Source organism: Microvirga puerhi (genome assembly GCF_020089865.1).
Lineage (GTDB): Bacteria > Pseudomonadota > Alphaproteobacteria > Rhizobiales > Beijerinckiaceae > Microvirga > Microvirga puerhi.
Genome location: NZ_JAIRBM010000019.1, coordinates 1 through 57,671 on the forward strand (window position 1 = coordinate 1; position 57,671 = coordinate 57,671).

Below are 57,671 nucleotides of genomic sequence, written 5' to 3' on the forward strand. Positions count from 1 at the left end.
CGCCGCCGACGAAGCCGCCGTTGCTGCCGGAATCGACGAAGCCGATGCCCGGAACGAACACGTTTTCGTTGTTGGTGTTCCAGCCATAGCCGGCGTTCACACCGACATAGAAGCCGGTCCAGGTGAACACCGGGATCGGAGCGATGACCGGCGGAGCGGCACGCACGGGCAGGTCCGCGGCTTGAACAGCAGAGATACCAATACTCGTCAGTGCCGTGGCCGCCAAGAAACTCAGAAGGTGCTTTCTCATGCTCAGGTATCCCATATGTGAGGAGTCACACAGCTAGGCTACGGCCAGATGCTTAACGAAAGCTATGACGGAACAGCAACACTGAGAAAAATACTTGCTTGCTTATTTGTAACAAAGATACACTAACTTGGAGATTGTTATAGGAATGCTATCTCAAAGCAATTGAATACATGCAGATGTTTGACAGAGGATGGACTCTATGCACTACTTAGGGCGCTATTCGGGAGAGCTTCCGAACAGCGAGTTGAGAGCACTCAACCCTGCCTTTACAGGCAGGGCTTTTTTTGGGGAGGGCTCTGCAGCCATCTGCACTGAGGAACGGCAGGTGAGGTCCGGCGGAACTTCCAAGTCAGACCTGCTATCTGACATCATCTAACTGCCTGAGCTCGAAATGCTTGGACGGTATAAGATGAGTCGTGTTGAGATCCTAAATGATCTAACATTGGCATTTTCCGCTCCCCCTCAGCTCGTTTCAAAGGATGTCGACTTGAAAGAGGGGCGCATTTACTCTTCAATCGGTCGCTCTGCCTCCGATCGCGAGCATGGAGGATGCGAGACAAGCCCAAGGTGCTGAAGCTGTTTGGCATCTGGAGAGGTAATTTACGTCGTTGCCGAGCAATTGCGTGATCGCCGCGGCGCTAGCTGTTCCCTATGAGGCCGCCGACGTCGTGCGATTCTGCCAAAAGACTCTTGGCCCGTTGCAGTCCTTGTCTTAGGGACTCTCCCTGCAATACCGCTTCCAAATAAACGACATCTCTCAGCGAGAGGCCATCGTTGACGACTCGATAGACATGAGTCCAGGTCTCTCTGTCGTCTGCCAGCGATGTCTGTGATTGATGGATGGCAACATAGATTTGCGACACTTCGTGCCGACCAGATTTGCCTTTCAGCGACCCTTGTCCGACCCACACGGCATGGTCGTGAGGTCCGAGAACAAGAAGATCCTTGGCACTTCTACTCATCAGTCTACTCCCTGCGAGCAAACTGACGCGGTGGCATGAATCCGTTTAGTTGCCGGTTCGGCCACATCTTCCCTGGCGGGAACACCACCTTGCTCGGTCAGCAGGTTGGTGTGGGCGTCAGCCCAACTCTTGATGTCTGTTTGATCTTATCCGGAAGATCGGATGCCCACAAGATCCTCATGAAGGAGATGAGCCGGGCCTATGGAATGAAGCTGACTGACCTCCGCTCTCTCGCGGCCTCCGGAAATCCGGCGCTATGGTCGCGAGATTCTCCCGGAGACGACAATGCTCCGTCCCGTTCGAGATCTTGTTCGGTAAATAGCAGTAACAGCAGAGGTCTACTTTACGGCTGTCGCTGTCGACTTTGGTATCGTTCGCGTGTCCATCGCATGAGAGGTTTCAAAGCGTGCTTCTTCCGCCTTGCTGACATATTGGCTTGCGACCAGCACGCCTTTGAGGGGGCGGATTGGCGGAATGCAACTCAGCAGGAGGAATGGCAGCGTCGTCAAAAGGTGAACCCAGGCTGCCGGCTCATAGGTAAGTTCAACCCATATGCCGAACGCTGTTGCTGGAATTGCCATTGTCATCATGACGAAGAAGGCGGGCCCGTCAGCGGGATCGGCGAAGGAATAGTCAAGGCCGCAAGCCTCGCAGCGAGATGCGAGGGTGAGAAAGCCATTGAATAGACGCCCTTCGCCGCATCGGGGGCAGCGGCACCTGAGTCCGAACTTGAGGACAGAGTCCTTTGCGGAGAGGTTCGTCGTCATATCAGATCCTCGATGTGAAGTCCCAGATTTGCCCAAGCTGAAAATGTATGGATTGATGAGCCATACATTTTAGTCTACAGAATTTAGGGACTCTCGCTGAGTGAGCCGCGAGCGTGGTTCGTTTCAGTGTCGTGATGTATGTCGCATGTAGCCATACATATGAAAGACAAGAAGGGCAATGAAATCGTGCTGTCCTGGATGCCGCAGATCAAAAGTGCGGGCGGGCCGAAATTCAGGGCCATTGCCGAGGCTCTTCGGGCCGATATATGGGCAGGCCGCCTCAAGCCGGGCGACCGCTTGCCCGCGCAGCGGGCATTGGCCAAGGAACTCGGTGTCGACCTGACGACCATAACCCGAGCCTTCAATGAGGCTCATCGGATGGGGTTGATTGATGCAAATGCGGGGCGGGGAAGCTTCGTCCGCGGGCAGGCTCCCAATCAAGAGAGTGCCGCGCCATCCGGGGTCCCGAGCATCGACCTAAGCATGAACATGCCGCCACAGCCGGCTGAGGCGAGGCTGCGGGAGCGTATACGGGATGGGATTGCAGGCATCCTCGGATCGTCCGCCGGTCTGTCATATCTGTATTATCAAGAGAGTGCCGGGACAGAGTCAGACAGGATGGCGGGTGCCCGTTGGCTGGAGCCTCGCATCGGCGCCGTTCACAATGACCGGATCATAGTCGTCAGCGGCGCGCAGACGGCTTTGTACGCAATCACTCGAGTCCTGCTTAGGCCTGGTGATGTCCTGTGTGTGCCTTCACTGACCTATCCAGGTCTGAGGGCGGTCGCGGAGCGGCTTAGGCTGCGCCTGATGCCGATCGCCATGGACATGGAAGGGCTCGTGCCTGATGCATTGGACGAAGTCTGCCGTAATCACGCGCCGAAGGCGATCTATTGCGTTCCCACGATTCACAATCCGACCACAGCGACGATGTCCCTCAAACGGCGCGAGGATATCGTCGGCGTTGCGAGGCGCCATGGCCTCTCGATCATTGAAGACGATGCCTATGGGGCGCTTCCTCGCAAGGTTGATAGGCCGCTCGCAGCGCTGGCGCCGGATATCACTTGGCATATCGCGACATTGTCGAAATGCGTGACGCCGGCTTTGCGCACAGCCTACATCGTTTCTCCGGAGCTTTCGGAGACCTTGCGCCTGGTGGCTGAGATTCGTGCCATGACTCTTATGGTGGCGCCTCTCATGGCTGCCTTGGCGTCGCGGTGGATCCAGGATGGAACCCTGAATGACATCACGACTGCAATCCGCCTCGAGAACGCGGCACGACAGGCAATCGCGCGTCATATTTTGCAGAGGCTGACCTTCCAAGCGCACCCGGAAGGGCATCATCTTTGGCTGACGCTGCCCGATCGCTGGCGTCAGGCCGATCTTGGCCTGTATGCACGGCAGTCCGGCCTAGCTCTTGTGCCGAGCGAAGCTTTCGCCGTGGCAAGCGCTCCGAATGCAATCCGTATCGCTCTTGGCGCGGCGCCAAGTCATGCAGCTCTGGAACGGGGATTGAACTTGCTAGCAACGGTTCTGTCGCATGGCCCCAGCTCGCTGTCGTCGATCGTCTAACCCCTACCTTAGAATGAAGCCCTGCGTGCTCGTTGAAGTTCCAGCAAACGCTCAAGATAATCAAGTTTAAGGGTCGGTGGCGGACCTAATGAAGAGATTATTGCTTTAATTTGTTTCGACAATTGAAATAATTATCTGATCTCCATGGGATTTTTGGAGATTTACAGAAGGTTGGATCTATCGATATTTGAGCATGACTTATTTATGGGCCGAACATGAAGTCTGCGCATTCCCTAAGATCATCACAGAATCACTCCGCGGGCGCCTCAATTGATCAGCGAGCTGACGAGAGTAACGCTGGAGGATCCGAACGGGACTGGCATCAGGCAGAAAGCAGTGCCCTCTTTGGTCCTGCTTCGTCCGGCATATCGTTGATGGCGGAGAGTGGAGTGGTCCAGTTCGGAAGCGATCGGCGAGATTACATGTTCGGCGGCGCGGGGGACGATACACTCTTTGGCGGCGCTGGCGATGACCGGCTCTCAGGCGGATCCGGTGATGATGTGCTGTTTGGAGAAAGCGGAAAGGACGAGCTCATCGGCTCCGAGGGCGACGACCTTTTGGTGGGTGGTGCCGACGACGACATCCTGCGGGACGATTTCGGCACGAATATTCTTTCGGGAGGCGACGGAGCGGACCGCTTTCTCAATGTGTCCGGCTCCGCTGCTGAGAACGTTCTTCTTGGCGGGGCTGGGGCGGATATCTTTGTCATCGGACAGGCTCTCGATCCGATGGCGTCCGCTGCGGTTGTCATGGATTTTGAGGCCGGAAGTGGCGGCGACACGATCGTTCTTTACGATCTGCTCCTCGACATCTTTGGCCCCTTCGGGATTCGACCCAATCCCTTTGCCTCGGGCCATCTCCGGCTGGAGTCAGAGGCCGGGCAGACCGTCCTCAAGGCGAGTCTCGTCGGAGGTCAGAATCCTTCTGACCTGCGCCCGATCCTGGTTCTCCACGGTGTCGATCCGACAGCGTTGACGGCTGAAAACTTCGTGCCTTCCTACGAGCCTATCCACATCGGGTCATCCGCAACGGAAGGAGACGATGCGCTATCTGGAACGCCGGCACCAGACGTCATCGACGGCCTTGGCGGTAACGACACTATTTCCGGGTTTGACGGAAACGACCTGCTTATCGGCGGCGCCGGCGATGATTTTCTTTCAGGCGGAAGCGGCGATGATACGCTTCTCGGCGGCGCCGGCGTCGATCAGCTCCATGGGGGAGATGGAAATGATCGCCTTGAAGGGGGCGATGAAGCCGACAGTCTCTATGGGGATGCCGGTGATGATCTGTTGATTGGCGGCGATGGTCCCAATCTGCTCGACGGTGGCCTCGGCGACGATACTCTCGTTGGTGGTGCGGATCGCGATTATCTGTCCGGAGGCGAGGGGACGAATATCATCTACGGGAATGGAGGTGATGATCAGATACTCGCAGTCGGTCGCAATATCATCGATGGCGGATCGGGATCTGACCGATACATCGTGAGTGATTTTCCATCGGCAATTCAAGAGCCGGATCTCTTCAAGGATTTCGAAGCGGGCAGGGGAGGCGATGTCATCGACCTTGCAAGTGCGATCACGGCACTCAATCCTATCTTTGAAGAGGCCCCCTGGCTTGAGCGGCCATTCGATCCTTTCAAGGATGGATTGCTGAGGATCGTCACCTCGGATGGCGATACGCTCGTTCAGGTCGAAGGCTCTCGGATCGGGGCCGGTGAAGGCTTTTTGACGATCGTCCGTCTTGAAAACATCGCGCCTCAGGATCTTTCCGCTTTCAACTTTAATCCGCCTTACGATCCTTTCGGACGCATCGTCGATCTCACCGGCACGGAGGGCAATGACACGCTGGTTGGTTCTTTTGGGAATGACCGGATTATCGGGCTTGATGGTGACGACAACCTGTCAGGTGGTCGCGGAGATGATGTCATCGAGGGTGGCGCGGGCAATGATCGGATCTTTGGTGGAGAGCACAACGATACATTGCTGGGTGGTGCGGGGGATGATCATATTTATGGAGACGCTGAATTCTCTGGGGGAGATCCCTATTCTCCTCCGAAGCCGGCGGGGAACGACTACATCGACGGCGGAGATGGGAACGATACGTTCTACGATTATCAAGCTGCCTCGTATGGCGGCTCGAACACAATCATCGGAGGAGCAGGAGACGATGTCTTTTATTATGCCTCCGGACATCCGTCTTTCTCTGATGTGTATTTTTCGCCCATCCAGAGCATCGATTACCTGACCGGTGGCGAAGGCCGGGATACCTATCGACTAGAGAACGCCATGACTGGTGTCCCTGATATCGTGACGGACTTCGCCACAGGATCCTCAGGAGATTTTATCGATATATCGATGCTGTTGGAGGAGCTGCCCGGCTATCTTCCTGGGAGCAATCCATTCGCCACGGGCCTTCTGGTTCTTGAAGCATCCAACACGAGCACTCTACTCCGAGCGGCATCACCGTACAGTGCTGACGGATACCAAACCGTTCTTGTCATGGAGCATACGCGCCCCGAAGACTTTACTCCCGACAACTTCGTGCCCAGCTATGTGCCTGCCGGTCAGGATATCGTCGGCACCGATGGTGCAGATGAACTCATTGGAACACCATGGTCTGAGGCTCTCGACGGTCTTGGGGGAAATGACGTGATTATTGCCCTTGCCGGCGATGACCGCCTCGACGGGGGAGCTGGAAACGACGTTCTGGACGGCGGCGCGGGGGACGATCTCCTCTATGGAGGGGATGGTGATGACACGCTTCTTGGGGGAACTGGAAACGATAATCTCTCGGGTGGTGCAGGCAACAATCGTCTCGAAGGCGGCAATGGTCAGGACACCATCGTAGGGCATAATGGGGATGATCTGATCATAGAGCCGGACGGGCTCGCAGCTGTCGGGGACAATGACGACTTCATTCTGGCAGGCGGCGGGAACGACTTCGTTCAGGCCGGGGGCGGCAATGATTATGTCGATGGCGGACCCGGCGATGATACGATCTACGGCGGATCTGGCGATGATGGCCTGTTCGATAATTTCGGTCAGAACGTCATCGATGGTGGCGCTGGAAATGATTTATTCTACAACGTGTCATCGAACCTCACCTATGGATATGACGTACCAGGTAGCGATCTCCTTCGGGGAGGCGAAGGGCAGGATCGCTTCAGCATCTACTTCGATGCTACGCAACCGATGGTACTCGACCGGATCCAAGACTTCGAGGCAGGTGTGGGAGGCGACATCATAGACGTGTCGCAAATCACCCATCTTCTCTCCGGCTACATAGCTGGGAGTGATCCGCTCGAAACTGGTCTTCTTCGGTTGAGCGCGAGCGATGGCGATACGATTCTTGAGGCTCAGCTTGCGCCTCATGCATTCTCGCCTATCCTGATCCTTGGGGATATTTTACCGGAAGTGCTGACACACGAGAATATTGATTACGTCGGGGGCTGAGCCTCAGTGTGTGTGCCCTCGACGACATTCATGTCTTTGAGGGCATCGAGAATGGAAGCGCTTCATTATAGGAGCTTTCACTCATCGGGCGGGATCTTTGCCATCCTCCAGATAGATGCATTGATCTACACATCCATGCTTTGGAGAGCCTGGGCGATCTTCAGAGTCGTGTTCCAATTGCGGTTCGTGCCAACAGAACCGAGAGCCTTCAGGCCGAAGCCCGCAGGAATTTTCGAATTCGAGATGAGGGACTCTCCGAACCAGATATAGAAATCGCCGGACGAGACACGCTCAATGCGCTCAACTCCAACAGCCCGCCGGCGCAACTGCTCCAAGCCATTGTCGGGCAAAGGTGTCCTCATCGCCCAGACCAAGAGCCGAGAAGGTGCCTGGATAGCTTCTTTCGGAAACGGGTTGCTGGCGACAAGGGCGTGCCACTCATCTGCAGACTTCACGACCATCTCGGTCGCACGGCCATAGAAGCGCTCACATGCCTGTTCCAGGTCTTGCTCTAGTCGGTGAGGTTCCTTGTCCGAGCGAAACAGCAGATTTCCTGTAGCTATGACGGAACGCACTTCGGTGCCGCCAATGTGTGCTACCAGGGCGCGTGCATCCTCCATTTTTACGCGCTGGCCGTTAATGACGATGCTACGCATCAATGCGATTTTTAGAGACATGATCCAGTTTCCGTATGTCTGAAGAAGCTGTATCGCTTCTCCATTCGGATCAATCCCTGTCTGGTGCCCCTAAGGGAAACAGAGGCCGATAAGGGCGAGCTTCTTCGACGGCGCGTGCAAAAGACGGGCGCGCAAGCAATCTCTGGCGGTAGGCTTGGACGTGAGAATACTCTGGTCCGATAGGATGAGCCCAATCCGCATAGAATAGGGCAGGAGCCGCAGCGCAATCGGCGAGGCTGAAGTTGTTGCTCGCAGACCATTCGCGTCCGGCAAGATGCCTGTCGAGCCAAGAATAAGCTGTGTCGAGCATACCCTTGGCCTCGGAGACGCCATAGGGATCGCGGGCGGTTTCTGGACGGATCTTCTCGAATACGATCCTTTGCATGGGTGTCATGATGTAGTTGTCGAAGTACCGATCCATCATGCGTACGGTCAGTGCTTCATGTGGATTCGATGGGATGAGAGATGCCGCTTCGGGATGATTGAGAGCCAGATGCTCGATGATGATGCTCGATTCCATCACCGGGCGGTCGTTATCCAGGAGCAGGGGCATACGCTTCAAGGGCCAAAGTGTGCTCCATTCCACGGCATTGGCTGTGTCGTCGGGGCTCAGCATCCGCAATGTGAAGGGAGTTCCTGCCTCGTAAAGAGCGGTGAGAACCTTCTGGCAGTAGGACGAGAAGGGATGGGCGAAAAGTTGCAAGGTCACCATTGCCTCCTCAAGTGGTATGGTTAGGCCGATAACGAAGGATGATCGCACCGGTATCGAGTTGCTTCGATTCAATCAGTTCAAGAGATCTCCTGGGTCTTCCGTCGTCGAACAAACGCTTGCCGTCGCCAAGCAGGGTCGGCGTGACCATCAGCCGATATTCATCGACAAGATCGAAAGTCATGACGGTGTTGGCGATTCCTGCGCCGCCGAAAAGATAGAGATCGCCCTGTATCGCTGTCTTCAGACGCTCGATTGCTCCAGCTACGTCATCCGCGACCAGCGTTGCATTCCAGCCTGGATCCCCTCTGAGCGTCGTAGAGAACACGGTCTTCGGCAAACGGTTCATGATCCCGGCATAGGCAATTCCGGCGGCCGGGCTCTTCGGGTCTGTTTCGGCCGCGCTCCAGAAGTCCTTGTTAAACAGAAAGTTCTTGCGGCCATAGAGCAGGTGGCCCGCTCGCTGGAGCGCATAGCCTGACCAATGCTCCTCGATATCGCCGGACCATGCAGGCGGCGCGAACTCACCATTCGGACCTTCAATATACCCATCGAGGCTCGTGAACATGGATAGAACCAGCTTGGCCATGAAACTCCCCATTCTTATCTGGTTTTAACTTGCAAGCAGTTGTACATTATTGAGCGTGATCCTATTTTGCAAGCAGTTTATATGAGAGGCTTTCAATGGGTATGGCGCACCGCTCGGGTTGCCCCATCAACTTGACCCTAGAGATGCTGGGAGACCGCTGGAGCTTGATCGTTATCCGGGATGTCATGTTCGGCAACCGGCGGCATTATCGGGAATTGCTGAACAACTCCGAGGAAGGCATTGCGTCCAACATCCTCGCGGATCGTCTCAAGCGACTTGTCGGCGCTGGCCTGCTATCGCGAAGAGACGACCCTACCCATCAGCAGAAGGCGATCTACAGCCTGACTGAGCCGGCCATCCAGCTCGTCCCCTTGCTTGTCCAGATGGGGGCATGGGGGCGTCGTCATACGCCCGTTTCGGAGGAACTCGCCATAAGGGCTCAGTTGCTCGAGGAAGGGGGGGAGGCGATGTGGGAGGCGTTCATGGCGGAGTTGCGAGCGCTTCACCTCGGCATGCCGGCTGCCGGACATTCAGTCTTAAGCGAGCTGCAGGCAGCGTTCGAAGCAACCCTGGCGAAGAAGGCCACATTGGAGACATGATCTTCCCGGCACAGCTCGCAGCGCCCATTGGGCCGGAGCGTGTCTGCACCGGCATGCAGGCCGACGATCGCACTCGGGATATGGTGCGGACTTTGGTCGATCTACCTAGGAAGTATAAGCGCGACACTGTGTTGCACGTCGCGCTTATACCTGTTCAGAAGATGGTCATGTCACCTATGGCATCTAAAGATTAACGGACGGTGCCAGTCGCCAGATCGCTCGCCGGCCCGCTGGACAATTGACGGTGAGGATATACCTGAGCGAGGCCCTCTGCCATCACGTGAAATCCTGAGTTGCCACGATGAGCTCGGGCTACGAACTAGCAGCTCTGCACCGTCGAGGAAACTTTATGATGCCTAGAGGGTTGAAGCGTAGCTGTTTGTTCCGTTGAGGTTCTATGAGGAGTATCGTGAGTACGCCCTGTCACGCTGCTGACGCCGTTCCTGCGGCTCTGCCCGTCCGTAAAAACGACGGCTTTGCTCCGCAATTGATCAGCTCAGATGCGAGGTTTGCACTACGTAATGGCTGAAGCTCTTCTGAAACACGCTATGGACCACGACACGCAGGAGCAGTGGGCCCTGTTTCTCGACTTCGACGGCACACTTGTCGATATCGCGGAGAGACCCGAAGCCGTCGTTGTCGATCCAGCTCTGCCCGAGATCTTGACAAGCCTTGCTGCGCGACTTGGTGGTGCGCTCGCGATCATCAGCGGGCGGCCGATTTCCTTCCTTGACAAGCGGCTCGGGGAGCGCCGCTTCGATATGGCGGGGCTTCACGGATTGGAGCATCGGATCGACGGTGAGCTGTTTTCCTGCAGCCCTGATGATCATCCGCGTCTGCGCGAGATGGTGGAGCGGTTAGAGGCGATCGTAAGGACGAAGCCTGGCATTCTCATTGAAGATAAAGGGTGCTCCGTTGCCATTCATTGGCGCCTTGCGCCGATCGAGCGTGATTACGTGCATTCTACCGTTCATTCTGCTCTGGAGGCGCTTGGTAGCGATTATCGGGTTCAGTTCGGCAAGGCGGTGGCGGAGATTCTGCCTTCTGCGGCCGGAAAGGGAAAGGTGATCGAGAGCTTCCTTCAGCAATATCCCTACCGTGGCAGACGCCCTATTTTTATCGGGGACGACCTGACGGACGAGAACGGATTCAAGATGGTCAATGCTCTGGGAGGTTGCTCTGTCCGGATCGGAGCTGGCGACACTGTCGCGCGGGAGCGTCTCGGATCGCCTTCCGATTTGAGACAGGCGCTCGCTCACTGGGCCGCCCAAGGGGCGTGCCCTTTTCAGGAGATTCACTAACGCCATGAGACCAATGCTATGAGTTCGCTCGATCTCGCCGTTATCGGAAACTGCATGATCGCGGCTCTCGTCGATCGCCGCGCCCATATCGTATGGAGCTGCTTTCCGCGTTTCGATGGCGATCCCATACTTTCAGCGCTTCTCGACTGTCCGGAAGGGCGCCCGGAATCTGAGCAGCGCGGGGTCTTTGCGATCGATCAGGTCGGCGTTCAGAGTTGTGAGCAGCACTATCTCGAAAATACTGCCGTGTTGGTCTCGACGATGACCGATGCCTTCGGCAACATTGTCGAAATCACCGATTTCGCACCGCGCTTCACGAATTTCGATCGCACGTTCCGTCCGCCTCTGCTGATCCGCCGCGTGCGTCCTGTCAAAGGGCGTCCGCGTATCCGCGTCCGTCTCCGTCCCCACTTCGAATGGGGCGAGCAGATGCCCGCCAAGACTCGCGGTAGCAATCACCTGCGCTTTGTTGGTCCGCATCGATCCCTGCGACTGACGACGGATGCTCCAATCTCCTATGTCGATGAAGAGCGGCCTTTCGTTGTCGATCGACCGATCTCTTTCTTTTTTGGGGAGGACGAGCCTCTTCGGTCCGAGGCGGACACGACAGCGCGGGAGTTTCTCGAGAAGACGATCGATTTCTGGCGCGACTGGGTGCGTTCGCTATCGATCCCGTTCGACTGGCAGGAGGCCGTGATCCGTGCGGCCATCACCCTCAAGCTCTGCCATTTCGAAGAGACGGGAGCGATCGTCGCTGCGCTGACGACCTCCGTCCCAGAGGCGCCGCACACGAAGCGCAACTGGGATTACCGTTATTGCTGGTTGCGGGATGCCTATTTCGTGATCCAGGCCCTGAACCGCCTGGGCACCACGAAAACCATGGAAGAATATCTCACCTACATCACCAATATCGTGGATGATGTCGAGGCGAAGCCAGAATTGCGGGATATGCCGCCCCTTTTCAGCATTACTCGGTCGCCCGATCTCGACGAACGGGAGGCTCAGGCGCTCGCCGGATACCGGGGAATGGGCCCGGTTCGTGTCGGCAATGCTGCCTACACTCAGATCCAGAACGATGCCTATGGCAGCATCGTTCTAGCCTCGACCCATGCCTTTCTCGACCGACGCCTTATCCGTACTGGAAATCGCGCCCTTTTCGATCACCTGGAGACGCTGGGCCAGCGCGCCATCGAGGTCTTCGATCAGCCGGATGCCGGACCATGGGAGCTTCGTACAAAAGCCGCCGTCCATACATTTCCAAGCGTCATGTGCTGGGCCGCCTGTGATCGATTGGCCAAGATCGCCCAGGCGATGAATCGCCCTGATCGTGCTGCCTTCTGGCGTGAACATGCTGACCGCATGCATGCCATCATTGATACGCGGGCATATAATTCTCAGAAAGGAACCTTCGTCTCCTCCTTCGGCGGGAGCGACCTCGATGCGACGTTGCTGCTTCTCGCAGAACTGAATTTTGTCGAACCTAGCGACCCACGTTTCGTCGCGACTGTGGATACAATTGGCCAGACCCTCCGCAGAGGCGATCTTCTCCTGCGCTACGACGTAGAGGATGATTTCGGCCTCATGCATACCGCCTTCATGATCTGCGGCTTCTGGTATGTGGACGCTCTGAACGTTACGGGGCGCAAGAAGGAGGCCTGTGAATTGTTCGAGAAGATCCTGAATCTCAGGAACTCCTTCGGGCTATTTTCCGAGGATGCGGACTTCACGACCGGAGAATTATGGGGCAATTTCCCACAAACCTACTCGATGGTAGGGCTCATCAATTCTGCCGTACGTCTCAGCCGAGGCTGGGAGGAGGCGTTCTGAACCTCTCGGCCCGCCTAAAAGAGCAGAAAGGTCGATCACATTAGAATGTTTGCGTTTCCCGTTCTGCTCGGCGATATCGGCGGCACTAACGCCCGCTTTGCCATCCTGCCCGCTCCTGGGGAGCCCGTGCATCTTCTGCCGCGAATGCTGACGGCGGAAGCCGCCGGGCCCGTCGAGGCCATCAAGATGGCGATGAAGGGATATGACGGATCTCCCCCCCGATCCGCTATGATCGCCGTGGCGACGCGGGTAGATAGGCCAGCGATTCGGCTCACCAATGCCCATTGGACCGTCGACGCGGCAGAGATCGGGGCGGCTCTCGGGCTCGAACGCGTGGTTCTCGTCAACGACTATACTCCGGTTGCCGCCTCCGTGACGGTTCTGGAGGCTGCGCGGGGGGATCTGGCATCTTTGGGACAAATCCCTGCCGGTAGCGCCGGCACACGTCTAGTCCTTGGTCCTGGAACCGGCTTTGGTGCCGCAGCCCTGGTCCCCGTAGAAGACCGCTTCGCAATCCTGGCAACGGAAGCCGGGCACATGGACTTTGGCCCCGTCGATGCCGAGGAGACCGGGTTCTGGCCATATATCGAGCGCGTCGGCGGGCGCATTACGGCCGAGGTTGTTCTCTCCGGGCCTGGTCTCTTTCGCCTTGCCAAGGCACTGGCGCTTCATCACCAGACACAATGCGCCTTTGGAGCTCCGAATGACATCCTGACGGCCGCGCAGGAGGGCAACATCCTCGCTCTCAAGATATTGGACTGCTTTTCCCGATGTCTCGGTCGCTTCGCAGGCGACCTGGCCCTTACATTCGAGGCCTCCGGAGGCGTTTTCATTGCCGGAGGGATCGCGCCCCGCATGGTGGAAACCCTGCAAAAGGGTGGATTTCGAGAGGCCTTTGACCAAAAGGCGCCGCATGATGCTTGGGCTCGGGGCGTGCCGGCCTTCGTAATCATACACCGAGAGCCGGCCCTCCAAGGCCTTGCTGCCTTGGTGACTCATGAGGATCGCTTCATTTACCAGTCACAAGGGTGGCAGCGCCCCTAAATCCTTGTTCGTAAAAAGAAAGGCCGCCAAGGCGGCCTTTCCATTGTCGGTCCGCGGTTCGAGACCGCGCCATGGATGCATTACGCACGAATCTCGGCAGAGGCCAAGATCCAGGTCGCAGCAATCGAGGACCGCTTCGTATGACAATGAGACACTGGATCACCTCCTTTCACTGTTGACGGGAAGCACCAATATGGGTTGAAACCCCTTATGACGTAAGAGGGCGGCGCTGCGGCGTCTTGCCCTCATCCCCAGAGATTTCAAAATCATGACTGAACTCCCGGTCCCGGTGGGCCGCCGCCGGACCTTCGCAATCATTTCTCACCCGGACGCCGGTAAGACAACGCTCACCGAAAAACTGCTTCTGTTCGGAGGTGCAATCCAGCTCGCCGGCGAGGTGAAGGCGAAGAAGAACCGTGTCTCGACCCGGTCAGACTGGATGGGGATTGAGAAAGAGCGCGGTATTTCCGTCGTGACCTCGGTCATGACGTTCGAGTATGGCGACTGCGTCTTCAACCTTCTTGATACCCCTGGGCACGAGGACTTCTCGGAAGATACGTACCGCACTCTGACGGCTGTCGATTCCGCCATCATGGTGATCGACGCGGCGAAGGGCATCGAGGCGCGCACGCGTAAACTCTTCGAAGTCTGCCGGATGCGCGATATTCCGATCGTAACTTTCGTCAATAAGATGGACCGAGAGGCGCGCAGTCCTTTCGATCTGCTTGACGAGATCGAGAAGACGCTCGCTCTTGATACTGCTCCCGTGACCTGGCCGATCAGCCAGGGGCGCGGCTTTGCCGGGACCTTTGATCTGCGCCGAAATTTGGTGCGGCGCATTGACACGGATGAGGAGCCGATCAACGTCTCCGGGCCCGACGACAAGATCGTCGTCGATCTTCTGCCGACGGAAGAGGTCGAGGCCTGGCAGGAAGAGGTGATGCTGGCGCAGGAAGCATGTAAGCCCTTCGACCTATCAGCCTTTCGTGAGGGGCACTTGACGCCCGTGTTTTTCGGAAGTGCGCTCCGTAATTTCGGCGTGCGTAATCTGATCGACGCGATGGCCGAGTATGCGCCGCCTCCACGCGGCCAGGAGGCGGACAAGCGCCTCGTTGAGGCAGGCGAGCCGAAGATGACCGGCTTCGTGTTCAAGATTCAGGCGAACATGGATCCGAACCATCGTGACCGCATCGCCTTCATGCGTATCTGCTCCGGCAAGCTTTCCCGCGGCATGAAGGCGAAGCTCGTGCGGACCGGCAAGCCGATGAGCCTGAACTCACCGCAGTTCTTCTTCGCACAGGATCGTGCCATTGCGGATGAGGCCTGGGCCGGGGACGTGGTCGGCCTGCCAAACCACGGAACCCTGCGGATCGGAGATACGCTGACGGAGGGTGAGGATATCCTGTTCCGAGGAGTGCCGAGTTTCGCTCCCGAGATCTTGCGCCGCATCAAGCTTCAAGACGCCATGAAGGCGAAAAAGCTACGCGAGGCGCTGCAACAGATGGCGGAGGAGGGAGTTGTGCAACTCTTCGTGCCGCAGGATGGATCCGGAGCAATCGTCGGCGTGGTCGGCGCCCTACAGCTCGATGTCTTGAAGGAACGACTCCAGGCGGAATACGGCCTTCCTATCGACTATGAGCCGACCCGCTTCTCGATCTGCCGCTGGATCTCCGCCGATGACCGCTCGGAGCTCGACAAGTTCGTAGACAGCCATCTCTCAGCGATGGCGCGGGATCTTGACGACGCGCCGGTCTTCATGGCGGCCAACGCATTCAACCTGCAATATGAGCAGGATCGTTACAAGGCAATCCGTTTCTCGGACGTAAAGGACTATCAGAAGAAGGCCTGAGGCACGTTTGTTGCCTGTGGAGGACGAGGCTCAGGCCTCGTCTCTCCTATCGAGCGGTTTTCAGGCTTACCCTCTGAGGTTCCTGCCGAATGACAAAGGCGCTGGCTTGGTTTTCAGGGAAAGCCGCCTGCGTCTGAGCAATGTCCGATAGCGTTGGAAGGCTCGCTTCGTTGCCGAGGTGCTGAATTGCGTAAGCCGATGCAGCACGGGCGAGGATGAAGTGCTCGCGCCACGCCAGTTCGGGGCGTGCGATAGCGGAATACACATAGGCGCCGTGGAAGATGTCGCCGGCTCCATTGGTGTCGATAACGGCTTCCGAAGGGACTGCAAGCGCGGGCAGGACACCCTCGGTTCCGGTTTCGTCATACCAGAAGAGACCACGCTCACCCATCGTAACGCCGCCAATCTTGCAGCCGCGACCTTTGAGATACGATAGCATCTCGGTCGCCGTCAGGTTCATTTGTTCGCATAGGCGCTCTGCCACGATAGCGACATCGATGAACTCCAGCAGTTCATGTGTGTTGGAGCGCAGGCCTCCGCCATCGAGAGATGTGAGAATCCCCGCCTCACGGCAGGTGCGAGCATAATGCATGGCCGCATCGGCTTGGTGGCCATCGAGATGAAGGGCCTTGCATCCCGTTAGGTTAAGCGGTGGTACGGGGTGGAGATAGTGATCATCGCGACAACGCACGATGGCGCGTTTGCCTCCGCGCGGCATGATGAAGGAAAGCGACGACTCCTTCACTTTTCTATGATGCACCGGAATCGTGTACTTCGCGGCCATGTCGATGAACATGCGGCCGAGATAATCATCCGCAATCGACGTCAGAAGATCCGGTGCAATTCCGAGCTTGGCACATGCAAAAGCGGCCGTAACCGCATTGCCCCCGAAGGATATGGCGTAATCTCGCGCGACCGTCTTGTCGTCCCCGGTCGGGATCTCATCCGCCAGGAAGGTCACGTCGATATAGGTCTGGCCAACAAAAAGTGCGTCCATTTCGAGAAAATCATCCCTTGGAGGGCGTCAGGTTTGCCCGAGGCGAATGGATTGTGCAACCTTCCTCGGACAAGCTCAAGGCGCCAAGGCCTCAGTCATGCTTTGCAGGGCTTCTACGATAGGTTGCGGTGAAATCCTCTCCGGCCCGTCAAAGGGCCTCTCACGGATGGCGATAAGCCCTAAAGTGATCACGGCCGCAGTCGAAAAGATCGTCAGGGCCGCGATTTGGGCGCGGGGACGCTCCAGATGAACGCCGCCGATCGCCACCTGAGTGATGAAGGCGAGAATCAGGACTGCCGTCCATTTGGTCCTGTCTGTCTGATCGCCACTCAGAGCAAGCCGATCATCCCGGGCGGTCCGAAGCTTGAGTACGGTATCGAGAAGAGCGGTCTGGGCTGCCGAGCCGGCACCTACCGCGACCTGCGGGTTCGAGATCTGCGTCAACAGTGCAAGGAGAACTTGGCCTGCTTTGACGGAGGCCTCCTGATCCTGCATGCGCGGCCACTCGTCTTGAATCAGGGTTTCGGCATAATCTTGCGCGATCAGCCGGATCTCCTGCATGTCGGTCACAGTGGCGGTACTGATGGCCTGTATTGCCATCAAACCTTCTCGCTCTCCAAGGACCGTGCGGTGTGCCTGACGATTGCGATCCCAAACTTCATTGGCGAGAAAACCGGTCAAGAGGGCGAATAGCACGGCAACGGCCCCGAAAAAGGGAGCAACTATGCCACTGAATGTTGAAGAATAAGGGCGAATTGACTTTCCGAAGCTCAGCCAGTGAATGAAAAAGGCTGAAAGCGCAAATGTCACCGCGAGCGAGATGAAAATTCCCCAGATGGGCATGTCAAGCCACATATCAAAAATCACGGTGTTCTCCGGGAGAGCAAGGCGGCCGCGACACTATGCTATTTTGGGAAAGCGTGACAGACGCAGTTTGCGTATGATTTAAGGAGCGAAACGCCTCACTCGACCATTGCCGCCAAACGGGCTGCGGTCATGGCCGCGTCTACGTCGTTGCTGATGACATCGACCGGGATTCGCAATTCCTCACGGAATGCGGCGGCAATGATCGAGTGAAGCCGGGTTCCGCCGCCGACTAGGGCAATCGGACGGGGACCAATCCGCTTGGTGAGGCTATTGGCGAGCCGTGCCAGTTCTTTGCCGGCATCACGCAAGATATTGAGAGACAAGAAGTCATCGGCCTGAGCCGCATCTGCGACGGCTCGTGCGAGCAAACCGATCCTGCCGCGGTCCCCTCCATAGACGAACGCACGCACGACATCCCATTCGGTTCCGCCAAGGGCCTTTGCCAGGCTCTTGCCGAGTGGACTCGTCCACCCCTCGCCGGGGCTTTCCTCCTCCTTCCGAAGGATGGCCTTCAGTGCTTCCCGCGCAATCCAGAAGCCTGAGCCTCCGTCATCGATAAGATTGCCGCGGCCACCGACACGGATCACCTGCTTTTCTGGCGACAGATAGTAGCCGATGGAGCCGGTGCCGCTATAGACGAGAATACCTTCGCCAAGGGCGAAATAGGACAGGTAGGCAATCCACATGTCCTCAGCCACAAAGATCTTAGCGGGGGGGATTTCGAAAGCTCCTGCCAGAATATTGCGCATCGTGGCTTCAGCTGGGGTCTCCCGCGTCAGGCCCGTGATACCGGCAACAATGCCGGCTGGTTTCCCGGTCGCCGTGACTGCATGGGCGAGTTCTTGAATGATACGTTCGGCCCGTTCTTCCGCTGCTGACGAGAACAGATGCCCCGTCAACGGTTCGACAGATCCTTGTGCCACGCACGTACCCGTACGATCGACGAGACGCCACCGCGTCGCCGTTCCACCTGCGTCGATGCCAAGCCCCAGCCCCATGGCGCTCCGCTTTCCCGATGTCTATGCCTCTCCAAGAGGGAGGCGGATATCTCAAGAGGTCACATTCGGAAAATGTGACAGAGCCTCGCGTAAGTTTCCATCACTTCGTGCCAAGGCTTCCTGGGCATCGGTCGCGTTCACACCGAGGGCAATGAGAGAGGCCAGCTTCATATCTCCATTCGCTTGGCGCAAGGCATCGATCGCGGTGGCATCGCTGCAGCCGGTGATCTGGGACACCATGATCTCACTGCGGCGGCGCAGCTTCGCATTGGTCGCGCGCATATGGACCATCAGCCCGCGATAGACGCGGCCGAGGCGTATCATGATCAGCGTAGAAAGGAGATTGAGAATCACTTTCTGGGCCGTTCCGGCCTTCATGCGTGTCGATCCGGCAACGACCTCTTCGCCCGTATCCGCAAGAATCGGGTGCGAGCATACGTCTAGGATGGGGGCGCCTGCATTGTTGGACACGCCGATCGTCTGGGCTCCACGTGCCTTGCCTTCTTGGAGAGCCGCAATCGTGAAAGGGGTTCGCCCACTGGCTGCGACACCGATCACGACGTCGTTCGGGCCGACATCCGCGTTCCGGATGCCTGCGATGCCCTGCTCGACGGAGTCCTCTGCATCTTCGACAGCTTTCAGAAGCGCGCCTTCGCCACCTGCGATCAGGTAGACAAGCTTGTCGTCGGGCCAGTTGAAGGTCGGCGGCAATTCCGTTCCGTCCTGGACCCCGATTCGACCGGACGTTCCAGCGCCCACATAAACAAGGCGTCCGCCTCGGCGAAGCCTTGCGATGGCCTCCTCGGCAGCGGCCGAAATGGCTGGAAGGGCGGAATGTACTGCCGCGACAGCAGCAAGTTGCCCTTCGTAGCAGGCGGAAAGGATGTCCAGGCTGGGCCAGGCATCCAGGTCACGGAAACGGTTGCTGAAATTTTCGGTGGCCATCATCACTCTCTCTTGCAGACCAATATAGGTCCAGTTGAGATTCTCAGCAATCGTTGAGAGAGGCAAACGGCGAGATCTTCAGGCCTGTTGCGCAAGCGCATCGAATAGGGCGATCACCTGCTCGCCCGTCGCCCTGCGTAGGGGCAGAATACCAGTGTCGATGTGCCGGGAGGGATGGACGCGGTTGGTCAGCAGCGACCATGCCATACCGCGGTCGAAATCGATCCAAAGGCCAGTGCCGGTAAATCCCGTATGACCTATAGCAGAAGGTGAGCAAGCGTCGCCCCCGTGCCACCCAGTATAGGCGCCCTCCCAGCCCACCGTGCGCTTCTCCGATTGCCTTGTGCAGATAGATTTGATGGAAGCGCAGGTGAGCGCGGAGCCGTCGAGGATAGAATGGGCGAAATCCAGTACGCCATCGATGGTCCCGAATAAGCCGGCGTGTCCTGAGGCGCCGCCCATGGCAAATGCGTTCTCGTCGTGCACCTCGCCGCGAATGATGCGCCCGCGCCATGTGCAGCGCTCGGTCGCCGCGCAACGCCTTGGATCCGGCCGGAACGTGAGCCGCGGTGGCAGAGGCTGATCCATGAGGGCCTGTCCCGTCACGCGCTCAATCGCGATTCCGAGCAGCATGAAGTTGATGTCGGAATAAACCGGTGGGCCACTCTTCCATACCCTTTGCAGAATGAAGGCCCGCAATGTTTGCGGGTCCTGCCCATAGGTATAGAGCGGCTCTACGGCAGGGAGGTGGGTCTGGTGGGCCAAACATTGGCGGAATGTGAGTTTCCGCTCCGCTGCATCCATATCGTACTGGCGTAGATCCGGAATTGCGGTGGTCAGTGGCGCATCAAGGTCAATTCTGCCTTCTTCCGCGAGTTGCAGGATGCGCGTCGTGGTGAAGATGACTTTCGTGAGAGAGGCCAGATCGAACCACGTATCTCGAGAAAGTTCTTCCCTTTCTGGTTCGAGTTGCGCCGCTCCGGCGCACCGGACGGCGCGCTGGCCATCCTTGGTGACGATCCCGAGTACGGCGCCTGGAATGGCGCTACGATCAATGGCTCCGGAGGCAGGAGCGAAGGCTTGCGCGATGAAAGTGTCCAAAGTCATCGTTAGCTATGCCCCAGGTAGCCCGACGCGAACCGCTTCCAGGCACAACGCGGGGCGTCCCTCCCAGTCTCATCTATGGAAATGTCGATACTGTCTGTCGGAATGCCATTCAGCATGCTGACCCTTCCTGGGAAATCTTGTAACGCCGGCGATCTCCAAAAGAATGCAGCATCGGCAATATTTATAGTAGGCAAAGCAGGTGGTCTAGAGTGGTATGATATTGGACCATGACAGGTCCGCAGTGATGTTTTATAAGTTGTCTGCGGCTTGCAAGGGAGAGAAGACGCATGTTCAGGTCGGTACTGCGCGGCGCCATCGGCGCGGGCGTCATGATGGCAGCCATGGCCTCGGCCTCGGCTCAAGTGCTCGAAATTGGCTTGGATAACGGCCCGACGGGGCTCGATCCGCATCTCATTACGGCGTTCCCCAGCTTCATGGTGGTGAACGGCAATATCTACGAGGGGCTTACCGCGGTCGATAAGGATCTCAAGATCATCCCGGGGCTCGCCGAATCCTGGAACGTGTCGACGGACGGTAAGACCTATACGTTCAAGCTCCGCTCCGGCGTAAAATTCCACGACGGCACGGATATGACGGCGGAGGATGTCGTTTCGACGATCCGACGCGTGCAGAGCAAGGACATCGCTTCGCCGCTCGCAAGCCGCCTTTCCGCGATAGACAGTGCCAAGGCCGTCGACCCGCAGACCGTTGAGCTGACGTTGAAGGAGCCTTCTGCGCCACTCCTGTCATCGCTTGCGACGATTGCGATCGTGCCAAGCGAGGTCGAGACCAACAAGGACATCTTGCAGAAGACACCGGTCGGCACAGGTCCCTTCAAGTTCCAGGAATGGCAGCCGAACGGCTTCATCCTTCTCGCGAAGAACGATGCTTACTGGCAGAAGGGCGCGCCGAAGCTTTCGGGGTTGAAGTTCAATATCGTTCCAGAATCCGCAACCCGACAGGTCGGCTTGGTCAATGGCCAATACGCGCTTCTGCCCAACATCGATGCAGCGACGGCACTGCAGCTGAAGGGTAAGCCCAGCGTGAAGCTGGGTGAGACATTGGACTTGGCCTATATGCTCATTGGCATGAATGTCTCGAAGGCACCCTTTGACAATCCGAAGGTCCGTGAGGCGGTCAATTATGCCATTAATCGCCAGGAGATCGTCGATGCGGCGCTGTTCGGTGCCGGCGTGCCCGGCGGCCCGCTGTCGCCTGCGCTGAAATCCTGGGCGCTCGATGTCAAGGAATTCCCTTGCTACAAGCCGGATCCCGCCAAAGCTCAAGCCCTTCTCAAGGAAGCCGGCGTTGCAATGCCGGTGACGGTGACGATGAATGTCCTGCCGCGTCAGGACGTGAAAGATATCGCTCAAGTCGTCCAAGAGCAGCTGAACAAGGCGGGCTTCAAGGTCGAGTTGAAGAACCAGGAGCAGGGACAGTTCATCCAGGATTGGCGCAACAGCAACTTTGACCTGTTCGCATCGATCAATGCCGGCAGCCCGGATCCGGACGAATATTTCTATCGCACGTTCCGCACCGGCGGTTCGACGAACGTATTCAAATATTCCAATCCGGAAATTGACCAGCTTCTCGATAAGGCACGGACCCTGTCGGACCAAGCGGCTCGCAAGACGGCCTATGATCAGGTGCAGAAAACTCTCGCCTGCACAGGGCCTGTCGCTCACCTGACCTACGGCACCTTGTTCTCGGCCATGCGCGACAAGCTTCAAGGCTATGACGTGATGCCAAATCGTTCGCTCTCGACATTGAAGAACGCGAGCTATTGATCCATGGCCTCAGCGTGGCTTGAGAGAGCCACGCTGAGGCCCATTTGCTGACTGATTTACGATGAGCCGCATTCTGCTCTCGCGCTTGATCGATCTGGTCGTCGTTCTCTTCGGCGTCTCGATCATCGTCTTTCTCATGATCCGCCTCATTCCCGGCGATGCGGTGGCGATCATGCTTGGCGCCAATACCGAAATTACGCCGGAACGGATGGCGGAACTCAACAGCCGCGTCGGTTTGGACAAGCCGATCGTTCAGCAATATTTGGTCTGGGCAGGGGCGGCGCTTCGGGGCGACTTTGGAACGTCTCTTTGGACGGGCCGGCCTGTCGCGACGGAAATTATCACCAATCTCTGGCCGACCCTCGAGCTCACGTTCCTGTCTCTGCTCATCGGCGCTGTTTTAGCCGTGCCGGTCGGCTGTTGGATGGCTCAAACGCGTGGCAGCGGCATGGATGTCGCCATGCGGATCGGGGCGATCGCTGGGCTGACGATTCCATCTTTCTGGCTTGGAATCGTGCTGATTTTACTGTTCTCCGCTTTTGTGCCGGGATTTTCCTCTCTCGGCTATGTACCGTTCTCGGAGGATCCGTTCGGCAACCTTCAACGCATGCTTCTACCATCGATTGCCTTGGCATTGCCCATCCTCGCCAATCTGTCGAGACTGGTGCGCTCCGCCATGCTCGATGCCCTCGGTCAGGATTATGTCCGTACGGCCCGTGCAAAGGGCTTGAGCGAGCGAACGGTGGTATACAAGCATGCCCTGCGGAATGCCTTGATTCCATTCCTGACGAGCGTCGGGATCATGACAGGCTATCTTCTCGGTGGGGCCATCGTCGTCGAGCAGGTCTTCGCCATTCCAGGTCTCGGCCGCCTCATTCTGGGAGCCATTGCCGAACGGAATTATCCTCTCATTCAGGCGACTATTCTGGTCGTGACCGCGGGCTTTGTCCTGGTGAACTTCGTGGTCGACTTCCTTTACATCGTCGTCGATCCTCGGGTGAGGGCGTAAGTCGTGTCTCGTCTCGCCAAGAACAAGCTGCTTGCCTTCGCCATCGTTCTCGTGGCTCTGCAGGTGATCCTCGCCCTCGGCGCACCGTGGTTTGCTCCGTATGATCCCATGGCCCAGAGTATCGCTCGGCGCCTTAAGGGCCCTACCGTTCTGAACTGGCTTGGCACGGATCAGCTGGGGCGAGATGTTCTGACACGTATCCTCTATGGGTACCGGACCTCGCTCATTGCCTGCGTCCTTGCCGTTGGAGTCGCCCTTCTTGCGGGTGGAACTCTCGGCCTGATGGCTGCTTATTACCGCGGCTGGCTCGATCGCATCATCATGCGTGTTATGGATGTGCTCTTCGCTTTTCCAGTCATGCTTCTCGCAATCGGTATCATCGCCGTCCTTGGTCCCCATACTTACAGTGCCGCGGCGGCGATCGCGGTCGTCTACACGCCGATCTTCGCTCGCCTCCTTCGGGGGCCAGCATTAGTATTGTGCGAGAGCGAATATGTGGCAGGTGCAAAGGCCATCGGCGCCTCGGACAAGCGCATCATTTTCCTCCATATCCTCCCGAACCTGGCTTCCGTCATTCTGGTACAGACGAGTCTTCTGCTCTCGGCAGCCATTCTGGTGGAGGCATCATTGTCCTTCCTTGGGCTCGGTACCCAGCCGCCCACTCCCTCTCTGGGGCTTATGCTCTCGGAGGGGCGCAACTTTCTCCAACTCTCGCCGTGGAGCGCGATCTTCGCGGGTTTTGCGATCCTGTTCCTGTCCTTCGGCTTCAATCTCCTTGGGGATGCATTGCGCGACACGCTTGATCCCCGTCTGCGAGGACAATCGTGAAGGTGAGACGCGCAATGCCGGAGGACGTCTCTGCGCTTGCCGCTATCGCCGAGGCATCGTATCGCACCGCCTTTTCGTCCATTCTGGAGGAGGAGGTTCTGTCGAGTCGCAATGCCGCCTTTTTCACCCGTCGCTTCGAGGCGTCCTGGGCGCGCATGCTGGTGGTCTGTGCAGGCGGTATTCCAGCAGGATTTCTGCTCATGACCGACGGGCACATAGATATGCTCTTCATGGATCCTGCCGGTAGTCGGAAAGGCGGCGGATCATGCCTCTTGCATGAGGCAGAGCGGTGCGGGGCGAAGAGTCTCGAGTGTTTCCGGGACAACATTGCCGCGCGCCGATTCTATGAACGCCATGGATGGCATCCCAATCGAGAGTACGAACGTGAATTCGCAGGCCGGAGTCGCAGCTTCGTTTTCTATGTCAAGGATTGATCATTAGAGAGCAATAACCCGTCCTGTGCGTACCGACTCGTCCGCAGCGAGGACAATCTTCAAGGACCGAACCGCGTCCTCCATGTGGTCGGTGAGGTCAAGATCCTCATTGATCGCACGCAGTAGGAAACGCTGCTCCTTTTCACACAAAGCGTCGTGATCGGGCTCGTCGGCAGTATCGATGGTCTCATCACGCCGCACGAATGCCCCCTCCGGTGAAGTCAAGTCTGCGTGGTGGAGCAGAATCCTATTCGTCTTTGTGTGAGCGTTGATGTCGTCGGATTTGATGCCATTGGCTGTCTCCGCCATGACGATGCTGACGCTGCCCTTGGGACCGATCACATCTTTTACGAAGTAGGCCGTTTCGCTCATCATCGGACCCCAACCGGCTTCATACCAGCCGACAGAGCCATCGTCGAAGCTGACGTGCAGGTGCCCATAGTTGTACATGCCGGGCGGCATTTCCTCTGTCAGTCGCGCTCCGACTGCATGAACCTGAACAGGCCTGGCGCGGGTAATCTGGCACATCACGTCAACATAGTGCACGCCACAATCGACGATGGGTGAAAGGGACTGCAACAGTCGCTTATGTGCCTCCCATGCGGTGCCGCTTGACTGCTGATTCAAGTTCATTCGGAAAACATGCGGCGTTCCAAGTGTCCTGGCGATCTCGATGAATCGGATCCACGAAGGATGGTGACGCAGGATATATCCGATTACCAGCTTGCGTTTCGTGCGATGGGCGGTCTCGACAACACGTTCCGCATCCAAGACTGTGTCAGCGAGGGGTTTCTCGACGAAAACATGAACGCCAGCTTCCATGGCCTTGATGGCATAGTCGGCATGTGTATCCGACCAGGTATTGATGGAAACGATGTCAGGTTTAAGGTCCGAGAGTGCTTCTTCATATCGATTGAAGTGCTTCATACCTTGCAAGGTCGCCGGCAGTGACATGCCGTCGATATTGCGGGTGCAGAGGCCAACGAGTTCGAATCCTTCGATCCGACTATAGGCAAGGGCATGGGACATGCCCATGTTGCCGAGACCAACCACCAGAACACGTTGCGCGCTCATAGGTTTCCCTCGCTCTATTCGCCATCAATCCAAGTCTGTCGAACTTCAAGGTTCTTGTCGAGCAATACGAGGCTTGCACGGTAGCCTGCCGCAATCCGACCCAGTTCATGGTCGAGGCGCAGGAAAGTGGACGGGATAAGAGACGCCATGCGCAAGGCGTCAGGTAGAGATAGCCCAAGGCGATGTACCGTGTTCCGCACGGCGCTTGCCATGTCGAGATCAGAACCGGCGAGGGTCCCATCCTCAGTCGTAAGCCGCCCATCCTTGCGATAAATCGTACGCCCGTGAAGATCGAAGCTCTCAAGATCGGTTCCGGTAACCGACATGGCATCGGTCACCAGCATCATTCTATCCGTTCCCTTGGCTGCAATCGCAACGCGAAGCGAGGCGTCGTCAACGTGGTGCCCGTCGACGATGAGACCGCACCACGTGTTCTTCGTATCGAGTGCCGCGCCGACCGGTCCAGGGTCACGCCCCACAAGCGGCGGCATCGCATTGAAGAGGTGGGTGAACCCTCGCAAGCCTCGGCTGTAGGCTTCCATAATGTCCGTGTAGCTTCCGGCTGTATGCCCAGCGCAAAGCAGAACGCCGGCCTCAGCGAGTTTCGAGATGTCCTCGGGGCTGTTCTTCTCAGGGGCAAGAGTCAGAAGGATGCGTCCTTCGGGCAATGATGTGAGGATCGCAATGTCCTCCTGCTCGATTGGACGCATATAGGCCGGATTGTGGACACCCTTGCGCTCAGGATTGATGAAGGGCCCCTCCACGTGGATACCGAGGACGCCTGGCACGCGCGCGGCGAGGGCTGCCCGCATGGCTTCGACCGCTTCGGTCATCCGTTCCCGGGTATCGGTGATGAAAGTGGGCAGAAGACCAACCGTGCCATACTTGCGGTGTGCCGTTGCGATCGTGCGCAGACCATCGATGGTGCGGACATTGTTGAAGAGAACGCCGCCGCCGCCATTGACCTGTACGTCGATGAAGCCGGGCGCCAGAAGGCCCTCGATCTTGCGCCGTTCAATTCCCGCCGGAAGGTTCTTTTCAGAGAGAACCGCAGCGATCCGTCCGCCGGTAACGACCACGGCCCGATCGTCCAGCATGTGGTCGCCGTCGAAAATGCGGGCTCCCGTCAACGCATAGGTCATCAGACGGTCTCCGTCACTTTGCGTAGGCGAGGCGGATTGTCAGGATCCCTGCCGCGGTTTTGAGCAATGGCGTTCACGAGCGGATAGAAGCTCTGGATAAGGGCGATGGGCGCAATGAATGGATGAAGCCCTTCGAGGGATGGCAACATGACTGCCGCCGGTCCTTCAGCTGCGCCGGCCACGATAACGGGCACGTTTTGATCTTTCAGCTTCGTCACGAGATCGTTGACGCCACTGAGAGTCTCATCCCGCTGGCTGAGGACCAAGACGGGGAAATGGTCGCCGGCCAGGGTCCAAGGACCATGCATGAGTTCGGCTGCACTCATGGCTTCAGCATGAATACCGGACGTTTCCTTAAGTTTCAGTGCTGTTTCCTGTGCCATCGCAAAGCCGACGCCGCGGCCAACGACAAAGAGATTGTCCGCTGCGGTCAACAGCGGAAGCGCTGCCGACCAGTCGAGAGCAGCGGACCGCTCGAGGGCCTCGGGAAGACTCTCAAGGGCAGTCAGTAATTCCTGGTCCTCGGACCAATATGCCACGAGCTGCGCTGCGGCCGCGAGCGCAGCGATGAAGGACTTTGTTGCTGCAACACTTTTCTCTGGTCCCGCATGAAGGGGAAGAACGATCTCGCAGGTGCCGGCCAGTGGCGATGTCGTATCGTTAACGAGCGCCACCGTCAGCGCACCGTCATCCCGCCCGGCTTGCGCCAGATTGAGAATGTCTGGACTGCGACCGGATTGAGAGACGGCGAGGAACAGCGCATCGCGCATCCGCGGGCGTGCTTCGTAGATCGAGGTGACCGAGGGCCCGACCGACGCGGTGACGAGACCGGAATGGATCTCCAGCAGATATTTGGCGAAAGTCGCGGCATTATCGGAGCTGCCGCGGGCGCAGGTGACGGCAAAGGGCGGCGGTGCCTTGCGCAGACGGGCACCGAGGTCGCGGCACAAGGCGGCATTGCTTGCAAGGAGGCGAGCTACGACTTGTGGCGCCTCGCGCGCCTCGCGGAGCATTGCTGTGGGTAATGTATGGTTCATATCAGGCATCTTGATGGATCCGGTCAGGCGGGCTGATGGTCAGCTCTGCCACGAAGTCATAGGCGTCGCCTCGGTAATAAGACGAAGTGAATTCGACAGCTTCGCCGGTTCCGGTGAACGAGCGGCGCTCAATGTAGAGTGCAGGACTCTTGGAGGGCACCTGGAGCAACGAGGCTTGGTCGTCGGACAGGAGTACTGCATGAAGCCGCTGCAGAGCGCGGGTCGGCATGACACCCTGTTCGTGCAGGACAGCATAGAGCGACTGCTTGACGAGAGATGGGTCAGGAAGGAAACGGCTCGGAACCACCGCATGTTCAATCGCCATGGGAACGCCGTTCGCGAGGCGAAGACGGTTGACCCGACTCACCTCGTCGCCGGGAGAAAGGCCGAGCGCCATCAACTCGGCCGGCGAGGCCTGTCCTATCGATCGACTGAGCAGGATCGCTGAGGATGGGAGACCGCGTGCCGACATGTCGTCGGTGAAGCTGGAAAGCCGCGACAGAGGTTGTTCCAGCCGCATCTGCGGTGCAATGAAGGTACCGGATCCCCAACGCTGAACCAGGACCCCCTTCTTGACGAGACCAGTGATAGCCTTACGCACCGTGACGCGGGAGACGCCCAGTTGCTTTGCGAGATCCCGCTCGCCAGGCAGGGCATCGTCCGCTTTGATGGCTCCTTTGCGGACCGCCTCTTCGATGGATTGCTGCAGCTGCAGATACAGAGGTGTTGGATTGCTCTCATCGAGAGAGGCAAGCGACAGCGCTTCGGGCATCTGATCGCTCATCGGCGCCTCCGTAGCGATGTTTGTCCCTTCATCTGCTGCGTCAGGAGAATGGCTCCATCCATGGCATCCGCCTGCGGCTGCACGATAGATTGCTGAAGAGGCGGCGAGAGCCAAGCGCGCAACGGCTCGGCCAATCCACCGAACAGGCACAGCGCGGGAGCCCCAAGGTCGAGTAAGCGGGTTGCAATCTGCGACATCTGTCCCGCAGCCTCTTCAATCAAGGCAATGCCGAGCGGATCACGTCGAAGCGCATGGTCGAGGACGAGTGGGGCATAGCGGGCATAGTCCGCAGGCCGGGCCTTGCCAACCCAGTCCACAATTGCCTCAGGACTATCGTCAAACCCTTTCAGGATTGCCTCTGACAGAGCTGTCGATGGGCAGCGTCCATCATAAGCCCAGATTGTTCGCCTTAGGGCTTCACGCCCAATAGCAGCGCCGCTTCCTTCATCGGAGATTTCATAGCCCCAGCCGCCGACGTAGCGCCGCTCACCTCCGATGACGCCATAACCACACGAACCGGTCCCGACGATCAGAATTGCTCCGTCATGACCACCGAAGGCGCCCAGCCAAGCAACATGAGCATCGGTATCCATGGAGAATGATGCGAAAGGGTGAGGCCGCGACATCAGCCGCTCAACCGCACTGGATTGTCCGGCGCCTGCAGCACCCATTCCGGCATGAATGGCACGCATGTCGGATTCGGCAAGGCCAGCAGTGTCCATAGCTGCTTGAGCCGCGGTCAGGATCGACTCCCAGACCAGATTGGGATCGAGCCGGATATTCGATGGGCCGCCAGCTCCCTCGCCAAGCAGATTGCCATCCCCATCGCGCAATCGCGCACGGCATTTGGTGCCGCCGCCGTCAATGCCAAGATATAGGGAATTGGTCATCTTCATCGGGCTGGGGTGATTCAACCATTAATCTCCAGCTTACAATGCCACTTAATGTCCAGTTCGTGAAGGGCGCAAATTCGTGCCCCCTCTGCAGACTCTACGGACAGCATGGTATGATCGCCATACCTAGGGGCGCTGTCGAAATAGGACAATGGTTCTAGGGATGAGGCTTCCGAAGACCTTGCCCGTTCTGGCTGGCAGCGATACCAATATAAGGTCACTTGTCCACAGTACGTTCAGGTGGGACAGTCTGCTAACCCGCTGGACGGCATTGAGAATGCAGGAAAACCTGCACGGATAAGGCGAGGGAATCGATGACCGGGCCGTGCAGGCGCCCTGAAGCCTGTTGGAGGAAAGCGACGATGATCCTTCTTGAAACCAAAACTATCTTGAGGCGGACGAGGTTCTTGCTGGCAGCAGCCTCGGTCGCCGCGTCTACCCTGGCATTCGCCTCTGCAGTATCGGCGCAGACACTGACCATCGAAAGCTGGCGCAATGACGACGCAGATGTCTGGAACAACCAGATCATCCCCGCTTTCAACAAGAAATACCCGAATATCAAGGTGCAGTTCAAAGCAGATCCACCAACCGAGTACAACGCTGCCCTTAATGCTCGTCTAGCAGGAGGCACGGCGGGCGATCTTATTACGTGTCGGCCGTTTGATGCCTCTCTCGACCTTTTCAAGAAGGGGCAACTGATCGCCGTCAATGATGTGAAGGGTATTGAGAACTTTTCGGACGTCGCTAAGAGCGCTTGGTCGACGGACGATGGTAAGACGACATTCTGTATGCCGATGGCCTCGGTTATTCACGGATTCATCTACAATAAGGCTATCTTCGACGAATTGAAGCTGGTGCCACCTAAGACCGTTGCCGAGTTTCATGCGGTGCTCGACAAGATCAAAGCAGACGGAAAATATACTCCTATCGCCATGGGTACCGCCGATCAGTGGGAAGCCGCGACGATGGGCTTCCAGAACATCGGCGTGAATTACTGGAAGGGGGAAGAGGGCCGAAAGGCTCTGATCGAGGGTAAGCAGAAGTTCACCGACCCTGCTTACGTTCAGACGTTCGCGGAGCTTGCGAGCTGGGCACCCTATATGGGCGATGGCTTCAAATCCCAGAAGTATCCCGACACGCAGAATCTGTTCACGCTGGGACGAGCTGCCATCTACCCGGCAGGATCATGGGATATCCCCATCTTCCGGAAGCAGGCCGACTTTGAGTTCGACGCTTTCGCTCCGCCAGTTTCGGACGCTTCGGGCAAGTGTTACATCAGCGATCACACGGATATCGCGCTCGGTATCAATGCTAAATCGAAGAATGTCGAGGCTGCCAAGACCTTCCTCAGCTGGATTGCGTCTTCTGAGTTCGCCGACATCTACGCCAATGCCCTGCCGGGTTTCTTCCCGCTTACCAAGGAAAAGGTCACGGTGAAGGATCCGGTCGCGGCAAAGTTCGTTGGCTGGCGCGGCACATGCGAAAGCTCAATCCGCAATTCCTACCAGATCCTATCCCGTGGAACGCCCAATCTTGAGAACGAGCTTTGGAATGTCAGTGCTCAGGTTCTTAATGGGACCATGAAGCCTGAAGAAGCGGCGAAGAAGGCCGAGGATGGCCTTGCTGGCTGGTACGAGCCGCACAAGAAATAGCTGCCTATCGATGAGCAGATCGTCGATAGGCGATCTGCTCGTTCTTGAACCGAGCGCGATTCCGATGACGACGTCCCTCGAATCGACATTTCCTTTAGAAGTCGCGACGGCACGCTCGCGCTTTCCAATCCACGTTGCAGTCTTTCTGACGCCGGCGCTGCTCATTTATTCGGTCTTCTCTATTTATCCGCTGGTCGACACGATCCGTCTTAGCCTTTATGCGAGTGATCAAACGGGTGCCCAGCATTTTGTGGGGCTTGTCAATTTCCAGACGCTGCTGACCGATCCGGCTTGGTCTGTTCATTTCTGGAATGCGCTTCGCAACAACCTGATTTTCTTCGCCATTCATATGGTGGTTCAGAATGGGATTGGCCTCGGACTTGCGATGCTGCTCAGTCTGCCGCGCCTGACGGGTGGAAATATCTATCGCACACTGATTTTCCTGCCGACGATGCTGTCCGTAGTGATCATAGGATTCGTCTGGCAATTGATCCTCAATCCACTTTGGGGAATTGCTCCGAATCTCCTGAAAGCAGTTGGCCTCGGGAGCTTGTTCGGTCCGTGGCTAGGACAGGAATCGACGGCGTTGATCACGATCTCCTTGATCTCCGTCTGGCAGTTCGTGGGTATCCCGATGATGTTGATCTATGCGGCGCTCATCAACATTCCGGATGATCTCCTTGATGCTGCGACAGTCGATGGTGCGGGTCCGTTCAGCATATTCTGGTTCGTGCGCTTGCCGCTCATCCTACCAACACTCGGCGTCGTCTCGATTTTGACCTTTGTGGCGAACTTCAATGCCTTCGATCTGATCTACGCCGTCAAGGGTGCTCTGGCTGGCCCCAACTTCTCAACCGATATCTTAGGCACGTTCTTCTATAGAACGTTCTTCGGCTATCAACTTCAGGTCGGAAGTCCCACCATGGGGGCCACGGTTGCAACCGCCATGCTGATCATCATTCTGATGGGAGTGCTGATCTATCTCTTCGGCGTGCAGCGGCGCTTGCAGAGGCAAATGTTTTGAGGGTGTCATGAACCGACCTATCAGGCCAAGCCGCATTCTGGTTCATCTGGCTCTCATCCTCTATACCGTTATAGCCCTTGGGCCAATCCTGCTGATCCTGCTCAATGCATTCAAAACACGGCGGGCTATCTTTGCCGATCCTCTCGGTTTTCCAGACGCTCGAACCTTCACGACCATCGGCTTCGATCAAGTCTTCGCCAAATCGGATTTCGGTCTCTATTTTCTCAATAGTTTGACGGTTACGGTTGTATCTCTCGGCCTCATTGTGCTCATCGGCGCTATGGCTGCATGGGCCCTGACGGAATATCGGTTTCGCGGCAATACGATCATCGGGCTCTACCTTGCGATTGGCATCATGGTTCCGATCCGTTTGGGAAGCGTGAGCATTCTGCGGATGATGGTGGAGCTAAACCTGGTCAATACTCTAACGGCACTTATCCTCGTGTATGTCGCTCAGGGACTTCCCCTGGCAGTTTTAATTCTCGGTGAGTTTATTCAACAAATTCCCAGGGAGCTACGAGACGCGGCCCGTTGCGATGGAGTGAGCGAATATAGAATTTTCGGCAGTATCATTCTGCCTTTGATTCAGCCGGCTATCGCTACGGTGGCAGTCTTCACGATGGTGCCGATCTGGAACGATCTCTGGTTTCCACTCATTCTGTCGCCCGGAGATGGAAAGCAAACAATCACCCTCGGTGTTCAACAGTTCATCGGCCAATATGTCACCGACTGGAATGCAGTTCTGGCCTCGTTGACGCTGGCGATTGCACCGATTCTCGTTCTCTATCTTCTGTTCTCACGCTATCTCGTCCGTGGTCTGACGGCCGGGGCAGTCAAATAGGACATTTCTTCGACAGGTCCAATGCCATGGCTGATGTCTCTCTCCACGGTCTCGCAAAATCCTTTGGTCCCGTGGACATTCTACGGGATATCAACCTGACCGTGGACGACGGAGAATTCGTTGTCTTCGTAGGACCGTCCGGATGCGGCAAGTCCACCCTCTTGCGTATCATCGCAGGTCTTGAGCCGGTAAGTACCGGAGAAATTCGGATTGGAGGGCGGCGCGTCAACGAACTACCCCCTGCGGACCGAAAGATCGCGATGGTTTTCCAGTCCTACGCGCTCTACCCTCATATGTCCGTCTACAAGAATATGGCCTTCGGGCTGAAATTCGCGAAAACTGACAAGGCCGAGGTCGATCGACGTGTTAGGCAGGCGGCAGAAATTCTAAAGCTCTCTGCTCTCCTTGATCGTAAACCAAGGGAACTCTCTGGCGGGCAACGACAACGGGTCGCTATTGGCCGTGCGATTGTGAGGAACCCGAGCGTGTTCCTCTTCGACGAGCCGCTTTCCAATCTCGATGCGGCTCTGCGGGTCAATACAAGGATCGAGATCGCCAAGCTCCATCAGGAGCTTGGTGCGACCATGATCTATGTGACCCACGACCAGGTTGAAGCTATGACCTTGGCGTCCAAAATTGTCGTTCTCAATCATGGGCGCATTGAACAGATCGGGGCGCCCTTGGACCTCTATCGCCGACCTTGCAATCTCTTCGTTGCAGGTTTCATCGGATCTCCGCGCATGAACTTCATCAAGGGAGAAGTCCAAGCTGTGTCTGGCCGCCGCTTGTCACTAAGGTTCGCAGGGGCTGAGATAGACATCGAATATCTAGGAACGGCGCTCAAGGTAGGCGACAGCGTCACGATCGGCGTTCGGCCAGAGCATATGGCGGAGCCGGGAAACGGTACAATCGCGCTGGATGGACAGGTCGACGCCGTGGAGCGGCTCGGAGAAGCGAGTTACGTGTATATGAAGCTTGAGACCGGAGATGACGTCATTGTGCGTGCTTCAGGCGACGTGGAAGTCGCAACCGGTTCGCGCTACACGGCGCATTTGGCGCCGAAAACAATACATGTCTTTGATGCGTCAGGTTGCTCAATACAGGTAGAGGTCCGACCTGTAGAAGGATTCTAGGAGAAATGCGGTCTGGTTGATCAGGTGCTGCGAACCCAGTTTATCACCGGCTTCTCGCGCCACATGCAACGTTCCAGGCGTAGTCCGATCAGGTGCTGCATCCGGGCGAGTGATTGCTCGTCCTCTGCCTCTACAATCAACGTCAGGTAACGCTTTGAGGCCTGCATAGTGCAGTGCCCAAACTCGAATTCAGCACGTCCCTTGCTACCGGAGTAGGTTGCTGAAATGCTGTGTTCAAACTGTTTGCAGAGCTGCACCAGATACCGGTCGGGCACCTCCGTTCCAATACTGGCCTCCGACCTCAAAGCTGCCATTTCTCTTCCCCAAACCCCAGCTTCAGCAGTGCAGCGATAAGCGATTGACCCGGCTTTTCCAAAATGCCCTATGTGAGGAAGAAATTTCAATCAAGATTTTTTGCTAAGTTGCTCGAAAATAAACATTTGTTATCGTTATAACGTACGATTTAAGATGGAATGAATCATACCGGTGGCACAGTCCAGTTCTGTAGAAAACCTGGGACATCTTTTGCGGCCATCGGATGTGCAAAAAAGTTGCCTTGTGCCTGTTGGCAGCCTTTGGCCTTTAAGAACTGCGCCTGTTCGACAGTCTCGACACCTTCGGCAATCACATCCATGCCCAGGCTTAATCCTAGTTCGATAACAGCAAGAACGATGGCGGCGTTGTCCGCGTCGTTTTCCAGATCCTTTACAAAGCTTTGGTCGATCTTGATATCATCGACAGGGAACTGCTTGAGGTGGATGAGAGAGGCATATCCGGTTCCGAAGTCGTCGAGGGCGATTCGAATACCGCTTTCGTGAAACTGCTTAAGGGCCTTGGCGACATGCGTAGCGCTGCGGCCCATGAAAACTGTTTCTGTGATTTCTACTTCCAGACGATTTGTAGGGACATCAGCAGCCTGGAGAACCTCAAGGAAGCGCTTCGCGAGGCCGATCCAGTTGAACTGGGCAGATGACAAGTTCACAGCCACCCGACCACAATCGCTCCCCTGGCTTAGCCAGCGACGGACATCGGATGCAACCTGCCTGATGATGCTTTCGCCTACGGCAATCGATAGCTCCGGGTCCTCAAAGGCGCTGGAAAATGCCGCCGGTGTGAGAAGGCCATATTGCGGGTGGCGCCAGCGCGCCAAAGCCTCGAAGCCGACCACCCTGCCGGTCACCAGCTCGATCTTCGGTTGATAGAAGGGAACGATCTGTCCCCATTGCAGGGCTTCCTGAATGCCACGCGTGACACTTGCCTTGTGCTCGATGTGGAGGCGCATGTCTGGCGTATACATGACGACGCAGTTCCTGCCTCTGGCCTTGGCGGCATAGAGTGCAAGGTCAGCATCCTTCATCAACTCGGATGGTTTGCTGTCATGTGCCGGGAAGCAGGCGATGCCGATGCTGACGTGACAGGAGAACGTCTCGTCCCCATGACGAATAGGCTGCCGAAGGTCGGCTATGATCTGCTCCGAAATTGCGCGAGCGCGGACGAGAGAATCGGCATTCGTAGCCACGAAAACGAATTCGTCACCTCCCAGTCTTGCTACTGTATCGTGGTCCTGCGCCAGTCGACGTAGGCGTTCTGCGACCTCCTTCAGGAGCACGTCTCCGGCATCGTGACCGAGTGTGTCGTTGATGGCCTTGAAATTGTCGAGATCGATCAGAAGCAGACTAACTCCTGTCCCTTGCCGCTCAGCCTCTGCTAGGGCTTGTTCGAAGCGGCTCTGGAACAGCGCTCGATTAGGGAGCTCAGTTAGTGCATCGTGACTCGCTGCGCGCCAGGATCTCTCCTCAGAAGCCTTGCGCTCCGTAATATCGACGGCAGCCGACATGATATGGGGGACGCCGCGAATGTCCATCAGTTTGCCAGCCAGAAGAACGGTGCGGATTGAGCCGTCCGCAAGACGGATCCTGGTCTCGAAGTCGTGCGTCTGACCATTCCTCTTCAGGGCCCTGAGAAAAGCCACTCGATCTTCTGGATCGACATAGATCTCGTCGATCGACTGAATGCCCAGAGCTGTCCAGTGCGCGCCGAAATAGCGGATGCCTGCTTCGTTTGAGTCCACGATGACGCCATCCGTCCGAACAACCACCAAGGGAATCGGAACGGTCTTAAACATCGTTTCGAACATTGTGCGGCTCTCGATGAGCTCCTGATTGGCGCGCCGCTCAGCCTGAGTCGCAGCCCATTCCATCCGCCGCAATCGGTTTGAGCGTGCAAGCACAAGAAATAGCGCGAAGTTCAACATGATCATCGCAAGGGTCAGACCGATGACTGGGCCGCCAGTTGGTTCGGCATATAGGTAGCCCATCAACAACACGGTGCTGCAAAAGATGCCGGATATCACCGACCATTGGAACGCCGTCGGCACGACCAAATAGTAAATCGAAGGCAATAGAAGGACGACAAAGAGCGCGAGATCGCTGTGCGAAGTGACCAGAAAAGCGACGGCCGTTGCGTTGATCCATTCCCATGTGATCATTGACGCCTGGGCGTCGCGGAAATTTTTAGCTTTTTGAACCCACCAAAGACACGCTAAGGCGATCAATATCACGATCAGACGCGCAGGGACGGCAACGTAGAAATGGGGTGTTCCCGAAAAGCGCCAGTCACTTATGAGGAAGAGCGTATTAAGGAATGTGGAAAGCAGGAATAGCAGGCGAACATGCCGTAGCGTTTCCGGCAGGCGCTCGGCCTGGAAGGTTGCCTCCCGCTCCGGATCGGAAAACTCGCCTCCAAATGAAGTCAGGGGTTGATGGGACATTTCTGGCATCAGGTCACACAAGGGTCCATTATCCAGTTAACGTCTGGTTCTTCGGCCGGTGCAAGCGAAACCTGCCAGGAAATCCGGTTAAGCTCAAGAAGGATAACGTCTTTTGTCCAAAAGGGCGAGCTTGGCGCAGTTAGGTGCCCGAATCTTGCTGACTTGACCGATTTTCTCGATGGGGGCCCCAGAGCATAGATGACGCTTTTGATGCTCGATGACATCACTGTTTCAGCAGATACTTGCCTTTCCTAACTCGTAGGCTTCGCTGAAGATCCCCTATCGTAAATGCAGCTCACAACCTTAGCTGGCGATCCGTTGACGGCTACCTTGCCGTCAATGATCAGAACCATCTGCTCCGCAACATCTGCCACATCCTCCGGTGTATGGATCGACATAATGACAGTGACATTCCGTTTGCGACGCAGTGTGTCGACAAGACGGATCATGTCGCGTCGGAGTTGAGGGTCGAGGCTGCTGAAGGGCTCATCCAGTACAATAAGCGGCCGTCCCGAGATGAGAGCGCGGGCCAAAGCAACACGCTGGCGTTGACCTCCCGACATGTCCCCGGGCTTGCGTCGATCGTAGCTCCTCAGCCCTACTGCATCCAGCATTTCCAGAACCGCCGTCATCTCCGCGGCGCTTAGGCGCAAAGATGGTCTTAGCCCCAGTGCAACGTTCTCGGCGACAGAGAGGTGCGGGAAGAGGTTATGGTCTTGAAAAACGATCGCGACGGGCCGCTGCGATGGAGGCAGGGGCAACAGGTTTCTGCCGCGATAGGTGAGCCTTCCGCATTCCGGTGTTTCAAATCCGGCGATCATATGCAGCAGAGTTGTTTTGCCCCCTCCCGAAGGCCCGGCGACGGCGCAAAGAGTTCCTTCGTCGATCGTGAGGGAGTAGTCCGCGGTGAAGTCTGGCCAAGTTAGGCGGCAATTCTCAATCGTGAGCATGAGACAGTCGACTTGATACCTGAGCGAGAAGAAAGGCCACAGTGAGGATGATCAACCCAAGGGCGGAGGCCTCCTCGAACCGGTAAGCTCCCAGTCGTTCGTAAAGAAGATAGGGCAAAGTTCGGAGCTTCGGGCCACCGAAGAGAGCGATGATCCCGAAGTCGCCAAATGACAATGCCGCGGTCAGTGCAAACGCCGATGCCAGGGGGCGCTGCACCATCGGCCAATCAACAATTTTAAGTCTGGCAAGGCCCCTCATGCCGAGGGACTCAGATAGGCGCCCATATCGTTCTTCGGCCTGCATAAGGCGCGGTGCTATATAGCGGTAGGCGAAAGGAAGTGCTCCAAGGCCGTTGACGACAGGAAGGAGGATCAGACCGATTCTGGCTTGATCGATCCAAGGTCTGATCAGCAGAAAAAGGCCGGCTGTCAGTGCAAAGGGTGGAATGGCAAGCAAGGCACTTGGAACGAGATCGAGCAGTGCAGCCCAGCGGGGAGATGCCTGAGCAATTCGATGATGACGCACAGCGGCACCGATCGCCAAGGCAAGCGAGCATGCCAGGGAGCCCGCAATCGCTGCAATCGTCAAACTCGTCATAAGAGCGCCGACAAGATCCAAATCGAGGATATCTGGAATGCTCCCAAGTCCGACCAGTACACTAAGAGCCAAAGGACCAAGGAACAGAAGACCGAACAGCAGGATAACGGAGTCCAGAATTTTAAGACGATAATCAGCGGCATCGACGCGCTGCATCGGACCACGGAAGGTCGTCGCGGCAGGCGGGCGGGAAACAACTCCATGCAGAGCCAGGGCGATGATTACGCAAATCGCGACCTGCAACAGGGCAAGCCAAGCCGCACGTGCAAAGTCCAAATCGACCTTGAGAGCTTCATAGATTGCAACTTCCAAGGTCGCCCGACTCGGCCCGCCTCCTAGGGCCAGCACGATGGCAAAGCTTTTGAAGCACAGAAGAAATACGAGGATGGCGAGACCAGGGAGGTCTGCGCGGAGGGCGGGCCAGTCAAGATGGCGGAAAATCTGTCCCGAGCTGAACCCTAGACTCGTCGCAAGGCGCCACTGCTCCGCCGGAACCAGATTGAGTCCGTCGAGCGTGACCTTGGCTACGAAGGGAGCATTCAGAAACACATGGGCGATGAGGATACCTGGATATCCGAATATGCTGATGCTCCCCGTCCAGCCCAGGCTTTTGAGGCTCTGAGCGACCCAGCCATTCCGGCCATAAACGGCAAGGACCGCAAATACGGCCACGATGGTCGGAATGACCATCGTCGTGCCCAGAAACGTCAGGAGGGCCTCCTTCCCGGGAAACTGCCGCCGAGCCAAGGCTAAGGCGAGAGCAATACCGAGTCCGAGGGAAAGGAGTGTCGATAATCCGGCCTGAACAAAAGAGAAAATAAGGACCCGCTGGAGATAAGGACCTATGGAGATAAGGGTTGTTCCCCCGTCGCCAATGCGAAGAAGAGAGACGAAGCCACATGCAACGAGCGCGACGATAGCGAAGGTCGTCGCGTCTCCAAGATGAAGCTGCCTGAGCCGCATGACACCGGCTCTATCGGGCCGTCGCGTTGAGCCAGCGATCCACGAAGGCACGGCGGTTTTCTTGCACTTCGTCGGGCGTGTAGAGCAAAGCCTTTTGGGGCTGAATCAAATCTTGAAAGGCCTGCGGCAAACCGGACTGAGGAGTCTTGACCGGCATCATCCAATTGCCTTCCGGCATCGTCGACTGGAAGGAATCCGACAAGCAGAAAGCCAGAAACGCTTTCGCAAGTTCTGGCTGCTTTGTGGTCCGTGTCAGGCCGGCAATTTCGACATGGAGATAATGTCCTTCTTCGAAGGCGGCCGCCTTGTACTGATCCTTCTTCTCGACGGAGACATGGTAGGCGGGCGATGTGGTGTAGGACATCACCATATCCGCTTCGCCTTTCAGGAAGAGCCCGTAGGCTTCGGACCATCCCTTGGTGAAGGTGACGATGCGAGGCTTCAGCTGTGTCCAAGCGTTGCCGGACTGGTCGCCATAAACTTTCTGCATCCAAAGGAGGAAGCCGAGACCAGGAGCACTTGTGCGGGGATCCTGCAGGACGATCTTTGGGCCGCTCGGGTTCTCTACCAGCTCCTTCAGGCTCTTCGGTGGCTGGGCGAGCATGGTTGTATCATAGACGAACGCAAGATAGCCCCAGTCGAAGGGGACGAATGTATCGTCCGTCCAAGCGACCGGCAGCGATAGGCCTCTCAGGTCCATGTCGTGGAGCGCAAACAAGTTCAGGGACTTGGCTTCCGAGGCCAGATTCATGTCGAGGCCTAGAACGACATCGGCTTTCGTGTTGGTCCCTTCCAAACGCAGGCGGCCTAGGAGACTACCGGCATCCTCGGCCGTGACCCATTCGAGTTGGCAGTTGCAGGCAGCCTCGAAGCGCTCCTTCACAGCTTTCCCTGGCCCATATTTGCCCGCAAAGGAGCTGTACGTATAGACCGTCAGTACGGGCTTCGCCTGAGCCAGAGCTGTACCGATTACAAGGAAGGATGACAGAAGGGCAAAGACAATTCGGCTGAACATCAGAAGGGCTCCCATGCGTAAGACCGGCCGAGTCGGCGACAGCGCGCACGAGACGCAGATGTTCTGCAAGAGTGCATGCTCATTCCCTCCGCCGGCATGACCCGGATCAGGTTCGACGGGTCGGCAGCTGTGCTACCTCTCAGCCCTTGAGGGCTCCCCGTGAGACGAACCTGTTTCTAAAGCAGTTCCAGAAAGGGAACAAGCGCCTTGCCAGCTTGGGGCCTTCGTTGCTGTGGAGATGAAAATCTGCTTGGAATGATACTCTTGGTATGGAGGGATGGATGGCGGGTCATACACCGGGCTGGGATGTCGCCGTGGTTGGACTGGGGGCCATGGGATCCGCGGCGCTCTACCAATTGGCAAAGCAGGGCGTGCGAGTCCTTGGTATCGACCAGTTCACTCCGCCCCATGACCGGGGCTCAACTCATGGTGAGACGCGAATTACGCGACAGGCGATCGGGGAGGGGGCGGCATATGTGCCTTTAGCCCTGCGCTCCAACGAGATCTGGCGAGAGCTTGAAGGAGAAACAGGCGAGAGGCTTCTGAAGCAGGTGGGTTGCCTTATTATCGGCAGAATGGATCAGGCAACGAATGGTCCGATCCGCACGAGCTTCCTTGCGACCACCAAGCGAGCTGCTGAGGATTACGGCATCTCCCATGAAATCCATGGAGCAGATCAGATTCGGGCTCGCTACCCGCAATTCATGCCGCAGGATGGCGAAATCGGATATTTCGAGCCTGGAGGTGGATATCTAGATCCGGAGCGTTGTGTCGCGGCTCAACTTCGAAGAGCTCAAGACTTCGGTGCTGATCTGCATTTCGGAACGAACGTGCTTTCTTTGACGGGCGTCGGCAATGGGGTCCAAATTACGACAAGCCAAGGCATCGTTCACGTATCCAAAGTCATTGTCTCAGCGGGGCCTTGGGCGCCAGAACTCCTCGGAGCGCCCTTCGATAGGCTTCTTTCTCCGAGCCGGCAGGTCATGCACTGGTTTCCGGTTGCCCAGGACATGACCTCTGCCTGGGCTAATAGCCCAGTCTTCATCTGGGCGCCCAGCGCGGACCCAAAAGACTTCTTCTATGGCTTCCCGTCATTACCGGGCTCGGGGTCCATGAAGACAGCCGGGGAGCAATATGACGAAGTGACCACTCCGCAGACCGTGACGCGTGCGGTTGATCCCGCAGAGCCCGAGGCCATGTATCGCGCGTATCTGAGAGGACGCTTGAGAGGCGTCGGCTCGGAGTCGATAAAATCTCTGACATGCCTCTATACAGTGACCCCGGATTCGCACTTCTTGATCGACTGGCATCCAGAGAATGACAGGATCCTTGTTGTCTCTCCATGCTCAGGTCATGGCTTCAAGCACTCGGCGGCTGTCGGTGAAGCGGCTGCTCAGGTGATCGTCGAGGGACAAAGCCAAATCGACCTGTCTCCCTTTGCCTTGTCGCGGTTCCGTTGGAGCCACGAATCATGCAATTGTAAGGCATATTCATGATATGTTATATATTTCTGACGCTGGCAATGTGAGCAATCTTTGCTGGTCGGGTAGAGTTGCTGTGGGATAATAAACCTATATTGGTGGGGCGTGTTGATCCGGTCGCCGATCAAGGTTTGATTGCTGCTTTGCTTCCCCCAACGGGCGGTCTATTGATGGGCATGCCTTCGGCATGCGACAGGAACGGCATCGTAGGTTCTGCTGATGGAAGAGTTGCCGATATACAGCGGACAGGCGATTTTCTATGCCTTCCTAGGGATCCTTACCCTTGTCGTGGCTTGGTTCGCCGGGCGTATCTCCGCACAGCGACCGTTATCCGCCTTCAATCAAGCCGTTGATCGCTGGCGACAGGGAGACCTTCAGACGCGCGTCAAGGTCTTTAATCCCCATACGCCCATCGGCCACCTCAGTGTGGCGTTCAACGATATGGCAACCAAACTGAGCCTTCGTGAGGCGGAGCGGGAGAGTGTCCTGCGGGTGCTGCGTGAAGGCGAAGAGCGGTTGCAGATTGCACAGGATGTGGCTGGCCTTGGGATCTGGGATTGGAACCATCTGACCGGTGAAATCTCGTGGTCCGCTCAGATGTTTCAGCTCGCTGGTCTCGATCACGAAACGGCGAATGCCAATCTGTCCCAAGTGTGGCGTGAGCTCATACACCCCGATGATAAAGCCTGGATGGAACAGGAAGTGCGGAGATTTTCCCGCACGCTTGATCCGTTAGCTGCAGAATATCGCATCGTGAGAGAGGATGGCTCGACCCGATGGCTGCTTATGCGCGGCCAGTCGCTTCCGGACGAGACCGGGAAACCGGTTCGGACCGTGATCGTCAATCTCGACATCACATCCAGCAAGGACAGCGAGGTTCGTGAGCGCTTTCTCCTCTCCTTGAGTGATAAGATCCGCGATCTGGAGCGTCCGGACGAGATTCTCATGACCGTAGCCGAAGCGCTGGGAAAGCATCTCGGGGTCGATCGTGTCGGCTATGGCGACGTGGACGATACGACGATGGTTTTATCAACGCTGGTGGATTGGCACGCTGACGATTTACCGGATGTGCCTGGTCGTCATCCGTTGCGAGCTTTCGGTCCCGTTCTTTGTGCCGATCTGAAATCCGGGCGGACCTCGGTGTTCGATGATGCGCTGTCAGATTCGCGCGCAGAAGGACACTATGCTGCTTATGCTGCCCTGGACTGTATCGCTTCCATTTTTGTACCGCTCGTAAAGGAAGGTCAGATCCGAGCAGCTCTTTACATCCATAGCGGAACACCGCGCCGATGGACGCAGGCCGAGATCGACCTTAGCCGTGATACCGCGGAAAGAACGTGGGCTGCTGTCGAGAGAGCTAAGTCCGATGCCAGGCAGCGCCTTCTCATCAACGAGCTCAATCATCGCGTGAAAAATACCCTTGCCACAGTGCAATCAATTGCAGCGCAGAGCTTCAAGGCCGATGAACCGAGAATGGCCAGGGAGGCGTTTGAGGCGCGCCTTTTCGCGCTTTCGAAAACACACGATGTCCTGACACGAGAGAACTGGGAGAGAGTGAATCTGCGGGATATCGCAGAGGAAGCAATGGCGCCCTACCGCCGAGAGCAAGTCGAGCGCTTCATTATCGAAGGACCGGCACTGCACGTGCCGCCGAGAATCGCTCTTCCGCTCGCGATGGTTCTACATGAGCTGTCCACAAACGCCGTCAAGTACGGAGCCTTCTCAGTCGATAGCGGGCGCGTAACCATCCATTGGGACCTTGTCGAAGGCTGGGATGAGAAGGGCTTGGTCCTGCATTGGCAAGAGGAAGGTGGCCCTCCTGTCAAGATACCTACCCGCAAAGGCTTCGGTTCCCGGCTGATCGAACGCAGTTTGTCACGGGAATTGTCAGGAAAAGTCGTGCTGGACTATCGGCCCTCGGGCCTGCTGTGCACGATCAGCTTGCCCTTGCCCGTTGCCCATGAAAGCGTTCGAAGAGCAGTAAGTTTCGGCTGAGAGCTGCCGACATGCGGCCTATGGGAACTGCTACGTCGCGTGGCCGTTCTGAATGGGATTGCGAGAATTGCTCATGGCTGCTCTGCTTAATGGCGCCCTAACCGAGAGATCGGTCCATCTCTGTATCGACATGCAACGCCTCTTCTCGACCGAAGGGCCGTGGCCGACGCCCTGGATGGAGCGCGTGTTGCCTACGGTCGTACGGATTGCGGAACGTTTCCCCGAGCGGACCGTGTTCACGCGCTTCATTACACCTGAGCGTCCTGAAGACATGCCTGGAACTTGGCGTGCCTATTACGAGCGCTGGCGACAGGCGACGCGGGAATATCTCGATCCTCGTCTCCTCAAACTGATGCCGCCTCTCGCTCGTCTAGTGCCGCCAGCAACCGTTGTCGACAAGCCGGTCTACTCGGCTTTTGCTGGACACAAGCTTCTAGATTATCTTCGAAAGCGCCAAGCCGATGCCCTCATTATCACGGGCTCTGAGACCGACGTCTGCGTCTTGGCGACCGTGCTCGGTGCCGTCGACCACGGATATAGAGTCGTGATCGTCGCGGATGGCTTGTGCAGCTCTTCCGACGAGGGTCACGACAGCCTACTATCCCTTTACAGCAAGCGTTTCAGCCAGCAGATCGAGACTGTCGACAGCGAGATGCTTCTTGCAGCTTGGAACTGACAAGATCACCAGGTCCTGTTATGAAAGTCTCCCGCCAACTAGCTGCGCGGGCCTCTGCCTTTTCCAACGCTGCCGGAAAGGCCCGCACGCCGCAGGGCATCTGCCAGGGCGCCTCCGTCCTGAGATTCTTTGTCACTTTTAGCATTTCGTGAACCTGATGTTTGCGGCAAGGGGTTCTTTGTGAAGGAGCGGCTTTCTTCGCCGCGCGGAGGCGACACCTTGCCTACCGGATCACTCATTCGCATCGACAGCGAAATGCGCTTACGCGCCTTATCAATTTCAAGAACTTTGACGCGAACGATGTCGCCGGGCTTCACGACGGCGCGCGGATCCTTCACGAAAGTGTCGGATAGGGCTGAGACGTGAACGAGCCCGTCCTGATGTACGCCTATATCGACGAAGGCACCGAAAGCCGCGACATTCGTGACGACGCCTTCGAGGATCATGCCCGGCCTTAGATCGTTGAGAGTCTCGACACCCTCTAGGAACGTTGCGGTCTTGAATTCCGGCCGGGGGTCACGGCCGGGCTTTTCCAGTTCGGCCACGATATCCTTTACAGTCGGGATGCCGAACTTGTCGTCCGTAAAGTCGGCAGGTTTGAGAGCTTTAAGCACGGATCCGTTCCCGATCAGCACTTTAATGTCGCTCTTCGTCGCTTCCAGAATACGTCTCACGACTGGATAAGCCTCTGGATGGACACCCGAGGCATCGAGTGGATCATCTCCACTTGGAATGCGCAGAAAGCCGGCGGCCTGTTCGAAGGTCTTGGGGCCGAGGCCTGTCACGTCGTTGAGTGCCCTGCGCGTTCTAAACGGTCCATTGGCGTTGCGATGAGCGACGATGTTCTGTGAGACCCAATCTCCAAGCCCTGAGACGCGGGCGAGAAGAGGAGCGGAAGCAGTATTCAAGTCGACGCCGACCGCGTTCACGCAATCCTCGACGACCGCATCGAGAGATCGGGAAAGCTTGTATTCTGCAAGGTCATGTTGATACTGCCCGACTCCGATGGACTTGGGATCGATTTTGACGAGCTCCGCCAATGGATCCTGCAGACGGCGCGCAATTGAAACCGCACCCCGCAGTGAGACGTCGAGATCGGGCAATTCCTGGCTCGCATAGGCCGACGCAGAATAAACAGAGGCGCCTGCTTCTGACACCATGATCTTTGTCAGCTTCAAGTCCGGATGTTTTGTGACCAGTTCAGCGGCGAGCTTGTCGGTCTCGCGTGAAGCGGTGCCATTGCCGATGGCGATCAACTCGATCTTGTGGACACGGCAAAGCCTTGCGAGCACCGCTATGGACTCGTCCCATTGGCGTTTCGGCTCATGCGGATAAATCGTATCGGTCGCGACGACCTTTCCAGTGGCATCCACCACCGCGACCTTGACGCCGGTTCGGTACCCAGGATCTAGTCCCAGCGTCGGTCGCGTTCCAGCAGGAGCGGCAAGGAGAAGATCGCGGAGATTGCCTGCAAAAACCTTCACGGCCTCGTCTTCGGCAAACTGCCAAAGCCGCATCTTCATGTCGAGCTCGATCGAGAAGCGCAGCTTTGTCCGCCAAGCCCAACGCACCGTTTCAAGCAGCCAGCGATCGCCGGGGCGTCCCTTGTCGGCAATGCCGAAGGCAAGGGCAACGCGACCTTCATAGGAGCTCACATAGTTAGACGCGCCCGCATCTTTGTCCTCCTCCATGCGAAGGTCGAGGACCTCTTCCTTTTCTCCCCGGAAGAGAGCGAGAATCCGATGCGAGGGGAGTTTCGCAAGAGGTTCAGAAAAGTCGAAATAGTCTGCGAATTTAACCCCGTCCGATTTTTTGCCCTCGCGGACCGTCGACGCTAGGCTTCCCCTCTGCCAATAGGTCTCGCGAAGTGCACCCAAGAGTTCTGCATTCTCGGAAAACCTCTCGACCAGAATGGCCCGAGCGCCCTCGAGTGCTGCCTCCACTGTGGAAACATCCTTCTCGGGGCTCACGAAGGCCTCTGCTGTTTCCTTGGGGGCATGCTCGGGGCCGGACAATAACTGATCCGCCAATGGCTCGAGGCCGGCCTCCCTGGCAATCTGGGCCTTTGTCCGGCGCTTGGGCTTGAAAGGAAGATAGAGATCCTCAAGCCGTGCCTTGGTGTCTGCCGTGTTGATCTGCACTGCCAGTTCGTCAGTTAGCTTGCCCTGATCGCGTATGCTTTCGACGATCGTCTTGCGCCGGTCTTCCAGCTCGCGGAGATAGCGGAGGCGCTCTTCCAGGGTGCGCAGCTGGGCGTCATCCAGTGTTCCCGTCGCTTCCTTGCGGTAACGGGCGATGAAGGGAACGGTCGCGCCATCGTCGAGAAGCGCAATGGCAGCCTGGACTTGCCATTCCTGGGCATTCAGTTCGCTTGCGATGCGCTGGCCGATGGTTTTCATGAGTCGCTTTCCCGATAACAAGGCGCGGCTTCTACGGTGTTGGCACTGCCTCGGTCAACGGCAGTGCTCTGACAAGGGTGAAATGACGTAACGTAAATTTTTCTTGAGAGAGCAGATTTTCCTTGGCCTCGTGCAGCTTGAGGGATAGACCGTCCGGCCCATTTACCCTCAGCTCCCGGGTCCGCCATGTCTTCGCCACAAGATCTTTCCATCGGCATTGATTTCGGCACGAGCAATACGGTCGTGGCCATCGCTGATGCCTCCGGTCGCGTGGAAGCCCTGACTTTTGACCATCGGGAAACTGTCCTGAAGGTCTATGCCACCGCACTCTGCTTCTGGGACGAGCGGCATGGAAACGGCTTTCGAACCCATGTGGAAGGGGGGCCATGGGCTATCGAACAGTTCCTTGAGGGGTTAACTGCACACCGCTTTATCCAGTCCTTCAAGACCTTTGCGGCGAGTGCAACCTTTCAGGAAACCAGAATCTTCCGCGAACGCTTCCGGTTCGAAGATTTGTTGGGCACCTTCGTGCGGACATTGCTACGCCACAGTAATGCACCGGTCGAACTTGGGGCCAGAAATGTCGTGGTTGGTCGGCCGGTGGAGTTCGCCGGGTTCAATCCGGATGATGCGCTCGCCATGCGACGTTATCGAGCCGCCTTCGGCGCGCTAGGAGCGAAACAAGCCCACTACGTCTACGAGCCAGTCGGGGCCGCTTTCTTCTATGCCCGGCAACTGGAAAGGGATGCAACCGTTCTCGTTGCCGACTTCGGGGGAGGCACAAGTGACTTCTCCGTCATGCGTTTCTCGAGGTCGGGTGGGGTTCTGAAGGCAGAACCCTTGAGCCATGCAGGTATCGGCATCGCTGGCGATGCATTCGACTACCGCATTGTCGACCAGATTGTTTCCCCACGTCTCGGCAAGGGTGGAAGCTATCGCTCCATGGGCAAGGTCCTTGCAATTCCCAATCACTACTACGCCAACTTCGCTCGCTGGAATCAGCTCGCTATGATGAAGAGCAGCGGCGATCTTAAGGAGTTGCGGGAGCTGGCCCGCGTTGCCCTCGACCCAGCGCCTTTGGAGAAATTCATCGATATTATCGACTATGATCTCGGATTCGACCTCTATAGGGCAGTTTCAGCGGCCAAGGTGGCTCTGTCTGCTCATGAAGAAACGGAGTTCCACTTTAAAGGGGAGGGCGTCGATATCCGAGCTGATGTAACTCGACATCAGTTCGAGAGCTGGATCGCAGAGGAGGTTAGCCAGATCGCCCGAACGGTCGATAGAGCCATCGCTTCGGCAGGAGTTCGGCCGGAAGATATAGATCGGGTCTTTCTCACCGGCGGGACATCCTTTGTTCCTGCAATCCGTCGTCTGTTTCTGGATCGATTTGGCGAAAGCCGCCTGACATCGGCGGACCAATTCGAATCCATTGCCTATGGCCTGGCCCTCATAGGGCAGGCGGATAATCCTGACCGCTGGGCCATTGCCGAGGATGAGACTGCAACATTGCTCTTGCAGTAAGACCCGGCAAGGCGCTTTATTCGCAGGTGCAGCAAAATGGCTGAAACCATAGCGAGCCTCGATGTCCCAGATTGTCCCTGATCTCACCCCAGAGAAGGATTTGCCCCTCCGCGATGACATTCGCCTCCTTGGCCGTCTTCTAGGGGATACGATCCGCGAGCAGGAAGGGGACGCCGTATTCGATGTAGTAGAACGTATCCGCCAAACCTCGATCCGCTTTCACCGAGATGAGGATCAGATCGCTCGGCAGGAGCTTGAGACGACCCTGAATAGCCTTTCCCGCGGGCGAACGAACCAGATCATCCGGGCCTATAGTTACTTTTCCCATCTCGCCAACATTGCGGAAGACCAACATCATGTCCGCCGCTCACGTGCGCATGCTATGGCAGCCTCCGCGCCCCGCGAAGGGACGATGACGCGGGCCTTGAAATTGGCTCAAGAGGCCGGGGTGACCCAAGGGGACCTGCAGCGCTTCTTCGCCTCCGCCCTTGTCTGTCCCGTTCTTACGGCTCATCCGACTGAGGTGCGACGCAAGAGTACGATCGATCGCGAGATGGAAGTGGCGCAGATCTTGGCCCAGCGAGATCGCCAACACTTGATTCCTGAGGAGCTTGCCGCAAGCGAAGAGGCTCTGCGTCGTGCCGTTCTGACCCTTTGGCAGACCAGCATTCTGCGTCGCAACCGACTAAAAGTCATCGATGAGGTCGTGAACGGCCTTTCCTATTATGATTATACCTTCTTCCAGGAGTTGCCCCGCTTCTATGCTGCGCTTGAGGATCAGCTCGCGGCCATGGAACCTATGTGGCAGACCCAGGAACTGCCCTCATTCCTGCGTATGGGCAGCTGGATCGGCGGCGACCGGGACGGTAACCCCTTCGTGACTGCGGATGCCTTGCGGCAAGCGCTTCACCTGCAAAGTCGGCAGGTGATCGGTTTCTATCTGGAGGAAATCCACTGTCTGGGCGGTGAACTGTCCTTAGACGGGCGCTATGTGAGTATTTCAGAGCAACTGCAAGCTCTGGTCGATACCTCTCCCGATCATTCCCCTCATCGCCAGGACGAACCTTACCGGCGGGCGATTTCTGGGATCTATGCGCGCCTCGCGGCAACGGCCAAGGCCCTTGGGCACGGCGAGGTGGCACACCATCCAGCCGGCGAAGCTCCTGCTTACAGCAGTGTCGAGGAGCTTGCCGGAGACCTTTCCATTCTGCATCGATCTTTGATGGTCAATGGCTCGGGAGTTCTTGCGCGAGGGCGTCTGCGTAAACTTCGCCGCGCAGTGGACGTATTCGGGTTTCACTTGGCAAGTATCGACCTGCGTCAGAATGCTGACGTGCATGAACGGGTCGTTGCTGAGCTGATCGAAAAGGCCTGTCCCGGGACAGGTTATGCTCAAAGAGCAGAGAAAGATCGGATTGCATTTCTCCTAGAGGAGCTGCGCACGCCACGACTTCTGACATCGCCTTATCTCGACTATTCCAAAGAGACGGCTTCCGAGATCGCTATCATTCGCGAGGCCGCGAAGTCGCATACGCTGTATGGTCAGGCGGCGGTATCCAATTACGTTATCTCGAAAGCGAGCGACCCATCCGACGTTCTAGAAGTCGCGTTGCTCCTCAAGGAGGCCGGCCTCCTACGCCCAAGCACAGGCGAGATGAGCATTAACATCGTGCCGCTCTTTGAGACCATCGACGATCTACGTCGCTGTGGGCAGGTGATGGAAACGCTGTTTTCAATGCCAGATTATATGCAGCTGCTGCGAAGCCGCGGTCAGATACAAGAGGTGATGTTAGGCTATTCCGATAGCAATAAGGATGGGGGATTTCTGACTTCCGGTTGGGAACTTTACAAGGCAGAGATCAAGCTCGTCGAAGTTTTCCGCAAGCATGGGGTTGCCCTACGACTATTCCATGGGCGTGGCGGATCAGTCGGCCGGGGCGGTGGTCCAAGTTATCAGGCAATCTTGGCTCAGCCCGGCGGAGCAGTGCAGGGTGCAATCCGTATCACTGAGCAGGGCGAGGTCATTGCTGGAAAGTATTCGAACCCCGATCTCGGACGCCGGAATCTGGAGATTCTAGCTTCAGCGACGCTCGAAGCGACGCTCCTGCATACGGGGACGCCAGCCCCTCGCGATGAGTATCTCAGGACCATGGAGGAGCTTTCGAACCATGCTTATCAGGCCTATCGCGGTCTCGTCTACGAAACCGAAGGCTTTGAACGCTACTTCTGGGAATCCACCGTTATCGGTGAAATCGCAAATTTGAACATCGGCAGCCGCCCTGCCTCACGCACGAATTCCCGCCGGATCGAAGACCTGCGTGCCATTCCCTGGGTGTTCGGCTGGGCCCAGTGTCGTCTCATGTTGCCCGGCTGGTATGGGTTTGGCGCTGCTGTGAATGCTTGGCTTCAGAGCCATTCGGATACAGGGCTTTCCTTACTCCAGGAAATGTATCGCGAATGGCCGTTCTTCGAGGCCCTGCTTTCAAACATGGACATGGTCCTAGCCAAGAGCAATATCGCCATCGCATCCCGTTACGCACAACTGGTTGAGGACGAGAAGCTGCGCGAGACGATCTTTCCGAGAGTTCGTCGCGAGTGGGAGGATTCCATCAGCAAGCTCCTCGCCATTACCGGCCAGAAGGCCCTGCTCGAGCGAAATCCCTTGCTCGCTCGTTCCATCCGTAACCGCTTTCCTTATCTCGACCCACTGAACCACCTGCAGGTTGAATTATTGAAGCGTCACCGTGCTGGAGATGCGGACGAGCGTGTGGTTGAAGGCATCCATCTTTCCATCAATGGAATAGCTGCCGGACTGCGAAATAGCGGCTAGAGCATCGAACGCAAAAGTGGTGGGAACCGATTTTGCGTGAAAATATGCTCAAAATCAAAAGATTAAAACATCGGACGTGAATACGGATTCACGTCCGATGTTTTAGTCGCGACTCGGAGGCGGAGCGAGAGCGCCTTGAAGGGTTCAATGCGGGCTTGTGCCGTTAGGTCGATCTTCACAGACAAAATGGTCCCTTCGTCTAGAGCTGGTTCCACTCACGTGGAATCATCTCTTTTCTTTGGTGTGCCGCATTTTTTGACGGCGAACCGGACCCACTTCGCCGAAAAATGCTCCATCATTCCGGAGCTTGTTTAAGCAGTTTCAGGCCCTCCTGAGCAGCAGCCGGCACTTCGTCTTCACGCCCCGCTACCTGAACGGTTGGGAAGGCGAACCTGATACCATTGTCATCAAAGGCCTTCTTGATCAGCATATTCGCCCTGCGCCGGATCGCAAATTGCTGGCCAGGGCGTGTCATCATCTTCAATCTAATCTGAATCGCGAAGTCGCCGAACTGCTCTACGCCCTGCATCTTCAGAGGCTCAAGAATGTAGGGTGAGAATTCCGGATCTTCTGCCAGTTCTCGGCCTATCTTCTTGATGACCTGTTTCGCTTTGGCAAGGTCCGTATCATAGGTCACGTTGATCGCCATCTTGTCGATGACCCAGTCACGGCTCATGTTCTCGACGGCACCTAGCTGGCCATAGGGAACGGTATAGATCGGTCCTCTGTGATGTCGAAGTTTCACTGAACGAAAGCCGAGGGATTCGACAGTTCCTTTGTAATTTCCGCTTTGAATATACTCGCCGACACGGAAGGCATCGTCCAGTAAGTAGAAGACGCCGCTGATTACATCCCGGACAAGGGTCTGAGAACCGAATCCGACTGCAACTCCGACAATGCCGGCACCAGCGATCAGCGGTCCAATTTCTACTCCGAGTGCAGCGAGAGCCATCAGGGCTGCGACAACGACAAGAACTACCAATATGATACTGCGAAAGATTGGGAGAAGAGTTCGAAGCCGCGCTTGCCGCAGCGCCTCTTCGCTTCCTGGAGACGCTATCGCCGAGATCTGTGCGAGCCGCCGGTCAATAAATGTCTTGGTGACCTGCCAGATCAGATCTGCGACAAGTAAAATTACGACGCTACTAAGAAGCCCCCTCAATAGTCGATTGAGCAGGGTATCTTGATTGGTCATTGCTACAAGATCGATTTGCCAGACGTGAGCCAGAAATAGTGCTGCGCCGGTGATCAGAAGCGCGCGGAGGCCACGGTCAAGATAAACTGCCATCAGGTTCTTGGGCTCATTGGAGGGAGGTACTTCGTTGCCTGTGCGGAAAATGTGCTGGCTAGCTCTCTCGGTGATGCGAATGGTCAAGGGCAGCAAAATGGCGACGACACCCAGCCAGAAGAGGCGCATCAATCCAGCGACCCATAATCCCCAGAGAAGTACGAAGCATACGGACAGCAAGCTTGCGACGACGGACTTGGAAATGTGCCGATTAGACTGCTCGGGAGGAATGGTGGCCGCGGATGAGTGCGGGTGAGTCCAGACGACGTTGATGGCGATCATGAGGAGGCCGAGCCCGAGACCATAGGCGACCAGAGCACGGGAAGCTTGCGAGACGTCGAGTGCTCGCAATACATCAATAGTTGCCCAACCTATGGCGAACCACCCGACAAAGAGAGCCAGCCGTCGATACCAGAAGACAGCCGCTTCATCAGTTGTCGGAACAAGACGGAAATGAGCGACTTCTGTGGCACTTTCTGAATGAGGTGCAAGGAGAAATTGCCCGCCGACGAGAGCGAGACGCAAGGCGACACCGGCGATCAGGCAAGCAATAACGACCTCTTTTAGAATGGGAGGCCAATCAAAAGCTAGGAACGCCCCTATGCTCCCAAGTGCAAAGATCGTTACTTCGCTGAGGCTGAAGGCGAGACGCAGTGCGACAGCTCTGAGTCGTTCGGTTGGGGTGTTTCGAGGAAGCGCGAGAAACCGTTCGCGAAAGCCAGCCGTCACCTTCTCGAAAAGCCACTCGATTCCTGCCCCAAGGATGAGAAAGGCTGCAATAAGAACAAGAATTTCGTAAAGGCTCCGGCCCTGCAGCTCCGCGATGAGCCGAGCGAGGCCCTGGCGGAGCTCTTCGGGCAAGCGTGGCGCCGCCTGTGCCAGAGCGACCAGATGCTCCCTGAGGCCAGCGATCCGCTCGGTCATCATTTCCGAGGCGGGAGGTGATGCTGCCTCATCCGGCTGGAGCTGAGTCCTCGCGCTCTGCTGTTTATCGATCCAGGTGCGTACGGCCGGATCCTGCAACAGTTGAAGAAGCTGTTGGACCTGGGCTGGAGGAGGCTCCGAAGCGGGTGCACTAGCCGTTGCAGCTTGTGATACGCTCCAATTGAGCATTAGGCTCATCAAAGCGAGTAGAATGCTCTTCAAAAGACGGTCAGCGCCCATGACTGCAGACCTTAGCCCTATCGACGACGAGTCCTTGGTACTCTAGTTGACGCACCCCTTCGGCCAACTTGCAAGAGGCGCGTCTGGAACTTCATGGTCGTAGAGCGATGCCCAAGCGCGTCGATCCGAAATGCAAGGGCAAGTTTCGGCAGTCATATGTCAAACATCTGGAGCCCATGGCCCGGGAAATCCCAGGGCTCGAAAGCGCTAACTTCTCGCTTTACGAATTTTGGGGGAGAAGGACACGCCTTGATCGACCTTTGGCATAAGCTCCGAAAGTCGAGCAGTGAGTTCCTGGAGCTGATCTGCGGTCAAGACTAATTTTGTGCGCCGCCCGGCAAAGTCCTCAAAGTCAAGTTCATATTCCTCGCCGACAACCGAAGCATCGAACTTGAACAATCGGCGAGTTCTTACAGGACTAGCCACGGCCGGCCTCATCAATAGGATAGTAAGCCTCCCGTTTAGGCAGGCTTCACTACACTTTCAACCCTTTCTGCTTCTCAAAAACTCAATATCCTCAAAGGATGTGAAAATATGACGCTGTTGCAGTCTTTAAGCTGCTAGTTCGCTAATGCTCTTCATTCGAAACTTTGTTTCAAAAAGTATGGCTCTCCGTTTCTCGCCGGAGAGCCATAAATGCACATGCGAAGCAGGCAGCTGGCTCGTATCCGCCAGACGATTGCTATTCCGCTGCTACCAAGGGCAGCTGGTTAGCGGCTTCGAGAGCGACCGCAGTCGACTGAATCACGGCAGCGAAGCGCACGGCCGTATGGATTTCCGCCGCACTCACGCCCGCATCGCGCAGAATCTTCTCGTGGCTGTCGATGCAAAGGCCGCATCCATTGATTGCGGATACTGCAAGCGACCAAAGCTCAAAGTCGGTTTTGTCGACGCCAGGATTTCCGATCACGTTCATGCGCAGTCGTGCCGGCATCGTTCCGTACTCCTTATTGGAGGCCAGATGCACGAACCGATAATAGACGTTGTTCATTGCCATGATCGAGGCCGCAGCGCGGGCCGCATCCAGCGCCTGAGGCGAAAGATGGGTCTTGGCCTCAGCTTCGAGGGCTTGCGCAACGGTCTTATTGCGGGTTGCAAGGCCGCAGGCGACGAAAAGCCCATACTTTTGCTGAGGAGAGAGGCTGTCGTCCGTCGAGAGAGTGGACAAATTCAGGCGAATGTCCTTGGCAAAGGCAGGTAGTTTCTCTTTGAGGCTTTCGATCGACATGGTGTTCTTATGCCGCCTTCAGCGTTTCGCCGCCAACTTCCCGATTGCAGGGGCAGAGTTCATCGGTCTGCAACGCGTCGAGGACTCGTAACGTATCCTTGGGATTGCGACCGACATTCAGATTGGTCGCGTAGACATGCTGGATCGTATTGTCGGGATCGACCACAAAAGTGTAGCGATACGCGACGCCATCAGGGGCGCGGACGCCCAAGCCATCGACGAGCGAGCCATTGGTGTCGGCAAACTGCCAGATGGGAAGACGGTCCAGATCTCGGTGATCGCGGCGCCAAGCGAGCTTCACAAACTCATTATCCGTCGAGCCGCCCAGAACGACGGCATCACGATCAGCAAATTCGCCGGCCAGACGAGCGAATTCAGCAATTTCCGTCGGGCAAACGAAGGTAAAATCCTTGGGGTAGAAGAAGATAACTTTCCATTTGCCTGGGAAGCTTGCGTCCGTAATCGTTTCGAAGGCGCTCTCCCCGCTCTCGATGTGCGCATTGAATTTGGGCTTCACACCGGTGACGGAAAAGGCGGGCAGCTTCTGACCGATGCCGAGCATGGAAATTCTCCTTTGAAATGATGGCAGGGCACTGATGCAAAAGCTTGGCTGAAAGGTCAACAGGCCTGTCCGAAAAAGATCTGGCCCGCCCCGCTGGGATATAGCGCAGGGGCGAGGAACTGGAGGATATACCGATCCGTTGGAACTCGGAATGCATGGCTGGGATGTCCCAGGCCATCAATCACTCAGGAGAGCGAAATGCCTCGTGGAGAAAAGTCTGCCTATACGGACAAGCAAAAGCGCCAAGCAGAGCATATCGAAGAGTCCTATGAGGGTCGTGGAGTGTCCGAAAAGGAAGCTGAGCGACGTGCTTGGGCGACTGTCAACAAGGAGACCGGAGGCGGCAACAAAAGCGGCTCGGGGCGTGGCAAAAAGGATACTCATAGTTCCTCCAAGCTAGGAGGTAAGCGGGGTGGTGCAGCGTCCGCAGCTCGCCCGGCAGCGGCTCGCTCTGCGTCAGCCAAAAAGGCCGCTCAGACCCGCAAGCGCAAAGCAAGCTAATCCTGCATATCGGAGCACGCCATTCTACAGGTTATCAAGCCTGTCTCTTGGTACATTGGTCCGTTTGCGCGAGAGGCGGAAGTGTTCCCTCGTAGTTGACGCAATAGACGCGCTGCTATGATTCGCTGCTCCATTTTAAATGGCCTGGCCAAGGCGCCGATTATATAAAACGACCTGCAATCTAAATCGAAGACATCTGACTTATGTTACTTTTAATTTGCATTGCAGGCGAAGAGCTAATGAGGTCATTGCACTCTGGGGAAGGATGCTCTTACCTTGAGGGTCTATCCGTTTCGAGAGTGTCTTACCCGCTAATTCAGCTATTGGAGATCTGTCTAGTGCCATTTGAGGTCAGTAAAAACTCGATTTTCCTCGAAAGGTGAGGCGTTTCTGTCTGCGGAAGTTGCCGAACTTGCCATCTCAGGACACATAGGGGGGCCACCTTGGCCATGCTAGAATCATCGGCTTTCACAAAGCAGAAGATCTTATTCACGGTCGAGCGGTTCCTATGATTGTCGCTGCTGCTTGTCTGAAATAAAACGCGACCTAACCTTGAGCTCACCGCGGAAAATATGTTTTGCAATGGCAGGGAATAATCGCGTCTGCGATGCTAAGAAGGCTCCTGTCCAAGCTGACTTTAGGGACATTTATCGGTATCGAATTGCTGATGCCGCGTATTGGACGTCTGTAAGAGGAAAGCTGACAACATGGAAACGAACTTGAAGGGGAAACGCGCCCTCGTGCTTGGCGCCAGCAAGGGGTTGGGGTTCGGCATAGCCAAGGGGCTCGCGGAAGAAGGGGCATCGGTTGCTATCGCGAGCAGAACCATTGAAGGTTCTAAGGCAGCAGCAGACAAGATTGGTGCAGCTCCGCTCGTATGCGATACGGGCGACGCAGATCAGGTCGATGCTTTGGCGCAAGAGCTGACGGCTGCCTTTGGCGGAATCGACGTTCTTGTCTTGAACAGTGGTGGCCCCCCGCCCGGAAAAGCGCAGGGCGTCTCTTCGGAACAGTGGCGAGCTTCGTTTGAAGCGATGTTCGTCAATTTGGTCCGCCTTACCGATCATCTCCTGCCTGGTATGATCGAACGTAAGTTTGGACGTATCATCTCTGTTATCTCGTCGGGAGTGATCCAGCCGATCCCGAATCTCGCCATTTCGAACGCCATTCGCCCGGCACTCGTAGGATGGGGCAAGACCCTTGCCAGTGAAGTCGCGGTGTTCGGCATCACCGTCAACGCGATCGCGCCAGGGCGAATCGCTACGGATCGGTTGAAACAGCTCGATGCAGCCAATGCAGAACGTACCGGTCGATCAGTCGAGGATGTCGCGACTGCGGCCCGCGCAGGAATTCCGGCCGGACGTTATGGAGAGATCGATGAGTTCGGCGCTGCAGCGGTCTTCTTGGCAAGCGAGAAGGCCTCATTTATTACGGGCTCAATCCTGCGCGTCGATGGTGGACAGATCTCAGCGACCTAACACTCCGCTATGAGGTTGGCCATCGAAGCAAATAGATACGCGAGTGTAGCTTGATCGACAGCATATAAGGATTCCTTTTGCTCTTCGTCGCGATAGGCG

46 protein-coding genes, 1 pseudogene and 2 riboswitches are annotated in these 57,671 nt (G+C 56.8%); of the genes and pseudogenes, 22 read left to right on the plus strand and 25 right to left on the minus strand.

Annotated elements, in window-relative coordinates; translation table 11 throughout:
* The 3 genes and pseudogenes from K9B37_RS19725 to K9B37_RS19735 all read right to left on the minus strand — a co-directional run.
* A pseudogene (locus K9B37_RS19725) lies at window positions 1-250 on the minus strand (outer membrane protein); the annotation flags it as partial.
* A gap of 638 nt (window positions 251-888) precedes the next feature.
* Window positions 889-1,212, minus strand: coding sequence for a hypothetical protein (locus tag K9B37_RS19730; RefSeq protein WP_224315248.1), 324 nt, complete (start codon window positions 1,210-1,212; stop codon window positions 889-891).
* A gap of 35 nt (window positions 1,213-1,247) precedes the next feature.
* A riboswitch (SAM-I-IV-variant riboswitch) is annotated at window positions 1,248-1,353 on the minus strand.
* A 197-nt stretch (window positions 1,354-1,550) separates the two neighbouring features.
* On the minus strand, window positions 1,551-1,979 hold the full coding sequence (locus tag K9B37_RS19735; protein ID WP_224315249.1) for a DUF983 domain-containing protein: 429 nt from the start codon (window positions 1,977-1,979) through the stop codon (window positions 1,551-1,553).
* Between the two features lie 159 nt (window positions 1,980-2,138).
* Between K9B37_RS19735 and K9B37_RS19740 the strand changes: the two genes are divergently transcribed.
* Together K9B37_RS19740 and K9B37_RS19745 are read left to right on the plus strand one after the other, a co-directional pair.
* Window positions 2,139-3,551 carry an aminotransferase-like domain-containing protein gene (locus tag K9B37_RS19740; RefSeq protein ID WP_224315250.1) on the plus strand — a complete coding sequence of 471 codons (1,413 nt, stop codon included), beginning with the start codon at window positions 2,139-2,141 and terminating at the stop codon, window positions 3,549-3,551.
* Between the two features lie 389 nt (window positions 3,552-3,940).
* Complete coding sequence (locus K9B37_RS19745) at window positions 3,941-7,003, plus strand: calcium-binding protein (RefSeq protein ID WP_369414368.1); 3,063 nt, start codon at window positions 3,941-3,943, stop codon at window positions 7,001-7,003.
* Window positions 7,004-7,128: 125 nt separating this feature from the next.
* Here the strand turns inward: K9B37_RS19745 and K9B37_RS19750 are convergent, their stop codons facing one another.
* Genes K9B37_RS19750 through K9B37_RS19760 form a run of 3 tightly spaced genes read right to left on the minus strand, consistent with a single transcriptional unit; the run spans window position 7,129 to window position 8,978 of the window.
* On the minus strand, window positions 7,129-7,680 hold the full coding sequence (locus K9B37_RS19750; protein ID WP_224315251.1) for a DUF1697 domain-containing protein: 552 nt from the start codon (window positions 7,678-7,680) through the stop codon (window positions 7,129-7,131).
* Between the two features lie 49 nt (window positions 7,681-7,729).
* On the minus strand, window positions 7,730-8,389 hold the full coding sequence (locus tag K9B37_RS19755) for a glutathione S-transferase family protein (RefSeq protein WP_224315323.1): 660 nt from the start codon (window positions 8,387-8,389) through the stop codon (window positions 7,730-7,732).
* Window positions 8,390-8,399: 10 nt separating this feature from the next.
* Window positions 8,400-8,978 carry a dihydrofolate reductase family protein gene (locus K9B37_RS19760; RefSeq protein ID WP_224315252.1) on the minus strand — a complete coding sequence of 193 codons (579 nt, stop codon included), beginning with the start codon at window positions 8,976-8,978 and terminating at the stop codon, window positions 8,400-8,402.
* A 95-nt stretch (window positions 8,979-9,073) separates the two neighbouring features.
* Here K9B37_RS19760 and K9B37_RS19765 point away from each other — a divergent pair, with 95 nt between their 5' ends.
* From K9B37_RS19765 to K9B37_RS19785, 5 genes are all read left to right on the plus strand, one after another.
* Window positions 9,074-9,577: a winged helix-turn-helix transcriptional regulator gene (locus K9B37_RS19765; protein ID WP_224315253.1), complete on the plus strand. Its 504-nt coding sequence runs from the start codon at window positions 9,074-9,076 to the stop codon at window positions 9,575-9,577.
* A gap of 521 nt (window positions 9,578-10,098) precedes the next feature.
* Window positions 10,099-10,878, plus strand: a complete 780-nt coding sequence (otsB, locus tag K9B37_RS19770) for a trehalose-phosphatase (protein WP_224315254.1) — start codon at window positions 10,099-10,101, stop codon at window positions 10,876-10,878.
* An 18-nt stretch (window positions 10,879-10,896) separates the two neighbouring features.
* Window positions 10,897-12,705: a glycoside hydrolase family 15 protein gene (locus K9B37_RS19775; RefSeq protein ID WP_224315255.1), complete on the plus strand. Its 1,809-nt coding sequence runs from the start codon at window positions 10,897-10,899 to the stop codon at window positions 12,703-12,705.
* Window positions 12,706-12,810: 105 nt separating this feature from the next.
* Complete coding sequence (locus tag K9B37_RS19780; protein WP_439651766.1) at window positions 12,811-13,749, plus strand: glucokinase; 939 nt, start codon at window positions 12,811-12,813, stop codon at window positions 13,747-13,749.
* 268 nt (window positions 13,750-14,017) lie between these two features.
* A complete protein-coding gene (locus tag K9B37_RS19785; protein WP_224315257.1) occupies window positions 14,018-15,598 on the plus strand; it encodes a peptide chain release factor 3 in 1,581 nt (526 codons plus the stop codon).
* Window positions 15,599-15,644: 46 nt separating this feature from the next.
* On the opposite strand, the gene K9B37_RS19790 is transcribed toward K9B37_RS19785, so the two are convergent.
* The 5 genes from K9B37_RS19790 to K9B37_RS19810 all read right to left on the minus strand — a co-directional run bounded on the left by K9B37_RS19790 (window position 15,645) and on the right by K9B37_RS19810 (window position 20,512).
* Window positions 15,645-16,595, minus strand: coding sequence for a sugar kinase (locus K9B37_RS19790; RefSeq protein ID WP_224315258.1), 951 nt, complete (start codon window positions 16,593-16,595; stop codon window positions 15,645-15,647).
* Between the two features lie 75 nt (window positions 16,596-16,670).
* Window positions 16,671-17,450 (minus strand): bestrophin-like domain, encoded by a 780-nt coding sequence (locus K9B37_RS19795; RefSeq protein WP_500796458.1) that lies wholly within the window; start codon window positions 17,448-17,450, stop codon window positions 16,671-16,673.
* Between the two features lie 107 nt (window positions 17,451-17,557).
* The gene (locus K9B37_RS19800; protein WP_224315259.1) at window positions 17,558-18,460 is read right to left on the minus strand and encodes an N-acetylglucosamine kinase; all 903 of its coding nucleotides are present in this window, start codon (window positions 18,458-18,460) and stop codon (window positions 17,558-17,560) included.
* Between the two features lie 51 nt (window positions 18,461-18,511).
* The gene (locus tag K9B37_RS19805; RefSeq protein ID WP_224315325.1) at window positions 18,512-19,405 is read right to left on the minus strand and encodes an N-acetylmuramic acid 6-phosphate etherase; all 894 of its coding nucleotides are present in this window, start codon (window positions 19,403-19,405) and stop codon (window positions 18,512-18,514) included.
* Window positions 19,406-19,483: 78 nt separating this feature from the next.
* Window positions 19,484-20,512, minus strand: a complete 1,029-nt coding sequence (locus K9B37_RS19810; RefSeq protein ID WP_224315260.1) for a serine hydrolase domain-containing protein — start codon at window positions 20,510-20,512, stop codon at window positions 19,484-19,486.
* 287 nt (window positions 20,513-20,799) lie between these two features.
* Here K9B37_RS19810 and K9B37_RS19815 point away from each other — a divergent pair, with 287 nt between their 5' ends.
* From K9B37_RS19815 to K9B37_RS19830, 4 genes are all read left to right on the plus strand, one after another.
* On the plus strand, window positions 20,800-22,299 hold the full coding sequence (locus K9B37_RS19815; RefSeq protein WP_224315261.1) for an ABC transporter substrate-binding protein: 1,500 nt from the start codon (window positions 20,800-20,802) through the stop codon (window positions 22,297-22,299).
* A gap of 61 nt (window positions 22,300-22,360) precedes the next feature.
* Window positions 22,361-23,308: an ABC transporter permease gene (locus K9B37_RS19820; RefSeq protein ID WP_224315262.1), complete on the plus strand. Its 948-nt coding sequence runs from the start codon at window positions 22,361-22,363 to the stop codon at window positions 23,306-23,308.
* A 3-nt stretch (window positions 23,309-23,311) separates the two neighbouring features.
* Complete coding sequence (locus K9B37_RS19825; RefSeq protein ID WP_224315263.1) at window positions 23,312-24,136, plus strand: ABC transporter permease; 825 nt, start codon at window positions 23,312-23,314, stop codon at window positions 24,134-24,136.
* Entirely contained in the window at window positions 24,133-24,570 is a 438-nt protein-coding gene (locus tag K9B37_RS19830) for a GNAT family N-acetyltransferase (RefSeq protein ID WP_224315264.1), read from the plus strand. Before K9B37_RS19825 ends, K9B37_RS19830 begins: the two co-directional genes overlap by 4 nt.
* A gap of 3 nt (window positions 24,571-24,573) precedes the next feature.
* On the opposite strand, the gene K9B37_RS19835 is transcribed toward K9B37_RS19830, so the two are convergent.
* Genes K9B37_RS19835 through K9B37_RS19855 form a run of 5 tightly spaced genes read right to left on the minus strand, consistent with a single transcriptional unit; the run spans window position 24,574 to window position 29,521 of the window.
* A complete protein-coding gene (locus K9B37_RS19835) occupies window positions 24,574-25,644 on the minus strand; it encodes a Gfo/Idh/MocA family protein (RefSeq protein WP_224315265.1) in 1,071 nt (356 codons plus the stop codon).
* 14 nt (window positions 25,645-25,658) lie between these two features.
* Window positions 25,659-26,786, minus strand: a complete 1,128-nt coding sequence (gene nagA / locus K9B37_RS19840) for an N-acetylglucosamine-6-phosphate deacetylase (RefSeq protein WP_224315266.1) — start codon at window positions 26,784-26,786, stop codon at window positions 25,659-25,661.
* Window positions 26,786-27,823, minus strand: coding sequence for an SIS domain-containing protein (locus K9B37_RS19845; protein WP_224315267.1), 1,038 nt, complete (start codon window positions 27,821-27,823; stop codon window positions 26,786-26,788). The genes nagA and K9B37_RS19845 overlap by 1 nt, the downstream gene beginning before the upstream one ends.
* Window position 27,824: 1 nt before the next feature.
* Complete coding sequence (locus tag K9B37_RS19850; protein WP_224315268.1) at window positions 27,825-28,607, minus strand: GntR family transcriptional regulator; 783 nt, start codon at window positions 28,605-28,607, stop codon at window positions 27,825-27,827.
* The gene (locus K9B37_RS19855) at window positions 28,604-29,521 is read right to left on the minus strand and encodes a glucosamine kinase nucleotide-binding domain-containing protein (RefSeq protein WP_224315269.1); all 918 of its coding nucleotides are present in this window, start codon (window positions 29,519-29,521) and stop codon (window positions 28,604-28,606) included. The genes K9B37_RS19850 and K9B37_RS19855 overlap by 4 nt, the downstream gene beginning before the upstream one ends.
* Before the next feature lie 341 nt (window positions 29,522-29,862).
* Between K9B37_RS19855 and K9B37_RS19860 the strand changes: the two genes are divergently transcribed.
* From K9B37_RS19860 to K9B37_RS19875, 4 genes are all read left to right on the plus strand, one after another.
* Window positions 29,863-31,152 carry an ABC transporter substrate-binding protein gene (locus K9B37_RS19860; protein ID WP_439651763.1) on the plus strand — a complete coding sequence of 430 codons (1,290 nt, stop codon included), beginning with the start codon at window positions 29,863-29,865 and terminating at the stop codon, window positions 31,150-31,152.
* A gap of 64 nt (window positions 31,153-31,216) precedes the next feature.
* The gene (locus K9B37_RS19865) at window positions 31,217-32,176 is read left to right on the plus strand and encodes a carbohydrate ABC transporter permease (RefSeq protein WP_224315270.1); all 960 of its coding nucleotides are present in this window, start codon (window positions 31,217-31,219) and stop codon (window positions 32,174-32,176) included.
* Window positions 32,177-32,183: 7 nt separating this feature from the next.
* Window positions 32,184-33,017 carry a carbohydrate ABC transporter permease gene (locus K9B37_RS19870; RefSeq protein ID WP_224315271.1) on the plus strand — a complete coding sequence of 278 codons (834 nt, stop codon included), beginning with the start codon at window positions 32,184-32,186 and terminating at the stop codon, window positions 33,015-33,017.
* A 26-nt stretch (window positions 33,018-33,043) separates the two neighbouring features.
* On the plus strand, window positions 33,044-34,150 hold the full coding sequence (locus tag K9B37_RS19875; RefSeq protein ID WP_224315272.1) for an ABC transporter ATP-binding protein: 1,107 nt from the start codon (window positions 33,044-33,046) through the stop codon (window positions 34,148-34,150).
* Between the two features lie 20 nt (window positions 34,151-34,170).
* Here K9B37_RS19875 and K9B37_RS19880 read toward each other — a convergent pair whose 3' ends face one another.
* From K9B37_RS19880 to thiB, 5 genes are all read right to left on the minus strand, one after another.
* Window positions 34,171-34,464 (minus strand): DUF2218 domain-containing protein, encoded by a 294-nt coding sequence (locus tag K9B37_RS19880; protein ID WP_224315273.1) that lies wholly within the window; start codon window positions 34,462-34,464, stop codon window positions 34,171-34,173.
* Window positions 34,465-34,628: 164 nt separating this feature from the next.
* On the minus strand, window positions 34,629-36,941 hold the full coding sequence (locus K9B37_RS19885; RefSeq protein ID WP_224315274.1) for a putative bifunctional diguanylate cyclase/phosphodiesterase: 2,313 nt from the start codon (window positions 36,939-36,941) through the stop codon (window positions 34,629-34,631).
* Window positions 36,942-37,171: 230 nt separating this feature from the next.
* Window positions 37,172-37,870, minus strand: coding sequence for a thiamine ABC transporter ATP-binding protein (locus K9B37_RS19890; RefSeq protein WP_224315275.1), 699 nt, complete (start codon window positions 37,868-37,870; stop codon window positions 37,172-37,174).
* Entirely contained in the window at window positions 37,857-39,431 is a 1,575-nt protein-coding gene (locus K9B37_RS19895; protein ID WP_224315276.1) for an ABC transporter permease subunit, read from the minus strand. The genes K9B37_RS19890 and K9B37_RS19895 overlap by 14 nt, the downstream gene beginning before the upstream one ends.
* 10 nt (window positions 39,432-39,441) lie before the next feature.
* Window positions 39,442-40,446: a thiamine ABC transporter substrate binding subunit gene (thiB, locus tag K9B37_RS19900; protein WP_224315277.1), complete on the minus strand. Its 1,005-nt coding sequence runs from the start codon at window positions 40,444-40,446 to the stop codon at window positions 39,442-39,444.
* Window positions 40,447-40,511: 65 nt separating this feature from the next.
* Window positions 40,512-40,616: riboswitch (TPP riboswitch) on the minus strand.
* A gap of 111 nt (window positions 40,617-40,727) precedes the next feature.
* Here thiB and solA point away from each other — a divergent pair.
* The 3 genes from solA (at window position 40,728) to K9B37_RS19915 (ending at window position 44,598) form a co-directional block, all read left to right on the plus strand.
* A complete protein-coding gene (solA, locus tag K9B37_RS19905; protein ID WP_224315278.1) occupies window positions 40,728-41,942 on the plus strand; it encodes an N-methyl-L-tryptophan oxidase in 1,215 nt (404 codons plus the stop codon).
* Between the two features lie 204 nt (window positions 41,943-42,146).
* Window positions 42,147-43,922, plus strand: coding sequence for an HWE histidine kinase domain-containing protein (locus K9B37_RS19910; protein ID WP_224315279.1), 1,776 nt, complete (start codon window positions 42,147-42,149; stop codon window positions 43,920-43,922).
* A 73-nt stretch (window positions 43,923-43,995) separates the two neighbouring features.
* Window positions 43,996-44,598, plus strand: a complete 603-nt coding sequence (locus tag K9B37_RS19915; protein ID WP_224315280.1) for a cysteine hydrolase family protein — start codon at window positions 43,996-43,998, stop codon at window positions 44,596-44,598.
* 38 nt (window positions 44,599-44,636) lie between these two features.
* Here K9B37_RS19915 and K9B37_RS19920 read toward each other — a convergent pair whose 3' ends face one another.
* Window positions 44,637-46,997 (minus strand): Tex family protein, encoded by a 2,361-nt coding sequence (locus K9B37_RS19920; protein ID WP_224315281.1) that lies wholly within the window; start codon window positions 46,995-46,997, stop codon window positions 44,637-44,639.
* Window positions 46,998-47,183: 186 nt separating this feature from the next.
* Here K9B37_RS19920 and K9B37_RS19925 point away from each other — a divergent pair, with 186 nt between their 5' ends.
* Both K9B37_RS19925 and ppc read left to right on the plus strand, forming a co-directional pair.
* Window positions 47,184-48,521 (plus strand): Hsp70 family protein, encoded by a 1,338-nt coding sequence (locus K9B37_RS19925; RefSeq protein ID WP_224315282.1) that lies wholly within the window; start codon window positions 47,184-47,186, stop codon window positions 48,519-48,521.
* A gap of 61 nt (window positions 48,522-48,582) precedes the next feature.
* On the plus strand, window positions 48,583-51,351 hold the full coding sequence (ppc, locus tag K9B37_RS19930) for a phosphoenolpyruvate carboxylase (RefSeq protein WP_224315283.1): 2,769 nt from the start codon (window positions 48,583-48,585) through the stop codon (window positions 51,349-51,351).
* Between the two features lie 295 nt (window positions 51,352-51,646).
* On the opposite strand, the gene K9B37_RS19935 is transcribed toward ppc, so the two are convergent.
* From K9B37_RS19935 to K9B37_RS19945, 3 genes are all read right to left on the minus strand, one after another.
* Window positions 51,647-53,803: a mechanosensitive ion channel family protein gene (locus tag K9B37_RS19935; RefSeq protein ID WP_224315284.1), complete on the minus strand. Its 2,157-nt coding sequence runs from the start codon at window positions 53,801-53,803 to the stop codon at window positions 51,647-51,649.
* A gap of 682 nt (window positions 53,804-54,485) precedes the next feature.
* Window positions 54,486-55,031 carry an alkylhydroperoxidase, AhpD family gene (gene ahpD, locus K9B37_RS19940; protein ID WP_224315285.1) on the minus strand — a complete coding sequence of 182 codons (546 nt, stop codon included), beginning with the start codon at window positions 55,029-55,031 and terminating at the stop codon, window positions 54,486-54,488.
* A 7-nt stretch (window positions 55,032-55,038) separates the two neighbouring features.
* A complete protein-coding gene (locus K9B37_RS19945) occupies window positions 55,039-55,593 on the minus strand; it encodes a peroxiredoxin (protein WP_224315286.1) in 555 nt (184 codons plus the stop codon).
* A 198-nt stretch (window positions 55,594-55,791) separates the two neighbouring features.
* Here K9B37_RS19945 and K9B37_RS19950 point away from each other — a divergent pair, with 198 nt between their 5' ends.
* Window positions 55,792-56,094, plus strand: a complete 303-nt coding sequence (locus tag K9B37_RS19950) for a plasmid stabilization protein (protein ID WP_224315287.1) — start codon at window positions 55,792-55,794, stop codon at window positions 56,092-56,094.
* 707 nt (window positions 56,095-56,801) lie between these two features.
* On the plus strand, window positions 56,802-57,572 hold the full coding sequence (locus K9B37_RS19955) for an SDR family oxidoreductase (protein WP_224315288.1): 771 nt from the start codon (window positions 56,802-56,804) through the stop codon (window positions 57,570-57,572).
* Window positions 57,573-57,671: the final 99 nt, after the last annotated feature.

Excerpts from the sequence above, each read along its gene's own strand:
- K9B37_RS19730 (WP_224315248.1), bottom strand. The coding sequence starts at position 1,212 with ATGAGTAGAAGTGCCAAGGATCTTCTTGTTCTCGGACCTCACGACCAT.
- K9B37_RS19735 (WP_224315249.1), bottom strand. The coding sequence starts at position 1,979 with ATGACGACGAACCTCTCCGCAAAGGACTCTGTCCTCAAGTTCGGACTC.
- K9B37_RS19740 (WP_224315250.1), top strand. The coding sequence starts at position 2,139 with ATGAAAGACAAGAAGGGCAATGAAATCGTGCTGTCCTGGATGCCGCAG.
- K9B37_RS19750 (WP_224315251.1), bottom strand. The coding sequence starts at position 7,680 with ATGTCTCTAAAAATCGCATTGATGCGTAGCATCGTCATTAACGGCCAG.
- K9B37_RS19760 (WP_224315252.1), bottom strand. The coding sequence starts at position 8,978 with ATGGCCAAGCTGGTTCTATCCATGTTCACGAGCCTCGATGGGTATATT.
- K9B37_RS19765 (WP_224315253.1), top strand. The coding sequence starts at position 9,074 with ATGGGTATGGCGCACCGCTCGGGTTGCCCCATCAACTTGACCCTAGAG.
- otsB (WP_224315254.1), top strand. The coding sequence starts at position 10,099 with ATGGCTGAAGCTCTTCTGAAACACGCTATGGACCACGACACGCAGGAG.
- K9B37_RS19775 (WP_224315255.1), top strand. The coding sequence starts at position 10,897 with ATGAGTTCGCTCGATCTCGCCGTTATCGGAAACTGCATGATCGCGGCT.
- K9B37_RS19785 (WP_224315257.1), top strand. The coding sequence starts at position 14,018 with ATGACTGAACTCCCGGTCCCGGTGGGCCGCCGCCGGACCTTCGCAATC.
- K9B37_RS19790 (WP_224315258.1), bottom strand. The coding sequence starts at position 16,595 with ATGGACGCACTTTTTGTTGGCCAGACCTATATCGACGTGACCTTCCTG.
- K9B37_RS19795 (WP_500796458.1), bottom strand. The coding sequence starts at position 17,450 with ATGTGGCTTGACATGCCCATCTGGGGAATTTTCATCTCGCTCGCGGTG.
- K9B37_RS19800 (WP_224315259.1), bottom strand. The coding sequence starts at position 18,460 with ATGGGGCTGGGGCTTGGCATCGACGCAGGTGGAACGGCGACGCGGTGG.
- K9B37_RS19805 (WP_224315325.1), bottom strand. The coding sequence starts at position 19,405 with ATGGCCACCGAAAATTTCAGCAACCGTTTCCGTGACCTGGATGCCTGG.
- K9B37_RS19810 (WP_224315260.1), bottom strand. The coding sequence starts at position 20,512 with ATGACTTTGGACACTTTCATCGCGCAAGCCTTCGCTCCTGCCTCCGGA.
- K9B37_RS19815 (WP_224315261.1), top strand. The coding sequence starts at position 20,800 with ATGTTCAGGTCGGTACTGCGCGGCGCCATCGGCGCGGGCGTCATGATG.
- K9B37_RS19820 (WP_224315262.1), top strand. The coding sequence starts at position 22,361 with ATGAGCCGCATTCTGCTCTCGCGCTTGATCGATCTGGTCGTCGTTCTC.
- K9B37_RS19835 (WP_224315265.1), bottom strand. The coding sequence starts at position 25,644 with ATGAGCGCGCAACGTGTTCTGGTGGTTGGTCTCGGCAACATGGGCATG.
- nagA (WP_224315266.1), bottom strand. The coding sequence starts at position 26,786 with ATGACCTATGCGTTGACGGGAGCCCGCATTTTCGACGGCGACCACATG.
- K9B37_RS19845 (WP_224315267.1), bottom strand. The coding sequence starts at position 27,823 with ATGAACCATACATTACCCACAGCAATGCTCCGCGAGGCGCGCGAGGCG.
- K9B37_RS19850 (WP_224315268.1), bottom strand. The coding sequence starts at position 28,607 with ATGAGCGATCAGATGCCCGAAGCGCTGTCGCTTGCCTCTCTCGATGAG.
- K9B37_RS19860 (WP_439651763.1), top strand. The coding sequence starts at position 29,863 with ATGATCCTTCTTGAAACCAAAACTATCTTGAGGCGGACGAGGTTCTTG.
- K9B37_RS19865 (WP_224315270.1), top strand. The coding sequence starts at position 31,217 with ATGACGACGTCCCTCGAATCGACATTTCCTTTAGAAGTCGCGACGGCA.
- K9B37_RS19870 (WP_224315271.1), top strand. The coding sequence starts at position 32,184 with ATGAACCGACCTATCAGGCCAAGCCGCATTCTGGTTCATCTGGCTCTC.
- K9B37_RS19875 (WP_224315272.1), top strand. The coding sequence starts at position 33,044 with ATGGCTGATGTCTCTCTCCACGGTCTCGCAAAATCCTTTGGTCCCGTG.
- K9B37_RS19880 (WP_224315273.1), bottom strand. The coding sequence starts at position 34,464 with ATGGCAGCTTTGAGGTCGGAGGCCAGTATTGGAACGGAGGTGCCCGAC.
- K9B37_RS19890 (WP_224315275.1), bottom strand. The coding sequence starts at position 37,870 with ATGCTCACGATTGAGAATTGCCGCCTAACTTGGCCAGACTTCACCGCG.
- K9B37_RS19895 (WP_224315276.1), bottom strand. The coding sequence starts at position 39,431 with ATGCGGCTCAGGCAGCTTCATCTTGGAGACGCGACGACCTTCGCTATC.
- thiB (WP_224315277.1), bottom strand. The coding sequence starts at position 40,446 with ATGTTCAGCCGAATTGTCTTTGCCCTTCTGTCATCCTTCCTTGTAATC.
- solA (WP_224315278.1), top strand. The coding sequence starts at position 40,728 with ATGGCGGGTCATACACCGGGCTGGGATGTCGCCGTGGTTGGACTGGGG.
- K9B37_RS19910 (WP_224315279.1), top strand. The coding sequence starts at position 42,147 with ATGGAAGAGTTGCCGATATACAGCGGACAGGCGATTTTCTATGCCTTC.
- K9B37_RS19915 (WP_224315280.1), top strand. The coding sequence starts at position 43,996 with ATGGCTGCTCTGCTTAATGGCGCCCTAACCGAGAGATCGGTCCATCTC.
- K9B37_RS19920 (WP_224315281.1), bottom strand. The coding sequence starts at position 46,997 with ATGAAAACCATCGGCCAGCGCATCGCAAGCGAACTGAATGCCCAGGAA.
- K9B37_RS19925 (WP_224315282.1), top strand. The coding sequence starts at position 47,184 with ATGTCTTCGCCACAAGATCTTTCCATCGGCATTGATTTCGGCACGAGC.
- ppc (WP_224315283.1), top strand. The coding sequence starts at position 48,583 with ATGTCCCAGATTGTCCCTGATCTCACCCCAGAGAAGGATTTGCCCCTC.
- K9B37_RS19935 (WP_224315284.1), bottom strand. The coding sequence starts at position 53,803 with ATGGGCGCTGACCGTCTTTTGAAGAGCATTCTACTCGCTTTGATGAGC.
- ahpD (WP_224315285.1), bottom strand. The coding sequence starts at position 55,031 with ATGTCGATCGAAAGCCTCAAAGAGAAACTACCTGCCTTTGCCAAGGAC.
- K9B37_RS19945 (WP_224315286.1), bottom strand. The coding sequence starts at position 55,593 with ATGCTCGGCATCGGTCAGAAGCTGCCCGCCTTTTCCGTCACCGGTGTG.
- K9B37_RS19950 (WP_224315287.1), top strand. The coding sequence starts at position 55,792 with ATGCCTCGTGGAGAAAAGTCTGCCTATACGGACAAGCAAAAGCGCCAA.
- K9B37_RS19955 (WP_224315288.1), top strand. The coding sequence starts at position 56,802 with ATGGAAACGAACTTGAAGGGGAAACGCGCCCTCGTGCTTGGCGCCAGC.